Here is a 57,240-nt window from a genome sequence, read left to right on the forward strand (position 1 = left end):
CGCGGGGGCGGCCGGGGCCTGCTGGGCCGGGGCCGGGGCCTGCTGAGCCGGAGCCTGGGCCTGGGGGGTCCGGGCCGGTGAGGTCTGGGCCTGGGCCTGTGGGGCCTGGGCCTGTGGCGCCGGGGCGGGGCGGGCCGCGGTGGTCTCCGCGGCCCCCGCGGCCGCGGTACCCGACGCGGCCTGGGCGGCGGCCGCCCCCGGCTTGTAGTCGGTGAAGAAGTCCCACCAGGCTCGGTCGACCGAATTCGGGTCCTGGAGGTACTGCTGATAGATCTCGTCTACGAGCCACTCGTTGGCACCGAACGCGGCGGCGGGGTTCTTCCCCGCTTGGTCGGTGTCGGTCGAGATGCTCGAGTTACTGGGGGACTGTGGCGACACGGCGGTAACCGCCCTCTTCCGCTTCACAAGGTGATGGACAGCGGGAATAAAGGCTACGCCTCCCGGAGCGAGAAGGTCAGGCCGGGCCGGTCCATCGTCGTGTAAGTCACATCGTAGAGCGTGTTTCGCGGCTCGAAATGGCGGGAAACAAGCGTGGTTCCGCGTCGGGAGGGAAGGCGTGAGGGGGCCTCGGCGCCCCGAGGGCGCGGGCCGCTGCCCGATCACACGTGTCCGCCTGCGCGAATACCCGTGGATCTTGTGGCTCCGTTCGCACCCTACGTCAACTCGGCGAGGAGGGAGAGCCTGGAAGAGTGATAAGAATCCGGCACCCCCGCTCGGATTCGGCCACACCGATCCGGCCGCCGTGCAGATCCACCGCCCAGCGCGCGATCGCCAGCCCGAGTCCGGTGCCGCCGTCGCTGCCCGGACCGTGCGGCCGGGTGACCGCACCCCGGTTGAACCGTTCGAACACCCGGTGCCACTCGGACCTCGGGATGCCGGGGCCCTCGTCGAGGACCTCCAGGTCCAGGGAGTCGGGCCCCGCCCCCGGCCGCGCCCGGACCGTCACCCGGCCGTGCGGCGGGCTGTGCTTGACCGCGTTGTCGATGAGGTTGGCGACCACCTGGTGGATGCGCTCGGGGTCGGCGTGCGCGGCCAGGTCGGACGGGAAGACGTCGAGCGCCAGGTGGACGTCCTTGCGGGTGTGGCTGCCCGAGCCGGAGGCGATGCCCGCGCGGGCGGTGGCGACCATGTTGGCCTCCTTCAGCACTCCGGACAGGTACGGCCACACCTCGAAGCGCCGCTTGCGCAGCGGCACGACGCCGTTGTCCAGGCGGGAGAGGTCCAGCAGCGTCTCCACCAGCCGGCCGAGCCGCTCGGTCTGGCTCAGGGCCGTGCGCATGGTCTCCGGATCGGCCTCGGTGACGCCGTCGACGATGTTCTCCAGCACCGCGCGCAGCCCCGCGATGGGCGTGCGCAGCTCGTGCGAGACGTTCGCCACCAGCTCCTTGCGCTGGCTCTCCTGGGCCTCCAGGTCGTCGGCCATGTGGTTGATCGTCTGGGCCAGGTCCCCCAGCTCGTCGCGGCGGTTCTCGCGCACCCGGCGGGTGTAGTCGCCGTGCGAGATGGACCGGGCGACGGCGTTCATCTCGTCCAGCGGCGCGGTCAGCGAGTGCGCCACGAACTGGGTGATGAGCAGCGTGGCGATCATCGAGAAGACCGTGATGAAGCGCAGCTCCGTCTTGGTGTGCACGGCGATCACCGACAGTCCGGTGGTGATCAGGACCGACGTGACGACCAGCGCACCCAGCTTGGTCTTGATCGAGAACGGGCGGACGCCGCCCCAGGGATTCCCGGGGCTCCTCCGTGCGGCTTCCCGCTCCGCGCTCATGGCGTCGGTGTCTCCAGGGCGTAGCCCACGCCGTGGACGGTGCGGATGCGCTCCGCGCCGATCTTCCGGCGCAGCGCCTTGATGTGGCTGTCGACGGTCCGGGTGCCGGAGGCGTCCGCCCAGTCCCAGACCTCGGCGAGCAACTGCTCGCGGGAGAGCACCGCGCGCGGGGTGTTCGCCAGGCAGACCAGCAGGTCGAACTCGGTGGGGGTGAGGTGGACGTCCTCGCTGCGCACCCGCACCCGGCGCTGCGCGTGGTCGATCTCCAGTTCGCCCAGGCGCAGGATGCCGCTGCGCGGCGTCGAGGCGGCCACCACGGCGCGCTCCACCCGCCGCAGCAGGACGTGCACCCGCGCGGCCAGCTCCCGCATCGAGAACGGCTTGGTCATGTAGTCGTCGGCGCCGACGCCTAGGCCGACCAGCATGTCCGTCTCGTCGTCGCGCGCGGTGAGCATCAGCACCGGCACCGGCCGCTGGGCCTGCACCCGGCGGCAGACCTCCAGGCCGTCGAAGCCCGGCAGCATGATGTCGAGGATCAGCAGGTCGGGCTGCCAGGCCTCGGCGGTGTCGACGGCGGCCGGTCCGTCGCCCGCGGTCTGCACCAGGAAGCCCTCGGCGCGCAGGCGGGTCGCGATGGCGTCCACGATCGTCTGGTCGTCCTCGACCACCAGCACCCGGCGCTGTGCGCCCTGAGTGGCCGTCGCACTGCCGTTGTGGGATGTCTGTGTCTGCTCCATCGCCCGCCCCTGAGGTGTGCTTTCCGGAATCCGTGGGGTGATCCCATGGCTGCGATCGACGCTTGAATGATCCGCGTCAGACCAGCAGCGTACGGGGAGTCACCACGCCTTTGCTATCCAGGCCGGACGCAGAGGTGCACGACGTCCGGAACGCCCCGGGCAACGGGGATCTCTTCGGTACGCACCTGCTGGAACCCGGCATTACGCAAGGTTTCTTCGAAAACCGGCGAGGGTTGTGCGGACCATACGGCGAGCACCCCGCCGGGGCGCAACACCCGTGCGCAGTCCGCCAGTCCGGCCGCTCCGTAGAGGCTGCCGTTGCCCTCGGTGACGGTCCAGCCGGGACCGTTGTCGATGTCGAGGCAGAGGGCGTCGAACGTGTCGGATGTCTCATTGACGAATTCGGTGAGGTCCGCTTCGACGACCTCGGTGCGCGGATCGGCCAGCGCCGCGCGGGTCAGTGCGGACAGCGGCCCGTCGCGGTGCCAGTCGATCACGGCGGGCTCGCGCTCGACCACCGTGATGCCGCCCCAGCGGCGGTCCGCCGCCGCGTGCGCCAGGGAGAAGCCGACGCCCAGCCCGCCGATCAGCACCCGCGGGGCGACCGGGCGCCCGCGGGGGAGGGGGCGCGCGAGGGCGGCGAGCGCCGCGTCGACCAGCCGGCGCTCCGAGCGGCCGTCGGACGTGTCCATCAGGAAGCAGCCGTTGGCGATGATCTGCAGCAGCCCGCCGTGCCGGCGCAGCACCACCTCGCCGTACGGGCCCTCGCGCCGGTCCAGGACTTCGGGAGCTTCGTAGGCCACGGGCATCCCGTCATCCTGGCACCGGACCCGGGGTCCCGCAGCGGAATTTCGCGCGCGCCGGGACGGCTGTGGAAACGGGGCGGGGAGCGGTCGGCCAGGTCGGCCCGGACCGTGATCGCCCAGAGCGAACACCCGGTGGGGAACAATCGCCGCCCCCCAGGCATTGAGTCGGTATAACTCAACTTGATTGCCGAAGGGGAGATCATGGCTGCTGAGTCCACAGCGTTCACCTCGCTTGCCCTGCCCGTGCTGCCGCTCGACGACGAGGTCGTCCTGCCGGGCATGGTGGTCCCCCTGGACCTGAGCGACTCCGAGGTCCGGGCCGCGGTGGAGGCCGCGCAGGCCGCCGTCCGCTCGGAACCCGGCAAGCCCCGGGTACTGCTGGTCCCGCGCGTCGACGGCACCTACGCCGCCACCGGCGTGCTCGGCACCGTCGAGCAGGTCGGCCGGCTGGCCGACGGCGACCCCGGCGCCCTCATCCGGGGCCTGGCCCGCGTCCGGATCGGCGCCGGCACCACCGGACCGGGCGCGGCGCTGTGGGTCGAGGGCACCCGCGTCCAGGAGGACGTCCCCGAGCCGCTGCCCGGCCACGTCACCGAACTGGTCAAGGAGTACAAGGCGCTCGCCACCGCCTGGCTGCGCAAGCGCGGCGCCTGGCAGGTCGTGGACCGCGTCCAGGCCATCGACGACGTCTCCGCGCTCGCCGACAACTCCGGCTACTCGCCGTTCCTGACCACCGGCCAGAAGGTCGAGCTGCTGGAGACCGCCGACCCGGTGGCCCGGCTGAAGCTCGCCGCCAAGCAGCTCCGCGACCACCTCGCCGAGCAGGACGTCGCCGAGACCATCGCCAAGGATGTCCAGGAGGGCGTCGACAAGCAGCAGCGCGAGTTCCTGCTCCGCCGCCAGCTCGAAGCCGTCCGCAAGGAGCTGCGCGACCTGGGCGGCGACGGCAAGGACAGCGTCGAGGAGTCCGACGACTACCGCGCCCGCGTCGAGGCCGCCGACCTGCCCGAGAAGGTCCGCGAGGCCGCCCTCAAGGAGGTCGACAAGCTGGAACGCTCCAGCGACGCCTCGCCCGAGGGCTCCTGGATCCGCACCTGGCTCGACACCGTCCTCGACCTGCCGTGGAACGTCCGTACCGAGGACGCCTACGACATCCAGGGCGCCCGCGCCGTCCTCGACGCCGAGCACGCGGGCCTGGACGACGTGAAGGAGCGGATCACCGAGTACCTGGCGGTGCGCAAGCGCCGCGGCGACCGCGGCCTGGGCGTCGTCGGCGGGCGCCGCGGCGGCGCGGTCCTCGCCCTGGTCGGCCCGCCCGGCGTCGGCAAGACCTCGCTGGGGGAGTCGGTCGCCCACGCCATGGGCCGCGAGTTCGTCCGCGTCGCCCTCGGCGGCGTCCGCGACGAGGCCGAGATCCGCGGCCACCGCCGTACCTACGTCGGCGCGCTGCCCGGCCGGATCGTGCGGGCGGTCAAGGAGGCCGGTTCGATGAACCCGGTCGTCCTGCTCGACGAGATCGACAAGGTCGGCTCCGACTTCCGCGGCGACCCGGCGGCCGCCCTCCTCGAAGTCCTCGACCCCGCCCAGAACCACACCTTCCGCGACCACTACCTGGAGGTCGAGCTGGACCTCTCCGACGTGGTCTTCCTCGCCACCGCCAACGTCCTGGAGGCCATCCCGGAGGCACTGCTCGACCGCATGGAGCTGGTCCGCCTCGACGGCTACACCGAGGACGAGAAGGTCGTCATCGCCCGGGACCACCTGCTGACCCGCCAACTGGAGCGGGCCGGTCTGGACGCCGACGAGGTGACGGTCGACGAGAGCGCGCTGCGCTCGCTGGCCGGGGAGTACACCCGTGAGGCGGGCGTACGCACCCTGGAGCGGTCCATCGCCCGGCTGCTGCGCAAGGTCGCGGCCCAGCACGAACTGGGCGAGCGGGACCTGCCGTTCACCATCACCCGGGACGATCTGCGCGCCCTGATCGGACGGCCGCACCACGTGCCCGAGTCCGCCCAGGACCCGGCCGAGCGGCGCACCTCGGTGCCGGGCGTGGCCACCGGCCTCGCGGTCACCGGCGCGGGCGGCGACGTGCTCTACGTCGAGGCGTCGCTGGCCGACCCGGAGACGGGCGCGGCGGGCCTGACCCTGACCGGGCAGCTCGGTGACGTGATGAAGGAGTCGGCGCAGATCGCGCTGAGCTTCCTGCGCAGCCGCGGCGCCGAACTGGAGCTGCCGGTGGCCGACCTGAAGGACCGGGGCGTGCACATCCACTTCCCGGCGGGCGCGGTCCCCAAGGACGGCCCGAGCGCCGGCATCACGATGACGACGGCGCTCGCCTCGCTCCTGTCCGGCCGGCCGGTCCGTACGGACGTGGCGATGACCGGTGAGGTCTCGCTGACCGGCCGGGTACTGCCGATCGGCGGGCTGAAGCAGAAGCTGCTGGCGGCGCACCGGGCGGGCATCACCACGGTGATCGTGCCCAAGCGCAACGAGGCCGACCTGGACGACGTCCCGGCGGAGGTGCTGGACAAGCTCGACGTCCACGCCGTCACCGACGTCCGCCAGGTCCTGGACCTCGCGCTCGCGCCGGCCACCAGCGCGGTCGCGCCGGAGGTTCCGGTCGCCGCGTGACGGAGGCGCTCGGACGAGCGAAGGCCCGGGTCCCGTGCGGGAGGCCCGGGCCTTCGCGTCGTCGCGCGGGAAGCGGGCCCGGAGGCCGTCGCCGGCCCCAGCCTGCGAAATACTTGCCGAGCTGCGGCGATGGCGGCGGCCGGCGGAAACTTCCAGAACCGGGCAGTGACGCGGGAAAGAACCCGGGCGAGATTCCGGGAAAGAACCGGTAACACCGAGGCAGGGGCTGACGTGCACGAGAACGGGAACGACGGTGGACCGAGAGTCGAACCTGGGGGCGCCCCCGCCGGGGACCGGCCGGCCGGCGGCATGGACCAGCCCGAGTTCCTGGCCCTCGAACGCGAGCTGACCATGCTGCTGCGCCGGGCCCGCGCCAACCAGACGGAGATGGCCCGGGAGGTCCACCCGGACCTGGAGTCCGCCGCGTACGGACTCCTCGTGCGGCTGGGGGAGTGCGGCGGGCAGCGGGCCACCGAACTCGCCGCCTACATCGGCGTCGGCAAGGCGACGATGTCCCGCCAGTTGCGCGCCCTGGAGGAACTCGGCCTCATCGCCCGCGAGCCCGACCCGCACGACGGCCGGGCCTGGCTGGTCACCCTCACCGCGGAGGGCCAGGACCGGGTCCGCCGGGTCCGCCAGGCCCGCCGCGCCCGCTACGCCGGCCGGCTCGCCGACTGGAACCCGCGCGAAGTCGCGGAACTGGCCCGCCTGCTGCACGAACTGAACCGCGGCATGGAGAAGTAGAAGTACTGGAAGTAGGAGGACGCTGGGAGTAGGAGGAGTGCTGGAGGTAGTGGGAGTACCGGAAGTTCTGGAAGTAGTAGAAGTACCGGAAGTGCTGGGAGTGCCGGCGCACCGGCAGCAGCGGGCGGCCGGCTACAGCTCCGCGTAGACCACCGTCGCGTCGTCGTGCCGCTTGGCGCGCCCCAGGTGCACCCGGTCCGCGTCGGCGCGCTCCAGTTCCCGCACCCGGTCCACCAGGGCCCGCGCGCCCCGTTCGCGGAGCAGCCGGAAGCAGGCCGTCCAGTCGCCCTGCCCGAACGTCTCCACCCACCTGCCCGCCCCGTCCGTGAGCGCGGCCAGGGCCCGCACCTCGGCCCTCGGCAGGGTGCCCGTCACCGCGCGCGCCGCCACCGCCGGATCGGCCGCCGCCGTGAAGAAGCCGCCCTCCTTGTTGCGCAGCTCCGCGTCGACCACCGCGTGCGAGGCCAGCGCCGAGCGGGGGATGCGGTCGAGCCGGTCGTCGCGGCGGGCCGTCACCGTGCCGTCCGGCGCCTCGGTCAGCAGGACGGAGTCCGACAGCACCAGGTACTCGACCGTCTCCGGTGACCAGCGGGCCAGGACCACCGTGGTCTGCGGCGTCCGGGGGTGAGAAAGGTCACAGGTCGTGGCGTGCGCGGCGGCGGTGCGCGCGAGGGCGCGGGACAGCACGTCCACGAGCGGGACATCCGGGAGGGAAACGGTCAGTTCGGTCAGCGCTCCCCCGAGGCGCGCGGTGAACCAGGGGACGGAATGCAGACAACCCGCTCCGTCCCGCGGCGGCGTGACCCCGTCCAGCACGACGACCGCGCCACCCGGTCCGGAAGCCGGGAGACCGACGCTCGCGAAGTCCTCGTTGGGGTGTTCGCGCGTGCTCGGCAGCGAGACGAGTTCGGTACGCATCCGGCCAGTCTGCACGAGCCCCCCACCGCCGTCGCAAAGCGGCGGCACAGGGCCTGATTTCAGCACTGCCATGCAGGTCAGACGCCTGTTTTGGGCGGGATTACCGTGCTCCGGGAAGGCGCGGCGGCACATCCTGCCACCGCCCCGCCGCAGACGTCCAACCGGCGCTCCGCGCGGGCGGGTCGTCCCCGGCGCGGGGACTTGCCCGCCAACTCCCCGCCGGGGTTCACTCCTTCGGGTGGCGGGCCAGGGGAAGCACGCGCCGTGCCCACGGGCGCTGGAAGGGTCGGGGGCCGGTGGGGGTCCTGCCCGCTCACGAGCATGGTGGAAAGCTCGGGGGCCGATGCGTCCGACGGCCGGCTGACGGAGCGCCACCCCGGCTCCACGGATTCGGGGAATCCGGCCCACGGATACCAGAATCCGGCCCACGGGCACAGGAGTCCGTCCACGGGTGGACGGTCCCGGCCCACGGGTACACGAGCCCATCCCACGGGTACACGAGCCCATCCCACGGGTACACGAGTCAGGAATGCGAGCACCGGTGCAGAAGACGCGGCCTCGTCGCACAGGCAAGCAGACGTCCCCCGCGGGGGGCGCCGAGCCGGCCTCCAAGACCTCCGCCCCGGGCGCCCCCGTCGGCAAGGGCCGTCCCACCCACGTACGCAACCGGCTGATCGTGGCCGTCGCCGTGGTCGCCGCCGCGATCGCCGGCGCCGGAGTGCCCTCGGTCGTCGCCGCGATGGGACAACTCAGCGACTCCCAGGAACTGGTGACCCGCGCCGAGCGGACCCAGGACGCGCTCACCCTCGCCCACTCCCTGGCCGACGAACGCGACGAGGTCACCCCCTACATCGCCGCCGGGCGCCCCAGGTCGAAGGCGCCCTCCGAGCAGCGCGGCGCCCGGGTCGACCGGCAGGTCGAGGAGTTGCGCGCCGACCCCGACACCCCGGCCGCCCTGCGTGCGGACCTCGACGCCGTCGGCGCCCTGCGACGCTCGGCGCTCACCGGCAAGAGCACCGCGCTCGAAGCGCACGAGGCGTACTCCACCGCCATCACCGAACTGCACGGGCTCGCCGCGGAGCTGGCCGAGCGGACGCCGCCCCGCGCGGGCTCCGGTGCCTGGGCGCTGGCCGAGCTGGACTCCGCCGTGCAGCAGGCCGCCGCCGCCCGGGGTCTGCTGCTCGCCGCCCTGAGCGTGCCGAGCGGGACCAGTACCGTCATCGACCCGGTCACCGGCCTGCCGACCGAGACCAGCACCACCTCGGACGCCGACGCCGAGCAGCGCGACGCGCTGGCCGCCGCCGCCCAGCAGGCCCGGGTCCGCTCCGACGCGGCCCTCGCCGACTTCCGCGACGGCGCCCCGGAGAAGTCCCGGGAGCGTTACGACGCCACGGTCACCGGTCCCGAGGTGAACTCCGCCGAGAAGTACCTGGCCGCCCTCACCGACCAGGCCACGCTCTCCGACGACGACCTCGGCACCGGTGTCACCGAGCTGGCGGCGGCGCTCTCCGCCCGCGTCGACGCCATGCGCGGCGCCGAGTCCGCCCTCTACGACCGGCGCACCAAGGACCTCGCGCTGCTGCGGGACGACGACGTCACCGCGCTGGAGATCCGGATCGCCGTGCTCGGCGCCCTGATGCTGTTCGCCGTGGGCGTCGCCACCGGCATGGCCCGCGGCCTCACCCGGCCCCTGTCGGCGCTGCGCCGCGGCGCCGCCCGGCTCGCCGACGCCGAGAACCCGGCCGCCGAGGAGCCCATCGCCTTCACCGGCCGCAACGACGAGTTCGCCAAGGCGGTCAGGTCGGTCAACGCCCTGCACGCGCACGCCGTGACCCTCGCCGAACGCGTCACCACGCTGGAGTCCGACCGCAAGCACCTGGTCGGCCAGCGGCAGAAGATGGCCGACGCCCGCGAGGAACTGCGCGCCGAGGTCGCCGAGTCCGCCGCCCACCTGGAGCGGTTGCGCCAGAGCATCGGCGGGACCTTCGTCAGCCTCGCGCTGCGCACCCTCGGCCTGGTCGAGCGGCAGCTCGGCGTCATCGAGTCGCTGGAGGAACGGGAGCAGGACCCCGACCGGCTGGCCACCCTCTTCAAGCTCGACCACTTCGCCACCGTCATGCGCCGCTACAGCGAGAACCTGCTGGTGCTGGCCGGCACCGAGCACGTCCAGCACAGCGCCCACCCGGTGCCGCTGGTCGACGTGGTCCGCGCCGCCGTCAGCGAGATCGAGCGCTACGAGCGGGTCCGGATCGCCGCGCTGCCGCCGCACGCGCACCTCGCCGGGTTCGCCGCGGACGACGTCTCCCACCTGCTCGCCGAACTCATGGAGAACGCCACCTCGTTCTCCCCGCCGGAGCTGCCCGTCGAGGTCTCCGGCTGGCTCCTGGAGAACGGCGAGCTGATGCTCTCCGTCCAGGACGAGGGCATCGGCATGACGGAGGACCGGCTGCGGCGGCTCAACGCCCGCCTCACCGACTTCGACGCCGAGGCCCCCTACGAGCAGGAGGGCGAGGACAGCCTCGGGCTCGGCCTGTACGTGGTGGCCCGCCTCGCCCACCGGCACGGCGCCCGCGTGCGGCTGCGCGAGCAGAAGCAGGGGGGTGTCGCCGCCGTCGTGGTGCTGCCGCAGACGCTGCTCGCGGACGCCTCGCCCGCCGTCGCCCCGGCCGCGACCCCGACGGCCGACGACACGGCACACGCCTCCCTGCCGGGCGCCGAGGCCGAGACTGACGCCGAGGCCGACGTCAAGGCCGACGTCAAGGCCGACGCCAAGGCCGACTCCGACGTGCTGCACGGCCGCTCGGACGACGAGGACCCCTTGGTCTCCCTCGCGGAGGAGGCGGTACGAAGGTCGGAGACGGGGGACCAGCACCCCGCCGAAGCCGCGGAAGCCGCCGAAGCCGCGGAACCGGCCGAAGCCGGGGAACCGGCCGAAGCAACGGCACCGGCCGGCCCGACCACGTCGACGGCATCGACCGACCAGGCCGGTCCCGCCGATCAAACCCCGTCGGCCCCGGAGACCCTCTCCGAGACCACGATGGAGCTGCTCATCCCGGCGCCCGCGACCGAGCCGGTTCCCGAGCCCGCCTCCGTTCCCGAGCCCACCCCCGCCCCCGAGCCGGCACCGGCGAAGCAGCCGACCCCCGAGGCCGCACCCGCCCCCGAGGCCGCACCCACACCCGCGCCCGAGGCCGAACCCGCCCACGACCGCGCCCCCGACGAAGACGAACCGGAGGACCGCGTCACCGAGAAGGGTCTGCCCAAGCGGACCCCCAGGATCAGTACGCCGGCCGCCGCGCCCGGCCCGCGCGCGGGCTCCGTGGACGCCGAGGCGCTCCGCCGCCGGCTGGGCGGATTCCACCGGGGCGCGGAGGCCGGGCGGCGCGAAGTGGAGGCGGAGATCGCCGACCGGACCGCATCGCACCGGGCGCCCGACGCGCCCGGCAGCACCGAAGAAACCACGGGGGGCACTGTCGAGGAGGCAAGCAGTTGACCGCGCCCAGTACCTTCGGACTGAGCAGGGAAGCCCGCAACCTGCACTGGCTGCTCACCAACCTCGTCGAGGAGGTGCCCGGCATCCTCTCCGTCGCGGTGGTCTCCTCCGACGGCCTGCTGCTGCTCTCCTCCGACCCGGGGAGCAACGACGCCGCCCGCCGCGCCCAGGACACGCCGCGCACCGGTCCGCGCGGCTCCGCCGCCGACCTCGCCACCATCGTCTCCGGCATCGGCAGCCTGACCGTCGGCGCCTCGAAGCTGATGGACTGCGGCCCCGTGAAGCACACGATGGTCGCGATGGACGAGGGCAGCCTGTTCGTGATGTCGATCAGCGACGGTTCGCTGCTCGGCGTGCACGGCTCCGCCGACTGCGACATGAGCGTCATGGCGTACCACATGGCGCTCTTCGTGGGCCGGGCCGGGCACGTGCTGACGCCCGAACTCCGCAGCGAGCTGCGGCAGTCCCTGGAGTCCGAGTCGACGGGAAGCACCCGATGAGCAGCCCCAGGAACCACCTCCCGGTCCGCGGCGCCGACCGCAGGGCCGCCCGCGTCCGCCCGTACTCGCTCACCGGCGGCCGTACCCGCTTCGGGCACGTCCTGCTGGTCGAGACGCTGGTGGCCGCCACCGCCACCGCCCCCGCCGGGACCGCCGCCGCCGCCGCGCTCGGAGCCGGTGAGGAGCGCAAGGAGCTGACAGGTGCGTCGCCCGCCCGCCTGCTGCCGGAGCTGCGGGCCATCGTCGAACTCTGCCGCCGCATGCGTACGGTGGCCGAGATCGCCGCGCTGCTGAAGATGCCGCTCGGCGTGGTCCGCGTCCTCCTCAGCGACCTCGCGGACCAGGGAAAGATCCGTGTTTACGGTACCGGGACCGGCCACGGCACGGGCCGTCCGGACCGCGCACTGCTGGAAAGGGTGCTGAGTGGACTCCGCCGTCTCTGACTCCGCCGTCTCCGACGCCGCCGCCTTCGGCGTCTCCCCGCTCGTCGTCGATCCCGACGAGTCCGCGCCGCCCTGGCAGACGGACCGGGGCCGGGCCCCCGTCGCCACGAAGATCGTGGTGGCGGGCGGATTCGGCGTCGGCAAGACCACGCTGGTCACCGCCGTCTCGGAGATCACGCCGCTGCAGACCGAGGCGCTGATGACCGAGGCGAGCGAGGAGACCGACGACCTCACCGCCACCCCGGAGAAGGTCACCACCACCGTGGCCATGGACTTCGGCCGCATCACGCTCGACGACGACCTGGTGCTCTACCTGTTCGGCACGCCGGGCCAGCAGCGGTTCTGGTTCATGTGGGACGACCTGGTGCGCGGCGCGATCGGCGCCGTCGTCCTCGCCGACACCCGCCGGCTGCGGGACTGCTTCCCCGCGCTGGACTACTTCGAGAGCTGCGGCCTGCCGTACGTCGTGGCGGTGAACCACTTCGACGGCAGCGAGCGCTTCGACCCGGACGACGTACGGGAGGCGCTGACGATCCCGCGGCACATACCTGTAATGATCATGGATGCGCGCCGCCGGATCTCGGCCATCGAGACCCTCCTCGCCCTCGTGGGCCACGCGCTGGACGAAACACCCGAGTAGGAGACCACCCCCGCATGCGGAAGATACTCGTCGTCGGAGCCGGTCAGTCCGGTCTCCAGCTCGCCCTCGGCCTCCAGTCGCACGGCTACGAGGTCACGTTGATGTCCAACCGGACCGCGGACGAGATCCGCACCGGCCGGGTGATGTCGACGCAGTGCATGTTCCCCACCGCCCTCCAGCACGAGCGGGACCTGAAGCTGAACTTCTGGGAGTCCCAGGCCCCGAAGATCAAGGGTCTCGGCGTCTCGGTCGCCGTCCCCGGCTCGCACGACCCGGGCCCCGCCCAGCGCGCCATCGACTGGGTGGGCAGGCTGGACGGCCACGCCCAGTCGGTGGACCAGCGGGTGAAGATGGCCGGCTGGATGGAGGCCTTCGCCCAGCGCGGCGGCCAGCTCGTCATCCACGGCGCCGCCGTCGGCGACCTCGACTACTTCTCCCGCACCTACGACCTGGTGCTGGTCGCGGCCGGCAAGGGCGAACTGGTCCAGATGTTCGGCCGGGACGCCGCGCGCTCCCCGTACAGCGAACCGCAGCGCGCCCTCGCCGTCGCCTATGTGCACGGCCTGGGCCCGCGCCCGGAGCACCCGGAGTTCGACGCGGTCCGCTGCAACCTGGTGCCGGGCGTCGGCGAACTGTTCGTCATGCCGACCCTCACCACCTCGGGACGGGCCGACATCCTGTTCTGGGAGGGCATACCCGGCGGCCCGCTGGACGTCTTCAAGGACGTCAAGGACCCCGCGGCACACCTCTCCCTGACCCTGGAACTCATGGAGCGGTTCGTCCCCTGGGAGTACGCGCGGGCCACCCGGGTCGAACTGACCGACGCCGGCGGCACCCTCGCGGGACGCTACGCCCCGACCGTCCGCCACCCCGTCGGCCGCCTCCCCGGCGGCGGCCTGGTGCTCGGCGTCGCCGACGTGGTCGTCGCCAACGACCCGATCACCGGCCAGGGCTCCAACTCCGCCGCCAAGTGCGCCGCCTCCTACCTCGCCTCGATCCTGGACCACGGCGACAAGGAGTTCGACGGCGACTGGATGCGGGCCACCTTCGACCGCTACTGGGAGACCGCCCGGCACGTCACCAAGTGGACCAACGCGATGCTGGCCCCGCCCCCCGAGCACGTCCTGAACCTGATCGGTGCCGCCGGTCAGCTCCCGCCCGTCGCCGACCGTTTCGCCGGCGGCTTCGACGACCCGGCGGACTTCGAGAACTTCTTCTACGAGCCGCGACTGACCGAGGACTACCTGAGCGAGGTCTCGGCCGCGGCCGGCGCCTGACCGGAGGCGTACCCCTGGTCCGTGCCGTCCGCCGCGCCGGCGGGCAGCCTGGGCGGCGCGTACCGCCGTACCGGCTCCCCCGCCGGATCGGGGCGCACCGCGCCGAGGACGGGGTTGGCGGCGATCGGCGACACCTTCACGCGGGCTCCGGGGCGAGGTGCCTGGACGACCTTCCCGTCGCCCAGGTACAGCGCCACATGGGTGGCCTCGGGGAAGTAGACGACCAGGTCCCCGGGGCGCAGCTCATCCAGTTCGATCCGGTCCAGGCGGGCCCACTGCTCCTGGCTGGTGCGCGGGATCGGCGTCCCGGCCCGCTGCCAGGCGACCGAGGTCAGGCCCGAGCAGTCGAACGACGCGGGGCCCTCCGCGCCCCACTCGTAGGGCTTGCCGAGCTGCTCCACCGCGAACCGCAGCGCGCGGTTCCCCCCGGCGGACGGCCTGCCCCAGCCGGCCTCGTCCGGAGCGCCCGCGCCCTTGCCGTCGTCGGCCGGGCCGGCGGCGCCCGCGCCGGCGCCGAGCGCGCCGGAGGCCAGGAACCGCTCCTGCGCCTTCGCGACGCCGTCCCGCTCGAACGCGGCCAGCTCGGTGAGCTGCCCGCGGTCCAGCGAGGAGAGCATCTCCTCGACGTCCCCGAGCCGTTCGCGCACCACGTCCCGTTCCCGCTCGCGGCGTTCGGTGAGCACGAGCCGCTCGTCCAGCGCCTTGCGCGCGGCGCGGGCCAGCCCGGCCGCCCTCTTCTCGCCGCCGACCAGCCGGCCCACCGTCTCCGCCCGGTCCCGCGCCACGCGTCCGATCACCCGGCCCTGGTCCAGCGCCCGCTGCGGATCGCGGGCGAGCAGCAGGCGTACGTAGGGGGAGAGGTCGCTGCTGGTCTGGTACTGCTGCCGGGCCAGCATGCCCGCGGCGTCCCGGCTGTCGCGCAGGGAGCGCCGGGCCCGCGTCAGTTCGGCGTCCAGCCGTTTCACCCGGTCGCGCTGCGCGCGGAGTTTCTCCTCGGTGCCGTTGTAGACCTCGGTGGCCTTCTCCGCCTCCCGGTACAGCCGCTGAAGGTCCGTCAGCAGCGCGGCCACCGGGCGCGCGGCGGCCCCTTCCCCGGGCCCGGGTTCGGCCGCGGCCGGCAGCGGCGCGAGGGCGACCCCGGCCGTCATCGCCGCCGTACACACCAGGCTGAGCAGCCTTCCTGACACGCCATCACCTCCGGTACCGGAGCGGCCGGTCCGCTCCGCACCGCGAGCATCACCACGTCCGGCGCCGCAGCGCGCGCCGAGTGTCCGCCCCTCGGCGCAACCGGGTCACCCGTCGGCGTCGTCCCGTTCACCGCCCGGCGTGGCGTCTGGCGCGCCGGGCCGCGTCCCGCCCGGCCTCGGGTCCGCCCGCGGAGCCGGGTCCGGCTTCGGGTCCGGGTCCGGCTTCGGGTCCGGTTTCGACCAAGGCCACCGCGCCCGCGAGCGCGGTACGCCGCCGGGGGCGTAGGCGTACTTCCAGCGGGCGAAGCCGAGCGTGCGCTGGGGGTCGCGGGGCAGGCGGCGGTAGACGAGCACGGTGGGCGGCCCGCCGTCCGGGGCGGGCACCGGGATGCGGTACGTCTTCGGCGGGTGCCCGGTCATCCCCACCAGCACGGGCAGTACCCGGCCGTCCATGGGGCCGCCCTCGAAGGGGGTGTCTTCGCTCTTCACCGCACCAGTGTCAGACATCCGCCGCGAACGCCTCGACCAGCGCCCCGGTCTGCGGATCGCGCCGCCCGGTCACCGAGAGCACGGCCACGAACTGCTCCACGAGCCAGTCGCGCATCTCCTCCAGCGGGGGCTGCTTCTCCTCGTCCAGCCAGATCAGCGAGGAGGCCTCCACCGCCGTGATCCACATCCTTATCGTCATCCGCAGCCGGGGGCCGGGATCGTTGACGTCGAGGTGGTTCATGATGTGCTCGGCGGCCGCCCGGCGGACCCCGTCCACTATGGCCGAGGTCCGCGAGGTCTCCGCCACGCTGCCGCCGCGCAGCAGGGCGCTGAACCCGGTGTCGTGCTCGTCCACGAAGGCGAGGTAACGGTCCAGGGCGCGGGTGAGCCGGACCAGCAGCGGGCCCTCGCGCGGCTCGTCGAAGCAGAGCCGCAGCTCGTCGGCGGCCGAACGCAGGGCGGCCTCGTAGAGCTGCTGCTTGCCGCCGGGGAAGTACCGGTACACCAGGGGACGGGAGACCCCGGCGTGCTCCGCCACGTCGTCGAGGGAGACCTCCTCCGGCGACCGGTGCGCGAAGAGGGCGAGCGCCGCGTCGAGGAGCTGACCGCGGCGCTCCTCGACGCTGAGCCGGCGGTAGGCGGGGGTGGGAACCTGCGGGGTCATGCCCCGCAGGGTAGTCGCTGGCCCACCGCGAGCGACCCCCTCAGGCGAGAAGCCCCGACGAGCGCCACAGCCGCCGGCCCACTCCGCGCAGGACGCCGATGTCGTCCAGGAAGTCCGTCAGGCGCTTCGCGCCGGTCTGCATGATCTCCGCGCGGTGGCCGCTGGCCTTGACCTGGGCGACCGCCTCGCGCCTGTCCAGCCCGACGTTGGTGTAGACGTCGGGGTTGATGAAGGCGTCCGAGAAGACCCGGGCGAACTCGCCGGAGGTGACCCGGGTGAACTCCTGGGACCACTTCGGTGCCGTCACCATCTGGCGGCGCAGCTCCTCACGGGCGTACCGGACGTGGCGCGCCTCCTCCACGACGTGGATCCGGGTGACGCCCCGGACCAGCGTCTGGACCCGCTCGTCGGGGAAGGTCAGCCGCTGCATCCAGTCCAGCACCTCCTCGCCGAGCAGGGTGGCGGTGAAGGAGCCGGGCGTGGTCGAGATCGTCTTGAAGAGACGGCCCAGGCGCTGGTGGGCCGGGCTCACCGGGTACCAGGGGGCGTCCCCGCGGGATATCAGCCGGGCGAACATCTTCGAGTGCCGGCACTCGTCCTCGATCTCGGTCAGCGCGTAGCGGACGTGGGCGCTGGTCGCGGACTTGTCGTAGATGTGCCGGACCAGCAACTGCATCAGGATCAGTTCGAACCAGATGCCGAGCGAGGCCAGCGCGTTGGCCTCGTGCTGGGAGAGCAGGATGCGCTGCTCCTCGCTCATCCGTTTCCACAGGGGCGTGTCGTAGAGCGACACCAGCTCCGGCGGCCAGAACCACTTGCCGTCCTCGAAGGGCGCGTCCCAGTCCAGCTCCTTGTCCGGGTCGAACGAGTGCTTGGCGGAAGAGTCGAGCAGCCGTTCGGCCACCTGCTCCCGGTCCTTCAGCAGGCCGAGCGCGTCGCGCAGGCCCTCGAGCGCGTCGGCTTCCGTCAGGGTCGTCATGGCTGTCCCACCTCGTCGTACGGGATGCGTGCGGAATCGGCTCGGGCACCCACCGGGTTACCCGCGGTCACACAAACTCGCTCGTCTTATGAGACTGCGTGTCAGCAAGGACGTCAATCCCCTGGGCGGGACTTGTTGACCACGAGTAAAGATATGAGCGAACGACGGGTGCGCTCAGCGGTCGAGGACCGCCGCCATCACCGCCCGTGCCACCGGCGCCGCGAGCCCCCCGCCGGTGATGTCGCCGTGGTCGGCCGCCGCGCCCTCGACCACCGCCGCGACGGCCACCTTCGGCTCCAGGTCGCGCGCGCCCTGCGCCCAGGAGACGAACCACGCGTACGGAGTACCGGTGTTGCCGACCCCGTGCTGCGCGGTGCCGGTCTTGCCGCCGACGACCGCGCCGCGGATCGCCGCGTTCGCCCCCGTGCCGCTGCGCACCACCCCGGTCATCAGCTCCTTGAGCCGGGTGGCCGTGGCCGGCCGCATCGCCTGGCGCACCGGACGCGACCCGGCCGCCGCCACCGTGCCGCCGCCCGCCCGGGTCGTCCGCTCCACCAGGTACGGCGTGCGCACCTGCCCCCCGTTGGCCACCGCCGCCGCCACCATCGCCATCTGCAGGGGCGTGGCCCGCGTGTTGTACTGCCCGATCGCCGACAGCCCGAGCTGCGCCCGGTCCGCCGAGGGGTCGAAGGAGGAGGGCGCCACCGAGAACGGGACGCGCAGCCGGTCGTCGTTGAACCCGAAGCGCTCCGCCGCGGCCGTCAGCCCGCGCGCCCCCACCTCCACGCCGAGCCCCGCGAACACCGTGTTGCAGGACCGCTCGAACGCCTGCCGCAGCGAGGCGTTCCGGCACCCCTCGGACTCGTTGGTCAGCCGCGTCCGCGTCCCGGGCAGGGTGTACGGATCGGCGGAGCGGGTCGGCGCGTCCAGGTCCCGGACCAGGCCCGCGTCGAGCGCCGCCGCCGCGGTCACCACCTTGAAGGTCGACCCCGGCGGATAGGTCCGGCGCACCGCCCGGTTGAGCATCGGCCGGTCCGGGTCGCCGTTCAGCCGCCGCCAGGTCCGCAGCGCGTCCTTCCCGTTCCCGGACAGCTTCCCCGGGTCGTACGACGGTGTGGACACCAGCGCCAGGATCCGCCCGGTGGCCGGTTCGATCGCGGCCACCGCCCCCGTCCGCCCGCCGAGCCCCCGGTACGCCGCCCGCTGCGCCGCCGGGTGGACGGTCGTCACCACGTCGCCGCCCGGGTTCCTGGCCTGCGTGACGTCGTTCCACAGCGGCAGCGGCGCCAGCAGCGGGTCCGCGCCGGAGAGCACCGCGTCCTCCGCGTGCTCCAGCAGCGTCGTGCCGTACTCCTGCGAGGCGAAGCCGGTGACCGGCGCGTACATCGGCCCGTCCGCGTAGGTCCGTTCGTAGCGCAGGTGCTCCCCGGTGTCCCGGGAGCCGGTGACCGACTCGCCGGCCACCAGGATGTCGCCGCGCGGCTGCTGGTAGCGGGCGATGTCCGGCCGCCGGTCGGCCGGGTTCGTGGCGTACCGCGGTGCCTGGACGACCTGCACCCGGGCCGCGTTGACCAGCAGCGCGGCCAGCAGCAGGACGCAGAAGGCGGCGGCGTGCCGGATGTGCCGGGTCACGCGGCCGCCGGCTGTCTGCGCGCGCAGTCGCCGAGCCGGATCAGCAGGGCCACGATCGCCCAGTTGGTGACGACCGAGGAGCCGCCCTGCGCGAGGAAGGGCATCGCCATGCCGGTCAGCGGGATCAGCCCGGTCACCCCGCCCGCGATCACGAACACCTGGAGCGCCACCAGCGAGGCCAGCCCCACCGCGAGCAGCCGCCCGAACGGGTCGCGCAGCGCGAGCCCCGCCCGGTATCCGCGCTCCACCAGCAGCGCGTACAGCACGAAGATCGCGCTCAGCCCGAGGAAGCCCAGCTCCTCCCCGGCGGTGGCCAGGATGAAGTCCGACTTGACGGCGAAGCCGATGAGGACCGAGTGGCCGAGCCCGAGCCCGGTGCCGGTCACCCCGCCGGCCGCGAACGCGAACAGCGACTGGGCGAGCTGGTTGGGGCCCTGGCCCGCCTCGATGGAGGCGAAGGGGTGCAGCCAGTCCTCCACCCGGCTGTGCACATGCGGTTCCAGCCAGCCCACGGCGACCGCGCCGAGGGCGGCCAGCAGCAGCCCCACCGCGATCCAGCCGAGCCGGCCGGTGGCGACGTACAGCATCACGACGAACAGGCCGAAGAAGAGCAGCGAGGTGCCGAGGTCCCGCTCCAGGACCAGCACACCCACGCTGACCAGCCAGACCGCGAGGATCGGGCCGAGCACCCGGCCGGTGGGCAGTTGCAGCCGCCACACCCGGCGCCCCGCGTACGCCAGCGCGCTGCGGTTGGCCGCCAGGTACGCGGCGAAGAAGACCGCGAGGAGCACCTTGGCGAACTCACCCGGCTGGATGGAGAACCCGGCGACCCGGATCCAGATGCGGGCGCCGTTCACCGCCGGGAAGAGGATCGGCAGCGTCAGCAGCACCAGCGCGGCGGCGACGCAGACGTAGGTGCAGCGCTGGAGCATCCGGTGGTCGCGCAGGATCAGCACGATGACGATGAACAGCGTCACGCCCAGGGCCGACCAGATCAACTGGATGGGGGCGGCCCGGTCCCCGGGCGTCTCCAGGTCGAGACGGTAGATCAGCACCGCGCCCAGGCCGTTGAGCAGTACCCCGATGGGCAGCGGCAGCGGATCGGCGTACGGGGCGCGCAGCCGCACCGCGAGATGCGCGAGCAGCGCGAGGACGCCGAGCCCGGCGCCGTAACCTGCGGCGCCGGGCGGGAGGGTGCCGTGCTGGGCCAGCCCCACGTTGCAGTAGCCGAACACCGAGAGCAGGACGGCCAGGACGATCAGGGCGAGTTCGATGCCGCGGCGCCGGGGGAGACGGGCGACGGGGGTCGGCGCGTCCGCCGCCGCCACGGTGATACCGGGTCCGGCCTTCTTCATGTCCGGAACTTACCCAATGTGCGGGTTGTGCCGGTCTTTGCCGTCAGCACCAGCGCGGCGCGGGACCGACGTTGTCGATGTAGCGGGCGGCACCCCACGCCCAGGTCCCGTCCGTGAGCAGGTACCAGAGCGGGTTGCCCTGCACGGACTCGCCGCCGGTCTTGCAGTCGATGTGGACCGTCTCGCCCCGGTGGGCGTACCGGATGATCTGCGAGCCGCGGTTCGGCGCGCTGCGCAGCGCGAGGCTGCCGGCCGTGACGACACCGCGGTAGCGGCCGGAGCCCTGGCCGCCGCCTCCGCCACTGCCGCCTTCGCCGCCGTTGTCGCCGCGGTGGGTGGTCGGGCCGCTCTGTCCGCTCGGGCTGTTCTGGCTGCTCTGTCGGGGGGGTGCCTCGCCGCCCGGGTCGTCGCTCGCGGCGGCCGGGGTGACCGCGGCGGCCACCGGGTCGTCGCCTGCGGCGGCCGGGGTGACCGCGGCGGCTGCGGCGAGCGCGCCGGCGGCGGTCGTCACGACGAGACGGCGGATGAAGGAGGAGCGCGGGGACATGGGAGGACCTCCATGGGATACGAGGCGTCGGACGCGACTGATCGCCACCCTAGGAGCGGCGTGCCGGGCCCGCCCGTCTCACTGCGCCATCGGGGACGGAGACGGGGGAGGGGGCGAGGGTGAGGGGGACGGGGTGAGGGTGAGGGGGCCGGGTGCGGGTGAGGAGGCGGTGGCCCGCGTCCCACCAGCCGGTTCCCCGCCCGTCCATGCCCCGTCCTTGCCCCGGAGGCCCTCGCCTGTTCCCATGGTCGTGGGGGTGATGGGCATGAGCGGACTGCGCGTCGTACCGACCTGGCGGCACGGACAGGAGCGGCTCCACGTATGCCTCACCGACGGCCGGAGCATCGCCTGGTACGACCGTGAGACCGCCCGCGTCAACCTCCTCGGCGACGACCGCAGGCAGGACGTCCTCGACGCCCTCGCCCCCTTCCTCACCGGCCCGGTGACGGTCGGCCCGGCCCCCGTCCCCACCCGCTCCGAGCTGGCCCTCCTGTCCCTCCACCCCGACGACGACCTGGCCCCCAACCGGCCCGGCGAGGCCCTCCTGATCGCCCTGGACCGCGCCCCCGGCCCGTCGCACCGGGTGCGCGCCGACCCCAGGCGCCGCGCCCTCGCCGCCGAACGGGCGGTGGGGGAGGCCCTCGACCGGCTCGACGGGGCCGGCTGGTACGTCCTGCACTCCGTGCCGCTGCCCGGCGGCGACCGCGTCCACCACCTGATGATCGGCCCCGGCGGCCTCTACGCCGTGCACGCGCTGTACGCCCGCAAGCAGCGGGTCCGTATCGCCGACCCCCTGGTCGCGGTCGGCCGCCGCGAGCCGCGCCCGCTGCTGCGCCGGGTACGCTCCGACGCCGACCGCGCCTCCTACGCCCTGACCGCGGAGGTACGCCCGGTCCTGGCCCTCGTGGGCGCCGCCGGCGTCACGGTCACCGCCCCGCCCCGCGAGGTACGCGTGGTGCGCGACGAGGAACTGGAGCACCTGGCCCGCCTCGGCGGCGTACTCAAACCGGCCGACGCCCGGGCACTGCACGCGGTGGCCCGCGACCGGCGCACGTGGGAGCGGGTCTGAGCCGCGCGGCACGGGTGACAGGAGGGTGGCTTCCGCTGGTTCCTCAGGTTCGTTCGGTTCGTTGGTTCCGCTCAGGGCAGTTCGCCGGCCGCCCGCCGGTCGAACAGCGGAGCCAGCAGATCCCCGTACTCGGCCACCCGCGCCGCCACCTCCCCGGGCAGGAGGACCAGCTCGTCCACCGCGCGGCACCCCGCCACCTCCTCCCACGTCACCGGCGCGGAGACGGCCGGCTCGGCGCGGGCCCGCACGGTGTAGGGGGCGGCCGTCGTCTTGCGTGCCGCGTTCTGGCTCCAGTCGACGAACACCTTCCCCGGCCGCAGGCTCCGCGTCATCCGGTGCACGACCAGCTCCGGCATGGCCGCCTCCGCCTCCACCGCCAGCGCCTTGGCGTACTCCGACACCCGCTCGGACGAGGCCCCGCGCACCCCGGCCAGCAGATGCAACCCCTTCGCGCCGGAGGTCTTGGCGTACACCTCGATCCCGTCCCGCGCCAGCCGCTCCCGTAGCCACAGGGCGACCTGGCAGCAGTCGACGACCGTGGCGGGCGGCCCCGGGTCGAGGTCGAGGACCAGCCGGTCGGCCTCAGCGGGATCGCCGGCGACCCACTGGTGGGTGTGGAACTCGGTCACCAGGTTCGCCGCCCACATCAGACTCGCCAGGTCCTGCACCAGCACCATCCGGGCCGGCCCCTCCGACCTCGGCACCTCGGCCGTGGTGACCCAGTCGGGCGTACCCGGCGGCACGTTCTTGGTGAAGAACACCTGCCCGTCCGGCCCGTCCGGATACCGCAGGAACGAGACCGGGCGGTCCCGCAGATGCGGCAGCAGCACCTCGGCGACGGTCGCGTAGTAGTGCAGCAGCTCGGCCTTGGTGAGGCCGGTGGCCGGATACAGCACCTTGTCCAGGTTGCTGAGGGCCACCCGCCGCCCGTCCACCTCCGTGATAGGCGCCATACGATGAGAATCTCACGCAAACACGATAGACACGGCAAACACGACAAACGCGATGAGGACTGACCCCGGTCCACTTGCTCCGAGTTCGCTCTGCGTTCGAGCTGCTTGGTCTGCTTGGTCTGCTCGACCTTCGCCCGGAAAGGTGCGGCACGTGCGATCCATCTGGAACGGCGCCATCTCGTTCGGCCTGGTCAGTATCCCGATCAAGCTGGTCAACGCGACCGAGAGCCACTCGATCTCCTTCCGGCAGATCCACACGGAGGACGGCGGCCGCATCCGGTACCGCAAGGTCTGCGAACTGGAGGACCGCGAGGTCACCCAGTCCGAGATCGGCAAGGGCTACGAGGACGCGGACGGCACGATCGTCCCGATCACCGACGAGGATCTGTCCCAGTTGCCGATCCCGACCGCGCGGACCATCGAGATCGTCGCCTTCGTCCCGGCCGACCGCATCGACCCGCTCCAGATGGGCCCGGCGTACTACCTCGCGGCGAGCGGCACCCCAGCCGCGAAGCCGTACACGCTGCTGCGCGAGGCCCTCAAACGCAGCAACCGCGTGGCCATCGCGAAGTACGCGCTGCGGGGCCGCGAGCGGCTGGGGATGCTGCGGGTGGTGGACGAGGCGATCGCCATGCACGGACTGCTCTGGCCGGACGAGGTACGGGCCCCCGAGGGCGTCGCCCCCGAGACCGGCGTCACCGTCCGCGACCAAGAACTGGACCTCGCGGACGCCCTGATGGACACCCTCGGCGAGATCGACCTCGACGACCTGCACGACGAGTACCGCGAGGCCGTGGAGGAGGTCATCGCCGCGAAGGTCGCGGGCGAGGCCCCGCCGGAGACCCGCGAGCCGGCCACGCCCGGCAAGGTGCTGGACCTGATGGCAGCCCTGGAGAACAGTGTGCGGGCGGCACGGGAGTCGCGCGGGGAAGAGGGTGCGGGGGAGGGAGGTACGGGAGAGGAGGGCACGGCGGCGGAGGCAGTGGAGGCCGAGGTCAGGACCCTCCCGCGGCGCGCCTCCGCCAAGTCCGCCAAGTCCGCCAGGTCCGCCGAGGCGGCACCCGAACGGAGAACCGCCTCGTCCCGTACGTCGGCGTCGAAGAAGCCGGCTGCCAAGTCGGCCGGAACAGCCACCACGGCGAAGAAACAGCAGCCGAAGAAGGAACCGGCGAAGAGAACGACGGCGGCGAAGAGAACGGCGACGCAGAAGACGGCGGCGAAGGAGACGAAGGAGAGGACAACAGAGACGACGAGGAACACCGCCAAGAAGACGGCCGCCCGCAAGCGCAGCGCCTGACCTCGCCCGCCACGCCTCCCCCTCCTCCCCTCCCCCCTCCCTCCCGCTCCCTCAGCCCACCGACCAGGACGCGGCCGTCACCGGCGCCGTAACGCTCGGAGCAGGAGACACGGCGGCCGTGGGCAGCCCGATCGGGGCCTCCTCCACCCGCTGCACGGTGGTGTCGACGGGCGTGTCGGCCGGAGCCCCCGAGCCGGTGGCGAACTGGGACCAGGCGGTGAGCGCGACGACGACCGCGGCGGCGCCGACGAACACCCGGGCGGCCCGCCGGACCCGGGCCGGGCTGTCCAACTCGCGCCAGGCAGGCCAGTTCCGAGGCACCTCCGGCCGCCACAGCTCCCCGACGGAGTCCGCGGCCGGGACACGCTCAGCGGCAGGGCGCGAGTCCCGCTCCCGATCCCGCGCGGAGAGTTCCCGGGGCGCGGAGACCCGTATGGCGTCCTCGCTGTCGTCGAGGAACATCTGCCAGACCTCTTCCGGCGTCCCACTGCTGCCCGGCCCGGCACCGCTCACGATGTCCTCTTCCTCCTGCAGGCCAGGATCATCCCACGGCACGAAACGACACCACCATGCCGATGCCGATACCACCGGCACCAGCCCCTCATCCCCCCGCCCAACCGGAGGGTGACGGCGCCGGCGCCGGGGCCTGCGTCGGACCGCCGGTCCGCACACCGAGATCCGGACGCGGAGTGAGGACGACGACCGGTTCGCCCGGCTGGGGCGGCGGCGGAGTGGTCCGGTCCTCGGGCAGCTTGGCCGGCGCGGTCTGCCGGAAACTGACCTCCCCGTACCCGACCAGGTCCGTCCCCTCCAGCACGGTCATGTGGTCCAGGACGGTGTCGTTGGCGAGGTCGGCCAGTTCCCGGATCATCGTGTTCCGCGTCGTGGCCCGGATATTGGCGATGACGGGAAAGATCTGCCCGTGCGTGACCCGCATGATGGTCACGGCCGTCGCGTCGAAGTCGCTCCCCCGCTTCGCCGCCACCGCGCTCACGAACCCCTGCTGCTGCGGACTGGCCTTGTTGGGCAGGGTGATGCCCAGTTCCTGGGAGATCCGCCGGCAGGCCGCGTCGAGCCCCGCGTGCCCGACCACCAGATGCTTGCCGGCCTCCCTCATCGCCTTCGTCGTCCCCCGCCTCATCGCCAGCTCGCCCAGCGGGTACTCCCACAGCCCCGCGGCCCGCACCTTGACCACGAAGTCACGGTCCGCCTCCGTCACCGGCCCGAACCGCGTACTGGCGACGACCCGGTCCTGACCACCGTCCTTGCCCTCCAGCCCGACCACGGACGGAAAGGCGAGCGCGGTCAGCGTCAGACTCAGCACGCCGAACAGGACGACAACCCCGACCCTGCTGCGGGACACGCGCATGGCACCTCCAGAGCGACACGAACAACACGAACGACACGGACAGCTCGTACGCGAGGAGGTACGGATGAGAGAGACGGATCAATCAAGCGACCCGAGAACTACGGCCACCGCGCCGGGGGCCGCGCTGACGAACCCGAGCAACCCACTCCCCGGGACCGCCCGCGGCATGCCCACGAGACGAGCCGGCCACCGGACGAAGAACCAACGGCACATGACGTAGGGGGCATCGGACGGACGGCGCGTCCTCAGATCTTGATGACGGTGACGCGCCCGCGGCAGAGCGCGGCGAGGTCCTCAGGGTCGGAGGTGAGAACGGTGACGGGTCCGGGGGCGACCAGCGCCGTGGCGCTGAGCATCGCGTCGATGGCGTGCTTGCGCCCGTGCAGTCCGGCGTCGGCGAGGAGGTCGGCGCCGTGACGGGCGAGGGACTCGGTGACCGGTTCGACGACGAGGCGGGACAAGGTCCATTCCAGGGCTGGGCGGTTGATCCGTGGGTGAATCACTTCCACGAGGGTGGCCGCGGAAGTGATCACCCGTAGGTCGTCGGCGCGGGCGAGTGCGAGCCAACCGGTGACCGTACGGTCGCGCAGGACTGCCCTGGCCAGCCCTTCACTGTCGAGGACCAGGGTGCCACCAGGGGCGGCGGGGGAACGGGTCACGCGGCGCTCGCCCCACCTTGGGCCTGGTGCCCCCGAGCTTCGTGGAGTTGGTCGCGCAGCGCCTGAACCTCTTCATCGGTGATGGGGCCGTGTTCGGCCTCCGCCACCGTGATGAGCTCGTTGAGGTTGTCCCGCTCGATCTGACGCGCGACGGCTGCGGCGACGTAAGCGGACAGCCCCGAGGGACCACTGCGGGCCTTGGCAGCTTCGGCGATATCACGCGGCATGGTGATCGAGTACTTGCCGGTAGGCTCACTCATGCCACTCATCCACCTCGCATCCTCCCCCGAGGTGGGCCGGACGCAGAGAACCGCAACACCGGCTCGCCGAGGCCGCCTCAGCAACCCGAGGAACGACCCCCGACCTGTAGAAGGGCCGTTCAAGTGGGTGACGTCGCCATTGCCTGACCACTGACAAACGGTTGCTCGGGGCGGCATCCGCCTGCACAAACGCAAAGACCCCGACTCCAGCGAACTCGCTGGTGGCGGGGTCTTCAGGCACTTCCTGCGAAGTGCCCCCGGCAGGATTCGAACCTGCGCACACGGCTCCGGAGGCCGCTTGCCACGCAGCCAGCGCAGCAGGTCACGGCCCTGTGTGTGGCAGACCGGGCCGAACGAGTCCACGGATAGTCCACGGTCCGAAGCACCGCTCTCGGAGGACCAACAAGCCTTCGTGAGCCGTGGTTGCACAAGAGGTGGGTCCGCCGCAGGCCGCTCGCGGCTGCCGCCGTGTGACGTCGTTGATGTCCAGCCTCGATGTAGAAGCGGCGCCAGATGGGCTCGATCCATGTCCGTTCCGACGCGCTGGCGTCCGCCTTGCACCGCACACAAGCTCGTGCAGCATGCTTCCGGTATGGGCTTGGTCAATGCAACACGCGCAGATGGCCGGTACCTTGAGCCTCAAGCAAGATGCGGGAGCGTCGCGGAGGGTGCTGGTGGCTGGTCGGATCCGCAGGGGATACCGAAGGATCAACGAAGATCGGGCAATTGTATCTGCCCTATTTGCCGCTCTGGGGTCAGCCTTGGTGGCTGGAACGTTCCCTGAGTTGCTGAAGTTGATCCCAGGGAAGACGGCGACACTGACGGTGATATTGATCGTCGGATTTCTCATCCTGGCAACAAGTTGGCTGAACCTTCATGGCCGTACTGGAGTCGGCGTGGCTGTTTTTCTGCAACCCACACCCACATCAGGGTGGTCCGATACCAGGCTGATCGAGCATTCTTCAGCGGCGAAAAGTCGCCACATCAGTTTTTTCTATGTGAATGTGGACGAGCTGCATCCAGGTCTCACTTCTGATGCGCGAGCAGGCCTCACCCAACGGGTGATTGAAGCGAGGTTGAAGGAAGAGGAAGCGAAGAATTCAAGCCACATCTCCTTCTATCTTGCCTGTGGCCTAGCCAACGCATTTCGGCTAGGGCAGCGAATTTTCAAGGCGCAGGGCGCCCAGTTGCGAGTGTTTGAGTTTCAGCAAATCTCAGTCCATCAGGTGTCAAGTTCGGGACCGAACTTGACACTGCCGCCGCTGGTCTTGAAGGGAACCCCAAGCGGACCACAAACTACACAAGCAGGCTATCAACTTGCGTCAATCATTCGTCGCGACACAGTTTCACTGCATCCGGCTGGCGGGCAGAGTCCAAATAGGCATGCATTGATTCTCAATATCACCAATAACCCGAACGTGATTACGGAAGCCCAAGAAGCAGCACAAGGTACCCAAGGTCAGAACGGCAGATATGCAGTGGGAGCACACGATATCTGCAGCAGCGCACTCGTCTACCGGTGCATGGCGCCGACCTTCCCAGATGATCGATCTGCATACAGTGAACTATTGAAAGACATCGTTCAATATTGGGATTTCTATCTGTCCACTCAGGCGAGCGCTCACGGATCTGCCCCTGAAGGCCGCCTGTTCATCTCGGCTCCGAGTTCGTTGGCATTTTCGCTTGGAGCCCTTTTGTCTACCTCGACATCAGTGGTCGACTATATTTAATGCACTTCTGAGAAGTGCATTGGGAATCCTAAGAAAGGTGCATCCCTTGCTATTCGCCATCGTAGATGGTGACGATGTAGGTAGTAAGATCGAGTCCCATCTCTTGGCAAATGATGTCGCTGGCTTCGTGCGGACCTCCAAAATGATTTCTCTCGCCGTGGAAAAGGTGGCTGGTAGTGCATCTAGAGTTCCCGGAGTGACAGTAATGTCGACCGGAGGAGATAGTATTATGCTTCAGCTGAGCGAAGACTCCACTACTCGATTGCGTGATGCGCTCGAAGCATTGCAACAGCCTGGACACTTCACGTTCTCTGTCGGTGTTGGGAGAACGCTGCGAGAAAGTTTCATCGCCTTGCGTATGGCTAAGTCCTCTGGAAAGTGCAGGGTTTCAATTTACTCAGAGCGCTAACGGCGAAGCAATGAAGCTACTAGTCAGGCGGGCAAGACCTGTCTTCTTGTCCTGGGTCTTGCCGGGGATCTCCAGGAGCTGGGTTTTTGCTGGTCAGGGGCAGCGTTCCCGTGCGCCTGGTGGTCGTCGTTGGTCGTCATTGGCCACTGTTGAGCGACCCAGGACGGCCCAGCGATGGGGGAGCCGTTCTCCTACTGCACAGGGCTATCGTGCCGTCGTGACAAGCGCGACGGAGCGTCCCCTCCTTTTCCTCGACGTTGACGGTCCACTGATCCCGTTCGGGCTGTCGTCCGGTCGCCCTCAAGCCGCTGCCACGGACGTCTCGGGAAACCCGCTGCTGACGCGACTCGACCCTGAGCTCGGATCTCGCCTCACAGCCCTGGGATGCCATCTTGTGTGGGCCACGACCTGGATGGAGGATGCGAACGAGGTCGTCTCCCCACGCATCGGACTACCCAGGCTGCCCCTGGTGGAGTGGTCGGCCTCTCACGCCGACGAGGGCCCGCGTGGCCTGCACTGGAAAACCCGACACCTCGTCGAGTGGGCCAATGGCCGACCGTTCATCTGGGTCGACGACGAGATCAGTGCCATGGATCGTCTGTGGGTCGATGCCAGTCATTCCGGGCCGTCACTGCTTCATCGCGTCGACCCGGCCAAAGGCCTCACGGACGCCGACTTCACCGCGCTCGCTGGCTGGCTCCGACTCGTCATACCGCGATGAGTACCGCTTTAGGAGTTCGATCACTCCTCGGCACTGCCGGGGAGCCGCCTGACCACGCCTGCCGTTCAGGATCGTCTGGGAGTGCTGGCGTCCGGGGCCGTTGATGTCACCTGTGGATGTCAGAACGGTGCAACCGCATGCGCTCGCTGGCACGATGATCCTGTGGTCGACCTGGAGCGCATCAAAGCAGAGAGCCTGGCGTACTTCCGAGCACTCGATGAGGGCGCCACCTCGCGGCGCCACTTCCGCCACGCTGATGAGGAAGGCGGCCTCTGGTACGTGGAGGCCGTGCCCGACCGTGGCGAGTTGATCGTCATCAAGCAAGCCGAGCTGACTCCTGCCGGCCAACTCCACCGGTACAGCTGGGAGCACCTGGAGGACGGGCACGGCGGCCTGACAGACCAGGCGATCGATCCCGAAGTGGATCCGCTGGAGCCCATTGCGGGGGAGGAGTTCCAGCGGGTGTGGACCCGGTAAGCGCGCCGGACAACCACTTTAGGAGAGAGGCTGGGTGATCTTGCGGCTGAGCTGCGACTTTGCCGGCCGAGGAAGGGGACGGGTACTCGACCGCAGGACACCGGCGTTGACCGTGACTGACCCCTACATCTGGCCCGGTAGTGGCACGAACCCCAGCCGACGAAAGTCAGCCATGACGGTGGGCGCGCCGACTGACCAGGCGCGCGTGTGCCTCGCTGCACCCCCACCGGCCTCCACCACGCTGCCTGAGTCGTCGACCAGAGCAAGCCACGACGGCCGGCACGCGCGGACGGTGCCGGAACCCTCAGCTTGGAAAGCTAAGGGCATCTGGAGCATGCACCGGGACCGACCTGCGACGGAGCGGTGTCGGCACCTGGCCAGCGATCGACTGGCTCCCCGGTGTTCCCCGTGGTTCCCTGCACCATCTGGCACGGGTCTGGCACGTCCGATCCACCGCCCGCCCACCCGATTCATAGATGAGCCATCCTCGCAGTGAGGGTGACTGGTAGCGTCCTTGCGGCAGAGTCAGGAGGCTGCTCTTCGCCTGAACGCGCCATCTGCTCAGCGGAGGATCACGTTGAGGTACAACTTGTGGAGAATCGATGGCCGAGCTGAGCAGTAACCTGATCGTCCGAGGCGAAAACATTCAAACGCTGTACAACAGCTATGTGAATCAGTCTTTCGTTGTTAACAGGCGTTACCAGCGAAAGCTTGTTTGGGCGATTAGCGAAAAAGCGGCATTCATTGATTCTCTTCGTAAGCAGTTGCCCGTTCCGCTTGTCCTGACTGCCGAGCGGACCATTGGAGGTAAGGCCACTCTCGAAATCATTGATGGCTTGCAACGGCTGAATGCTATCTTTTCATTCATTGAGAACCAGTATGCGCTGGATGGCTATTACTTCGATCTTGAAACGCTCGCTGAAACAAAGCTGAGGCGGGATGAAGGGAAACTCGAACAGCGTCTGCCAGTGCTCGACCGTCGAGAATGCGTTAGCATTGCAAATTACGTTCTTCCGATGTCGACCTATCGAGCTCCTGACGAAGAGATCGTGGAAGAGGTATTCCGGAGGATCAATTCCAACGGACGCTACCTTTCCCGGCAGGAGATTCGCCAAGCCGGAGCCGTATCAAATTTTGCTGACCTCGTCCGTGAAGTATCCTCCTTTGTAAGGGGTGATACATCGGTTCGGGATCTGGTGGCCCTTACTGGTATGCCTGCCATCAGTATTTCGAGCGATCGAAATGGTCCAGGCGTCTTCATTGAAGATGTATTCTGGGTGCGTCACAAGATCTTGGAGAAGGACCAAGTTAGAGAGTCGCGAGACGAAGAGATTGTTGCTGACCTGCTTGCAACTATGATTTTGGATAGCGTTCCCAGGTACGCATCTGAAACCCTTGACGAGTATTATGGAATCAAGCCCGGGGATTCAAAGGAGCGCAGGAGAGATCGCATTGAATCTTCTGTGCAGCGAGAGGGCGCAGACCTCATTAAGGGTCGATTTGAACATGTCCACAGTGTCCTGGAAGATCTCCTCAAGGAGTCCGGCAAGAGTTTTTCTCAGCTAGTATTCAAAGCTCCTCGGCAACGCGTGCCACGCTATTATGCGACTATTTTCCTGGCCCTCTATACCTTGTTGATTCGTGAGAATCGATCAATTAGCGATTCCGGGAAGATGGTCAAAGCCCTCGATGGAATCGGTGATCGAATTCTTAACATCACCGCCGGCGGGGGCACCTGGTCCGCAGAGAACAAGCGGGATAACGTGTCTGCTGTGGCGGGAGTTCTCAGGGATCTTACGGTTCCGGAAAGTAGTCAGCGGGATGTCCTGTTTGAGGCGAATGAGGCTAGGATTCATCGGCTTCTTCGTGCTGCCCTCGCTGAGCACAGCCTCTTTGAGTTGAAGCAGGGATTGCATTCTCTCGATGGCAATGGGAATTTCGACTCTCGCGGTTTCGAGCGGATCTTGAAGGCGGTATCGGCCATCGCAAACGATGGCGACGGTACTGTGGGATATGTCGTGATCGGTATTGCCGACACGAGGAGTGATGCGGACAGGGTTCGGAGCCTGTACGGAGCCCCAGCAGTTCGAGACGGTGACTTTTGGATTACTGGAGTCGAGCACGAGTTCCAACAACACGGTGGCTCCCTTGACGGGTACATGAGTTTCTTCACCGAGAAGGTGAGAGCGTCCGGCCTGGAGGCTGACCTTAAGTCTCAGGTACTCCGCGACATGCGTCCCGCGAACTACCACGGAAAACCCGTTTTGCTGCTTACCGTGAAATCTGTTGGGCATCCGGTTCCTTACACCGATAAGTGGTATGAACGTCAGGGGTCCAGCACAATTGAGGTTGCGGCGCGTGATGTTGGGAGGTTGTTCAAGCGTTTCCCGTAAAAGCGCGAGTCGGCAGAGCCTCATGGAGATGTCGATACCTTGAGCGTTCTCAAAGCAGTCGGCCCCTGACCAGGTCAAATGGTCAGGGGCCGATGTGCTGCATTGGTGCCCGCCTGTCGGCCTGATTCCCCGAGTGGCCGTAGATAGGGCATGCTCACTCAAGTTGCTATGCGATATCGATAGCAGGAGCGCCGGAATCGGTCCACACATTTGCCAAGCGAGCGCCGATCTCAGTTAGGCACCAAGTATCTGTTGATTCTTCCGAATCTTCTGACCCGGCCTCGACCAATCTAACGTAGCCGTCGGATTCGAGGGTTCGCAAGGAGATACGACCCCTTCTAGGGTGAATGAAATGGGTTCCTCCACGCTTGGAAAATACTCCTAGCCAAATAAGCTCGTCGTGCGTGTAACGGTTGAGGCTCCAGGCGAGGCGGGCCTTAATTAGGCGCATGTCCTGCTCTGGAAATCCTCCGGTTTCGTACTGCCGGTGATGGTTCGGGCACAAGAAGAGTAGATTCCCAAAGCTATTATTCCCTCCCGTCGCTATTGAGGTGATGTGCGCCAATTCGATAGTCGCACTTTGACAGTGAGGGACGGGACACTTCCCGCCAACCTCAAGTCTGAGGTCTCTCTTTAGTCTGGTTGAGATAGTTCGTCTAACTTGCGGGGGCGTGAAGATGGCGGGGGGTTCCAAGGCGGCCGGCGCAGGAGAAGTAATCTCTGCCTTTTCGCGCGCGGGCAGACTATGGCTGTGGTCGAGAGCCGGGTGCGAGACCGGTGTTCCTTCTACCAGCGGAATCCAAAGAGTGTGGAATTCTTGAGCAACTTTTCGAGGTTCAGGTCTGCTTACGTCTAGGCCGGCCAGGACTAGAACGAGGGCTTCTAGCTTATTCCATCTCGGGATCGACTTACCGGAGAGAATATTTGAAGCCCCTTGGTGTGAAATGATGTCGCAATTATCGCCAAGGTGAATTGAAGCGTTGCTGATGGATTTGATGCCGGGGAATCCGGCTCTCCTATAGAGTTCGTGTAACTTGATTACTAGATTTCGATGGACTCCTGGAGTTAAATCCTTTTCGCTTGGAAGGTGGATCATTTTTAGCTCCGAATCACTGGTTGCTTTTACGTTAGATGTAGATGCCTGAAGATTTTTGGTCGGAAACCCGAGTTGAATAAAGAGGTGCTGCCCCTTCTGGCAGGGTCAAGTATGGCAAGCAAAGCGCCTCCTCTGCCATGTCTACAGGGGTCAACTTTCATCAATAACCAACTAGTTGCGTACGCCTGCCTGAAGGTGAGCGGGAGGGTGATACCGGGTCAAGGAGATCCGCTGGCAGATGTTAGGAAGTGGGAAGATGAAGAAGATCATTCCGTTGATCAAGATCATCATCGGAGCGGTGGTGGCTGGGCTTACTCGGGCCTTCGTAGAGGAAGAGCTCGACGCCCAGGAGTAGGCACCCGGGTCGGCGCAGCGGCTTTGGGCTGGAGCTGCTTTGGCGCGAGTGATCATGGCCCCGTAAGCTTCCGGCGCGTCGGGCAGTCTGTGGACCTGCCCGGTAAAGCACGACGTTGGGGCCATGATCTTCGACCGCCCCAGCCACGACGTACCCCTTCTCTGGCATCAGGCGGCTGATTGCTGTAGCGCGCGGCACGGGCGCCGGCCGGGCTGGAGCGGGGCGGAGACAGGAGCGCAGGCCCGGCCGGGGGCCGGGCCGCGTGCGGGGAGCGGAGCGAGCCGCCTTGAACCAGTAGAGAAAGTTTGAATCATGGTCGCTGCTGGTGGTGATGAGCTTCCGCGGTCCGGTGCCGGGCTGTCTCGTGGTGTAGAACCCTGGCATGGGGAGTGAGCGGCGAGAGCTGATGAAGGCGCTTGGGGTGCGTCTTCGGGGACTGCGTGCGGAGGCTGGCCTGACGGGTGCTGTCCTGGCGGAGCGGGCCGGGGTAGGTCAGCCGGCTGTGTCCAAGGTGGAGAACGGGCGGATGGTCCCCAGCCTCGATGTCCTGGACCGCTTGTCGAAGGCTCTCGGTCTGGACGAGTCGACCGCGCGTGAGGTGCGTGACCTCCTGGTCGCGGTGATGGCTGCACCGGAGGCTTCCCGGGTGTCCGGTGATGAGGCGGTTCCTGCTGGGGCGGCTCTCCATGAGGCGGTGCGGTCCGCTCGGCTGGTCCGCTCGTTTCAGTGTGTTGTTCTGCCGGCCATGCTTCAGACTGCCGAGTACGCCCGGCATGTCTTCGCGAGCGCCCCTGACACGACGCCGGAAGATGTTGGTCGGGCTGTGGCCGCGCGGGTGGAGCGGCAGAGCCTTCTCTACGAGCCGGGGCGTGAGTCGGTGTTCGTGCTGACTGAGGGTGTGCTGCGGACGTGGCCGGGGAGTCCGGAGCTGATGCTGGCCCAGTTCGATCGGCTGTTGGCGGTGGAGAGTCTGAGTACGGTCCGCCTCGGTGTCATCCCGTGGGCTCGGCCCGTGCCGCTGATGCCTCGGCACGGCTTCACCCTGTGCGACTCACGAGCTGTGGTCATCGAGACCTTCCGGGGTGAGCAGGTCGAGGACGCTGCCTCTGAAGTGGCCGGATACGAGCAGACGTTCAGCCGTTTCGAGGATGCGGCGGTCTTCGGGTCCGAGGTGCGGGAGCTGCTTCTCCAAGTGATGAAGGAGTTCCGGGACCTGGGGGACTCCACCACTCGTTAGAGGAATAATTCCTCGGCATGGCTAGTCTGTGCTGATGCATGGGAATACTCTGCCCGTTGTGCTGTCTAGGCCCCTAGACGTTGAGGAGTTGAGTTCCCCATGCGCAATAAGTGGGCTCGTTTGTTCCCTGGTCAGGCATGGCAGGTCGCTGAGGCCCGTCACTTCGTCGCCGCGCTGCTGGAGGGTGAGGAGGCGAGCATGGTCGAGGATGCCGTGCTGGTCGTCGGTGAGCTGGCGGCCAATGCCGTCCGGCATACGCGCAGCGGCTGGTATCGCGGCTGGTTCCTCGTCGTTGTCGAGTTCGCCGACGATCTGCTGCGTATCCAGGTGACGGACCAGGGCGGGGACGACGAGCCCATGGTGTGCGGCATGGTCGGCCTGGCCGAGGAGGGGGGCCGCGGGCTCAGACTGGTCAATGCCTGCGCCAAGGGCTGGGGCGTGAAGGATCGGCCTGACGGCGCACGCTGCGTCTGGGCGGACCTGGTGCGGGTGAGTGCTTGATGGCTCGCTGGACGCCGGCGATACGTCGCCGTCGCCGCGCATCGGGCAGTGGCGGATGAGCCCTCGTGGAGTGCCTCGCCGTCGAGCCGGGTTCTATGTGGTGGGTGTTCGCTCCGGTCGTCGGCTCGCGCCCGTTCTGTCTAGAGCCCTAGACTCCTGGGTACTCCTGGGAGGTGAGGTCATGTCGGACGATCTGCGGCGCATCATGGCGATCAATGATCCCTATCTGCTGCTGCGTGAGGTCACGACCCGTTTGGCCGACGCGCAGCAGGAGGTGACCGAACTCGCCCGGCTCCGTCGTCGCGTGGTCCAGGACCTTCACGCGCAAGGGCTGTCGTACGCGCAGATCGCCACCAAGGCCGGTCTGAGTCGTGGCCGCATCCATCAGATCCGCCACACCGGCCCGGCGCCTGAAGGTGCCTTCCTGGGGCACGGTTCCGTGATCGTCGCCACGCCCCTGCGGCGCGACGACGAACGCGGGCGCACGGTCGTCGCCGTGGACGACGTCAGCTCGGGCAAGCGTCTTGAAGACCTCGCCCGGTCGTACGGTCTCGACGTCACCTCGGAGCATGTGCCGGTGATCGGCGAGATCGACCTCGACCGTGACGGCCTGGTCGTCGTCTGCGGCCCGCGTATGTCTCAGCAGATGTGGGACACGTACGCCCAAGATCCCGTCTTGCGCTGGGAACGGGCGGAAGACGGGCCGTGGACGCTCGCCGATCAGCAGACGGGCACGGTGTACCGGTCGGGGCAGGACAGTGATCCGGCGCGTCCGTACGACGTCGGATACGTCGGCAGGCTGGCTCGCCCCGACGGCAAGGGCTCACTGCTCGCCATCGCCGGTATCCACACGCAGGGCTCCCTCGGCGTCGTGCAACTGCTCGCCTCCGACCTGAACGCGGTGTGGGGGCAGGTGGGTGAGCATCGCTTCTCCACCCTGGTCGGTGTGGAGTACGACCCCGAGACCAGCGAACCGCGATCCGTCGAGCTGCTCACCCCCCTCTACCGGCACGACGAGGAGTCGGCGGCGTGAGGGTCACCCTCGACTCGCTGCCCGCGGAGCCGGACGGAGAGAACGAGGACTTCGCCGCTGCCGCACCCGGAGCTGCCGTTCTCCTGGACGGCGCCGGCGTCGCCGAGGCGGAAACCGGCTGCACGCACGGCGTCGCCTGGTTCGCCGCGACGCTGGGCGGGCTGCTGCTGAGCACCATCACCGCGCATCCGACCCGGCCGCTGGCTGACTGCCTGGCCGACGCGATCGGCACCGTCAGGTCCTTGCACGAGGACGTCTGCGACCTGGTCCATCGCGCCAGTCCGACCAGTACGGTCGTCGCCGTGCGAGCCGGTACGGAGGCTCTGGAGTACCTGGTCCTCGGTGACTCCTCACTCCTCCTCGCGGGCAGGGGTACGGGGGCGACCGTCGTCACCGACCGGCGCCTGGACGACGTCGGCAGGCGGCTCCGTGGACCGGTCGACGCGCTTCCCACCGGTTCGCCTGAACATGCCGCGGCCCTGGCCGAGTACCGCGACGCGCTGACGGGACTGCGCAACCAGCCGGACGGCTTCTGGATCGCTGGGCCCGATCCGCGCGCGGCCGAGCACGCCCTCACGGGAGTAATGCCGCTGGAGTCCCTGACCTCCGTGACGCTGCTGAGCGACGGAGCGACACGGCTTGTTGACCGCTTCGCACTCATGGCGTGGGATGAGGTCCTGGCTGTTCTCGACTCGTCGGGGCCTGCCGAGTTGATCCGCCGTGTCCGGGAAGCTGAGGCCGGCGACCCTGTCGGACGGCGCTGGCCACGGGGCAAGGTGTGCGATGACGCCACCGCCTTGCACTGGGTGCTGCCGTAACGCGGACACGCCTGCCGAGACCCACTCGTATACCCCCCTAGACAGTTGATGGGGCTTCGGTCTATGGTTGCCGTCAACCCCCCTAGACAGTTAGGGCGGGTTACTCCCCCTGCTGTCTAGGGGGGTATCCAATCGGAACGGTGCCGGTCAAAGGGCACCGTCAACCAGTGAGGTCCAAGAATGCGTGTCATCCCCGTGGACGTCTCGACCGCGACGCTGCTCGTCACCAAGCTGCCCGAGGTCAAGGTCAAGGACCGTCAGACCGGCGAGATCGCCGTGGACCCGGTCACCAACCAGCGGCTCATGGTGCTGGAGTTGGTGTTCATCGCGCAGGGCGGCTCCGACATGATCAAGGTCACCGTTCCCGAGCAGGGCATCGGTGAGGGCCTGGTGATGGGCACTCCAGTCATCATGTCCGGCCTCGTCGCCCGCCCCTGGGAGAGCGAGTTCGGCGGGCGGATGCGTCACGGCATCGCCTACCGGGCGGACGCCGTCATGGTCAACGCCCCGGCGTCGGTGCAGGGCTGATCACCATGACCGAATCCGTCTGGACGCTGGCACTGTGCCTTCTGGCCATGGTCGGGCTGCTGGTCCTGCGGCGCCGTATGCCGGCCGTCTTCTGGTGGCTCGTGGGCTATCCGTTCGTCGCACTGCGGGTGCTCACCACGTACCGGGCCACCATGGACGCCTGCGGCCTGACCGTCCAGGCTTCGGCCGTCCGCCGGGCCACCGCCCGGATGATCGGAAGGGAAGCGACGCCCGTACCGCCTCACCGGTCGTTCCCGCGGCCGACCGGGTCCGGACTCGTGATGCGGCTGCGCATGGCGTCCGGGCAGGCCCCGGATGACTTCACCGCCTCCGCGGACCGCCTGCGGCATGCCTGGGCCGCGCACGCCGTGCACATCCGCCCGACCAAGCCGGGGTGGCTCGAACTGCGGCTGATCGGCTGGGACGTCCTCGAAGACGTGCGGCCCGCCCGGTCACGGCAGAGCAGTGGTCCGCTCTCCCTGCCGCTGGCGCTGCGGGATGACGGACGCTGGCACGTACGGGACTTCCGTGCCGTGCCGCATGAACTCATCCTCGGCGCCACGCAGTCCGGCAAGTCTGTCTACCTGCGCAACCTGCTGTGCGGTCTGGCCCGGCAACCGGTCGTCCTCGTCGGGATCGACTGCAAGTGGGGCGTCGAACTCGCACCGTTCGCGCCCCGGTTGTCCGCCCTTGCCGACACTCCGGACCGGGCGAACGAACTCCTTGACGCCCTGCTGGAGGAGATGGAGGCACGGTTCCGTCTCATCGGCCTGGCCTCGGTGGAGCCGGACACCGTCCTCACCTCGGACGTGTGGGGGCTGCCTGACAAGGTGCGGCCGGTGCCGGTCGTGATCGTCGTGGACGAGGTCGCGGAACTCTTCCTCGCGGCCAGCAGGGACGACGAGAAGCGCCGCGACGCGATGGTCACCAAGCTCATCCGTATCGCCCAGCTCGGCCGCGCGGCCGGCATCTACCTGGAGGTGTGCGGGCAGCGCTTCGGCTCCGAACTCGGCAAGGGCGCCACCATGCTCCGGGCCCAGCTCACCGGCCGTGTCTGCCACCGGGTCAACGACGAGTCCTCGGCGAACATGGCACTGGCCGACATCTCCCCTGAAGCGGCGCTCGCCGCCACCGCCATCCCGGCCGAACGCCCCGGCGTCGCGATCCTCGGCGACTCCTCCGGCGGCTGGTCGCGTGCCCGCTCCCCTCACCTCACCCTCGACGCGGCGGCGGCCGTATGCCGCGCCACGTCCGCCCTGGTGCCGGAACTGCCCCGCCTCGACTCCTTCCGGCCGGTCGCCGCTGTCGAGCCCGCCGGGGTGGCCGCTGCCGTCGCCGTGCCCAACGTCCGCCCGGTGACCGAGTAACCGCGTTCCCTCTCCCACGGTCGGCGTGACCGCCTCGCGCCACGTCCCTACCCCTGCCATGCCTGAAACCGGAAGGAAACACATGTCACGCCCCTCTATCGCCGAGGTCAGCGCACTGATCGGCGACCTGGCTGTGCTCCGCCGGAACGGCACCTCCGCCGACCACGCGGCGCTCATGGGCCGCAAGGCGGACCTACTGGAACGCATCGCCAGTCACACGACAGGCGATGCCGAGGTCGCTGAGGTGGCACGCCTCGCCCGTGAGCGCGCTGACCTCCTCAAGCCCAGCAACTGACCGCCCAGGAAGGAACGCCGTGCCCATGCGTGCCCACCTGAACCGCGTAGACGCCGTACTCGTACAGGCGGTCATCGCCGGCGCCCTGTCCTTCTCCCACCTGCACGACCTTGCCTCGGCGGCCGGACAAGGCGGGTGGAAGGCGTGGGCCTACCCCGTGAGCGTCGACCTGCTGTTGGTCGCCGCCTGGCGTCGGATGCGCGACCAGCAACGCGCCGGACGACCGGCCGGCGGACCGCGGCTGTGGTTCCTGGTCGCCCTGGCCGCATCCCTCGGCGCCAACATTGCCACCGCCGGGCTCCTCGACCTGGACCACGTCCCCGCCTCACTCCGGGTCGTGGTGGCCGGCTGGCCCGCCGTCGCCTTCTTCGGCGGAACCTTGCTGGTCCACGCACCGCACGGCCCGGGGGATTCGACTTCACCGGTCACCGACACCGGCGCGGACATGGAATCGCGCCCCGCCCCGGTCGCCGTCAACGCGCCCGAACGGGACGCGCTTAGGACACCGTCCCTCAACCTCGGCCCCGACCCAAAACCCGCTGCGGCACCCACCGCCCCCGAACCGGTCACCGCCCCGCCGGCCCCGGCGCCCGTTCCCGGCGTCACCCTGCCGCCCGCCCTGGTGGACCGCGTCCGGGCCCTGGCCGACGAACACCGCTCGACCACCGGCCGCCCCGCCGACCCCGACGCCGTACGCGCCCGGCTCGGCCTGCCCCCGTCCCTGACCGCATCCGTCGCCGCTCACCTCTGAGAGGAGCACCACCATGCATCGCCGCTTCCGCAACGTCCGCCGCGTCGGCCTCGTGAACGTCGCCTCCTACCTCGACCGCGGCAGAAACCGACACCTCGCCGCCTGCACCGCGCCCCGCTGCGACTTCTCCGCCGAGTACGACAGCCGCGCCGCCGCCGAACTCGCCGCCCGTACCCACCGCTGCTCGGCCTGATCGGAGATCACCGTCATGGACGTTCCGCTCTGGCTCGCCCTGCTCTGCGTCGGGGTCCTGGGCGTCAAGCTCATCCGCCCGCCCTGGTGGCTCATCGCCGCACTCCTCCTCGGCGGCTACCTCCTCGCCGACAGCCTGCTGGCCCCCGTCGTCAACTCCGTCGTCAAGTAAGCGCGAAGGGAGATCCACCCATGTTCCGACCGAAGATCCCGACCATGCCGCAACCGACCGGCCTGGCCACCCCGCCGGCTGCTGTCGAGCCGACCGCCCTCGCCCCGGCCGTCCCTGCTCCGCCGGCCTCCGTCGCCCCGGCGTTGTCCCGTCAGACCGTCCAGCTCACCCCCGGCACCGTGCTCGCTCTCATCGGCGGCGGCACGGCCGTGGTCCTGGTCGTCGGCGCCGTCCTGGTCTCCATGCTCCTCGCTGTCGCCGTCACGGCCACCTCAGTGGCCGTCTGCGCCGTCGTCGCGCGCTCCCTCCTCAGCCACCGCTAGACCTCGCCCGCTCCACTCCGTCCGGCTTGCCTCTGCTGTCTAGTCCCCTCGACAGATGGGAGGTGGACAGGCAGGCCGGACGGGCCGGGCGGTCTCGCCCTCGCCCCCTCCAAGGAGGAAACCGCACATGCACGCCCCGGCTCCCCTCGGAGCCATCCGTCACCTGACGGCCCTCGCCCGGCACGGTGACCTCAGCTCCTACGCCCGGCAGATCCAACGCCTTGGCGGCTGCGAGCGGCCCGTACGAATGGAAGGTCACCGGTTCGACGTCCACGCCGCGACGGGCGAGATCGTCCGGGAGGTCATCGACCACGACCTTCCCGCCGGACAGCTCCTCATCCGCTGCAGCAACCGCCGCGCCACAAGATGCGCCGCGTGCGCAGAGGTCTACCGCAAGGACACCTTCCACCTCGTCACGGCCGGCCTGAGCGGCGGCAAGGGCATCGCCCCAGTCGTAGCCGGACACCCGCGCGTCTTCGCCACCTTCACCGCCCCGTCCTTCGGTCCCGTCCACAACCGGCCCGCCGGTGGCCGCTGCCGCTGCGCACGCACCCACCCGGACGACGACCCCGCCCTTGGCACGCCCCTGAACCCCGGGCGGTACGACTACCGAGCGGCCGTCCTCTGGAACGCGCACGCCGGTGCCCTCTGGGCCCGGTTCACCACCTACCTGCGCCAGCAGCTCGCCTCCCGCGCGGGCCTCACCCGCTCCGCCCTGCGCGACAGCCTCAAGGTGTCGTACGCCAAAGTCGCCGAGTACCAGCGGCGCGGCGCCGTCCACTTCCACGCCGTCATCCGCCTCGACGGCCCGGACGGCGCCGAGGACTCCCCGCCGGCCTGGGCCACGACCGAACTCCTCACCGACGCGATCCGCTCGGCGGCCCGCCTCGCCGATACCCCCGGCCCGGTCATCGATGGTCACACCTACACCTTCCGCTTCGGCACACAGCTCGACATCCGCCCCATCCGCTCGGCCGACTTCGCGGGCACCTCCGACCTGTCCAGCCGTGCCGTGGCGGCCTACATCGCCAAGTACGCCACCAAGGGCGCCGAGACCGCGGGCACCCTCGACCGCCCCATCCGCAACCCGATCACCGACTTGATCGGCACCGACGTCACCGACCACGCCCGGCAGATGATCCTCACCTGCTGGCGCCTCGGAGCCCTGCCCGAACTCGAAGACCTGCGCCTGCGTAAGTGGGCTCACATGCTCGGCTTCCGCGGCCACTTCTCCACCAAGTCCCGCGCCTACTCCGTCACCCTCGGCGCCCTCCGCCAGGAACGCGCCGACCACAACGAAGCGCTCACCCGCGAACGAGCGGCCGAAGCCGGTCATCCGCTGCCCGACCCGGAAACCGTCCTCGTCCTCTCCCACTGGCGCTTCGCCGGCACCGGCCTGACCGCCGCTGAATCCTGGCTCGCCACCTCGCGGCGACCGGACACGCCGGATACCCCGGACACCCCAGACGCGGAAGGAGTCTCGGCGTGGACCGCCGACGAGACGAACTGATGACTGTTCCGCAGATCCTCGCCGAACTGGGCGGAGTCTCCCGCCGCACCTTCTACCGCTGGCGAGAGCTGGGGCAGGCACCGGAAGCGATCAAGCTCCCGAACGGTGAACTCCGGTTTTGGCGGAGTGACTTCACCTCGTGGCTCCACGGACTCGGGGAGGCCGCGTGAAGTCGTATGACGTGGAGGTGTGGAGCATCCGTAAGCGGCCCTACAAGACGCCTTCGTACGACGTGCGGTGGAAGGTCGGCGACGCTCCGCCGCTCTCCGAGACCTTCCGGACCAAGGCGCTTGCCGACAACTTCCGCGCGAAGCTGCTCCGGGCTGCGCAGAAGGGGGAGGCCTTCGACACAGAAACCGGCCTGCCGGACTCCATGACACCGGCCAAAGAGTCCCTCACCTGGTACGACTTCGCACGGGCGTATGTGGCCATGAAGTGGCCGCACGCGGCTCCGAACTCGCGCGACAGCCTGAACGAGACCATGACACTCGTCACCACTCAGCTCCTGGAGGACCGGCCCGGCCGTCCGGCGGACGATGTGTTGCGGCGGGCGCTGCGCGGTTGGGCTTTTGTCGTCCAGGCCGAGACCGAGGACACCCCGCCGGTGGAGATCACGAACACCCTCCGGTGGGTAGGCAAAGCCTCGCTGCCGCTGACGACGCTCAAAAATCCGGCAGACATCCGCAGCGTCCTGGACTCGCTCAAGCTCACCCTTTCCGGCGCCGCGGCTGCTGCTGAGACGGTGCGGCGCAAGCGGGCCGTCCTCTTCAATGCCCTGGCGTACGCGGTCGAGCGCGGGGACCTCCCGGAGAACCCGGTCACGCTCGTGAAGTGGAAGCTGCCCAAGGTGACCAAGGAAGTAGACCGCCGGGTCGTGGTGAACCCTCGGCAGGCCGCGGAACTCCTTGGCGCCGTCTCCTACGTCGGCGGCTATCGCCGGGCCCGTGGACGTCGGCTGGTCGCACTCTTCGCCTGCATGTACTTCGGTGGGCTGCGGCCGACGGAAGCCGTGGCCCTGCGCCGTCCGGACTGCACGCTGCCGGACACCGGGTGGGGTTCGTTGATCCTGGAGAAAAGCCGTCCCACCGTCGGCAAGCGTTGGACCGGAACGGGGGAGGTCCACGACAACCGCGGCCTCAAGAACCGGCCCGCGAACGAGACCCGCATCGTGCCGATCCCGCCCCGCCTCGTACGCATACTCCGGGCCCACACCAATGAGTTCGGCACGGCCAAGGACGGCCGGCTGTTCGCCAACGAACGCGGGGGAGTGGTCGCCTCCACGACCTATTGGCGCGTCTGGGACGAGGCCCGGCACCTGGCGCTCACGCCGGAACAGGTGGCGTCGCCGCTGGCCGCTCGACCGTACGACCTGAGGCACGCGGCGCTCTCCTCCTGGCTCAACGCCGGCGTCGACCCCACCGAGGTCGCGGAACGCGCGGGCAACAGCGTCGAAGTGCTGCTGAGCCGGTACGCGAAGTGCCTCGACGGTCGGCAGGACGTCGCCAACCGCCGGATCTCCGAACTCCTCGGGGAGGACGGCGGCCAGGAGGAGGAAGCCGGCGACGAGTCCTGATCCCTGACCCACACGCCTGCGACATGATGGCCCCTGGACCACAGTCCGGGGGCCTCATCGTTTTCCGGGTCTGACCTGCGGATTACCGGCCCGCGGCCAGTCCACGCATAGTCCACGGCACCCGACATACAGCCGCTCCGGACGGCACACGCCTGCACATACGCGAAGACCCCGTTCTCAGCGTTTCCGCTGATGGCGGGGTCTTTGGGCACCTCATGCGAAGTGCCCCCGGCAGGATTCGAACCTGCGCACACGGCTCCGGAGGCCGTTGCTCTATCCCCTGAGCTACGGGGGCGCGCCCCTGAATCAACAGGGGCTGTCGGCGCGCTACTCGCTCGCGGCGACGGGTAGAACACTACCAGCTCCTACCGGGTGGTCATGACGGGTTTCCGCGGGTCGTGAGGGGCGCGGTTGCCGCTGGGCAGCGCCGAGGCGAGAGGCGTCAGGCCCTCGCGAAGCGACAGTGCGGGGGACGGCCGTTGTCGGTTGACCGGCAGCAGGCGGGACGGCCGGTGTTCGTGAAGCGGCAGCGTGCGGGACCCCCGGTATTCGTGGCCCCGCAGCGTGCCCGACCGCCACCGTCGGCGGACCGGCCGTGCACAGGACGGCCGGTCCCGGTGCACCGGCGCCATGATGCGGACGGGTGGTGCGGACCGGCTCGGTGGCAGCGGCATTGCGGTGGAGAGGCGGGTGTCCCCCTCACGAGTGGAACTGGCGAAAAGCCGGACGCGATGGCCGGTCCCGACCTACTCTCGAGTTGTGTCAGGGGCGTCGGGCCGGGTTCTTGTCGTGGACGACAACAAGGTCATCCGGCAGTTGATCAGGGTCAACCTCGAGCTGGAGGGCTTCGAGGTCGTGACCGCGGCCGATGGTGTCGAGTGTCTGGAAGTCGTGCATCAGGTGCAGCCCGATGTCGTCACGCTGGACGTGGTCATGCCCCGGCTGGACGGGCTCAGGACCGCCGCCCGACTGCGCGGCGACGCACGTACCGGTGGCCTTCCGCTCGCCATCATCAGCGCCTGTTCGCAGTACGAGATCGACGCCGGCCTCGATGTCGGCGTCGACGCCTTCCTGTCCAAGCCGTTCGAACCCGCCGAGCTGGTCAGGCTTGTACGGCGGCTGGCCGAGCGGGGGTCGGCGGACGGGACCCTGCGGCACCTCCCCGGGACCGGCAGGCTCAGCGGCGGCGGGGCGTGCGAGCGGGACGCCGGGGAGAGTGGCAGCGGGTCCGCGGCGCGGGCCGAGCGGGCCGGGTAGGCATGCTGCCCCGTGTCGGCCGGGTAGGGATGCTGCCCCGAGCGGGCCGGGTAGGGATGCTGCCCCGTGTCGGCCGGGTAGGGATGCTGCCCCGAGCGGGCCGGGTAGGGATGCTGCCCCGTGTCGGCCGGGTAGGGATGCTGCCCCGAGCAGGCCGGGTGGGGATGCTGGCCGGTGTGGGCCGGGTAGGGACGCTGCCCCGGTGCGGCGCCCGCGGCTTACCCCGTCCACATCCCGGACGCTCCCGTGAATAGGTTCGCCCACCCACCCCCCTCCTCCCCTACGCTTGTGCCGTGACCCCCGTCGAGCTCTCCCGCACCCTGCAGCACGCGGTGCGTCGCGCTGTCGACGAGGGCAAGCTCGACGTGACCGTTCCCGAGCGGGTCTTGGTCGCGCCGCCGGGGCCCGGTGGGTGCGGGGAGTACGCCACGAACCTCGCGCTCCAGCTCGCCAAACCGGCCGGGCGGCCGCCCCGCGGTGTCGCCGAGGTACTGCGGCCGTATCTGACGGACGTCGACGGCATCACCGACGTCGTCGTCACCGGGCCCGGGTTCCTCAACTTCTCCCTCGCCCCCGCCGCGCCCGCCGCGCTCGTCCGGGACGTACTGCGGCTCGGCCCCCGCTACGGCCACCTCGACCACGCCGAGCACCAAGAGGACACACGGGGCTCCCAGGGCCCGCACGACCAGAGCGTCCACCTCCGCTGCCTCCCCGAGATCCGTGCCGTCGTCGTCATGGACACCGTCGCCCGGTTGATGCGGGCGCGGGGCGCGCTCGTCCGTACCACCTGCGCGGCCCCGCTCCCGGAGGAGTGGGTGACCGGTCTCGGTGTGCGCGTCGATGCCGTCGGCGAGCCGACCGGGGTGCCGGCATCCTCGGAGACCGTCACGATCAAGCCCGTCCCCGCAGGCGGCGACCCGGGCGCCGTGCTCGCCCTCGGCCGTGACGCCGCCCGCTGGGCGCTGCTCCACCCGGCCGCCCACGACCGCGTCCGGGTGAGCGGCGAGCACCTCGTGCAGCGGGAGAGCAACCCCCTCTTCCGGGTCCGTTACGCCCACGCCCGGTGCCGGCGGCTGCTCCGCAACGCCGCCGACCTCGACTTCACCCCCGAGGCCGGCCCCACGACCGACTCCATGGCCGACTCCACGACCGACTCCATGGCCACCGGCCCCACGACCGGCACCGTGGCCGGTGGTCCCACGACCGGCACCGATACGCACTCGGCCCCCCTCCTCACCCTCCTCGCCGACCACCCCCGCACCCTCGGCGCCGCCGCCCGGCACCGCGCTCCCGACCGGCTCGCCCGGCATCTCGTCGTCGTCGCCGATGCCGTACTGCCGCTGCTGCCGGCCGTGCTGCCGTTCGGGGACGAGAAACCCTCGGCCGCCCACCGTGCCCGGCTCGCTCTCGCCGCAGCCGCCGGGGCGGTGCTGGCCGGCGGTCTCTCCCTGCTCGGCATCGACGCACCCGAACACCTCTGACCTTCGAGAGATCCGAGAGAAGCCAGTAGAGCCATGAGCCGTTCCGCACACCCCGCCGGGCCCCGTCACGCCGACGTCCTCCCCGAGGGGCACTACTCCGCTCCGCCCACCGACCTCAACGACCTCGACGCCAAGGTGTGGGCGCAGACCGTCGCCCGCGACGCCGACGGTGTCGTCACGGTCGGCGGGATCGCCGTCACGCGGCTCGCCGAGGAGTACGGCACACCCGCCTACGTCCTCGACGAGGCCGACTTCCGTGCCCGTGCCCGCGCCTGGCGTACCGCCTTCGGGGCCGACGCCGACGTGTTCTACGCGGGCAAGGCGTTCCTGTCCCGGGCCGTCGTGCGCTGGCTGGACGAGGAGGGGCTCAACCTCGACGTGTGTTCCGGGGGCGAGCTGGCCACCGCGCTCTCGGCCGGTCTGTCCGCCGAGCGGATCGCCTTCCACGGGAACAACAAGTCAGGGGAGGAGATCCGCCGGGCCGTCGAGGCGGGGGTCGGGCGGATCGTGCTCGACTCCTTCCAGGAGATCGCGCGGGTCGCGCACCTCGCGCGGGAACTGGGCCGGCGCCAGCGCGTGCAGATCCGGGTCACCGTCGGCGTCGAGGCCCACACCCACGAGTTCATCGCCACCGCCCACGAGGACCAGAAGTTCGGCATCCCGCTGGCCGGCGGCCAGGCCGCCGAGGCCGTGCGGCGGGCGCTGACGCTGGACGGGCTGGAACTCATCGGTATCCACTCGCACATCGGGTCGCAGATCTTCGACATGTCCGGGTTCGAGGTCGCCGCCCACCGCGTCGTCGGACTGCTCAAGGACGTCCGGGACGAGCACGGGGTGGAACTGCCCGAGATCGACCTCGGCGGCGGCCTCGGCATCGCGTACACCAGCGACGACGACCCCCGCGAGGTGCACGAGATCGCCAAGGCGCTGACCGAGATCGTGACGCGCGAGTGCGAGGCGGCCGGGCTGCGCACGCCGCGGATCTCCGTGGAGCCGGGCCGGGCCATCGTCGGACCCACCGCCTTCACGCTCTACGAGGTCGGCACCGTCAAGGCCCTGGACGGGCTGCGCACCTACGTCTCCGTCGACGGCGGCATGTCGGACAACATCCGCACCGCGCTGTACGACGCCGAGTACAGCGTCGCCCTCGCCTCCCGCGTCTCCGACGCCGAGCCGATGCTCGCCCGCGTGGTCGGCAAGCACTGCGAGAGCGGGGACATCGTGGTCAAGGACGCCTTCCTGCCGGCCGACCTGGCACCCGGTGACCTGCTCGCCGTACCCGCCACCGGCGCGTACTGCCGGTCCATGGCCAGCAACTACAACCACGTGCTCCGCCCGCCGGTGGTCGCCGTCCGGGACGGCGAGGCGCGGGTCATCGTGCGGCGCGAGACGGAGGAGGACCTGCTCCGCCTCGACGTCGGCTGACCGCGGGACGGAGGCAAGCACTCGGGGTCCTTGGGGTCCTTGGGGTCCTGGGGGGGGCTGGAGGACCCGGGGGTCCCGGGGTGCTGGAGGCCCCGAGGGTCCCAGGGGGCGTGGCCGAAGATCTTCTGGCGCGAGTGCCCTCGCAAATGAAATATATGTCTCACGATCCGGACGAAGGGTAGAAACTCCCGTCCGGTGAGTGAGACTGGTTCCACCGCATACGGTATGAGGAAACGAGGTCGGATGATGCGTACGCGTCCGCTGAAGGTGGCGCTGCTGGGCTGTGGAGTGGTCGGCTCCGAGGTGGCGCGCATCATGACGACGCACGCCGACGACCTCGCCGCCCGCATCGGCGCCCCGGTGGAGCTCGCGGGCGTGGCCGTGCGGCGGCCCGACCGGGTGCGCGCGGGCATCGACCCCGCGCTCGTCACCACGGACGCCACCGCCCTCGTCAAACGCGGCGACATCGACGTGGTGATCGAGGTCATCGGCGGTATCGAGCCCGCCCGGACACTCATCACCACCGCCTTCGAGCACGGCGCCTCCGTGGTCTCCGCCAACAAGGCGCTGCTCGCCCAGGACGGCGCCGCGCTGCACGCCGCCGCCGCCGAGCAGGGCCGGGACCTCTACTACGAGGCCGCCGTCGCCGGCGCCATCCCGCTGATCCGGCCGCTGCGCGAATCGCTCGCGGGCGACAAGGTCAACCGCGTCCTCGGCATCGTCAACGGGACCACCAACTTCATCCTCGACAAGATGGACTCGACCGGGGCCGGATACCAGGAGGCCCTCGACGAGGCCACCGCCCTGGGGTACGCCGAGGCCGACCCGACCGCCGACGTCGAGGGCTTCGACGCCGCCGCCAAGGCCGCCATCCTCGCCGGGATCGCCTTCCACACCCGGGTGCGCCTGGACGACGTGCACCGCGAGGGCATGACCGAGGTCACCGCCGCCGACTTCGCCTCGGCGCGCGGCATGGGCTGCACCATCAAGCTGCTCGCCATCTGCGAGCGGGCCGTGGACGGGGCGTCGGTGACGGCGCGCGTGCACCCCGCGATGATCCCGCTGAGCCACCCGCTGGCCAACGTCCGCGGGGCCTACAACGCGGTCTTCGTGGAGTCGGACGCCGCGGGGCAGCTCATGTTCTACGGGCCCGGCGCCGGTGGTGCGCCGACCGCCTCCGCGGTCCTCGGCGACCTCGTCGCCGTCTGCCGCAACAAGCTCGGCGGCGCCCACGGATTCGGCGAGTCCGCCTACGCGGCGCTGCCGGTGTCGTCCATGGGCGAGGTCGTCACGCGGTACCACATCAGTCTGGACGTCGCCGACAAGCCGGGCGTCCTCGCCCAGGTGGCGACGGTCTTCGCCGAGCACGGGGTCTCCATCGACACCGTCCGGCAGCAGGGCAAGGACGGCGAGGCCTCCCTCGTCGTCGTCACCCATCGCGCGTCCGACGCCGCCCTCCAGGGCACCGTCGAGGCATTGCGCACGCTCGACACCGTGCGGGGTGTCGCCAGCATCATGCGGGTTGAAGGAGAGTAACCAGCAATGACCCACCAGTGGCGCGGAATCATCGAGGAGTACCGGGACAGGCTGCCGGTCTCCGACAGCACGCCCGTCGTGACGCTCCGCGAGGGCGGCACCCCGCTCGTGCCCGCGCAGGTGCTCTCCGAGCGCACCGGCTGCGAGGTCCACCTCAAGGTGGAGGGCGCGAACCCGACCGGGTCCTTCAAGGACCGCGGCATGACCATGGCCATCAGCAAGGCCAAGGAGGAGGGCGCGCAGGCCGTCATCTGTGCCTCCACGGGCAACACCTCCGCCTCCGCGGCCGCCTACGGCGTGCGGGCCGGCATGGTCTCCGCCGTGCTGGTGCCGCAGGGCAAGATCGCGCTCGGCAAGATGGGCCAGGCCCTCGTGCACGGCGCGAAGATCCTCCAGGTCGACGGCAACTTCGACGACTGCCTCACGCTGGCCCGCGCACTGAGCGACAACTACCCGGTGGCGCTGGTCAATTCGGTGAACCCGGTCCGCATCGAAGGGCAGAAGACGGCCGCCTTCGAGATCGTCGACATGCTCGGCGACGCGCCCGACATCCACGTCCTCCCGGTCGGCAACGCGGGCAACATCACCGCGTACTGGAAGGGGTACAAGGAGTACGCCGCCGACAAGGTCGCCACCCGGACGCCCCGCATGTGGGGGTTCCAGGCGTCCGGCAGCGCCCCGATCGTGCGCGGCGAGGTCGTCAAGGACCCCTCGACCATCGCCACCGCCATCCGGATCGGCAACCCCGCCTCCTGGGGCTTCGCGATCGCCGCGCGGGACGAGTCGGGCGGCCTCATCGAAGAGGTGACGGACCGTGAGATCCTGCGCGCCTACCGGCTGTTGGCCTCCCAGGAGGGCGTCTTCGTCGAGCCCGCCTCCGCCGCGTCGGTGGCCGGGCTGCTGAAGGCCGCCGAGCAGGGCCTGGTCGACCCGGGGCAGAAGATCGTGTGCACCGTCACCGGCAACGGCCTGAAGGACCCGGACTGGGCCGTCGCCGGCGCTCCGCAGCCGGTCACCGTCCCGGTCGACGCGGCGACGGCCGCCGAGCGCCTCGGCCTGGTCTGACCCACCCCGGCCGCCGGAAAGCCGCAGGGGGGCCGCAGGGAAGCCGCGAGGAACTCGCCTCCGGTCGGGGCGCGCCGCGGGCAGGCGCGGCGCGGCCTGACCGGGGAAGTTCCGCCGCCGCGGGGCGGCTTCCGCGGGGGTGCACGGAGGGCTTGCGACACGCATCGTGCGCCTACCGTGCGCCCTATGTCGCGGTGGAACCTTCCTTCGATAGGCTGTACCGAACCCGCCGCCGCATATGCCGCGGTCCGACGTCGTCCCCGGGTCACGGAGACGGCCCGGGACGGTCGCCCGTTCGGCAGACAGCGGCGGCCCGGCGGCCCGGGTTCCGGTACGTCATCGAATCGCATTCGACCATCACGCAGCTCAAGGAGAGTCATCGAGCGATGGCCGGTCCAGCCTTCCGCGCCGCCGCCGTCCGGGTGCGCGTCCCCGCCACCAGCGCCAACCTCGGCCCGGGCTTCGACGCCTTCGGCCTCTCGCTGGGGCTCTACGACGACGTCGTCGTCCGCGTGGCCGACTCCGGGCTGCACATCGACATCGCCGGCGAGGGCAGCCGGACGCTGCCCCGCGACGAGAAGCATTTGCTCGTACGGTCCCTGCGCACCGCCTTCGACCTGCTCGGCGGCCAGCCGCGCGGACTGGAGATCGTCTGCGCCAACCGCATCCCGCACGGCCGCGGACTCGGGTCCTCCTCCGCCGCCATCTGCGCCGGCATCGTCGCCGCCCGCGCGGTGACCATAGGCGGCGAGTCCCGTCTCGACGACGCGGCGCTGCTCGACCTCGCCACCGAGATCGAGGGCCACCCCGACAATGTGGCGGCCTGTCTGCTCGGCGGATTCACCCTGTCCTGGATGGAGAGCGGGGCCGCCCGCGCGATTCGGATGGAACCCGCCGATTCCATCGTTCCGGTGGTTTTCGTGCCCGGAAAGCCGGTGCTGACCGAGACGGCGCGCGGACTGCTCCCGCGTACCGTGCCGCACGTCGACGCCGCCACCAACGCGGGCCGCGCCGCACTGCTCGTCGAGGCCCTCACCCGCCGCCCCGAGCTGCTGCTGCCCGCCACCGAGGACCGCCTCCACCAGGAGTACCGCGCCCCGGCCATGCCGGAGAGCACGGCGCTGGTGGAGCGGCTGCGCGGCGACGGCGTCCCCGCGGTCATCTCCGGCGCCGGACCCACGGTGATGGCGCTGGCCGACGCGGGCAGCGCCGACAAGGTCGAGGCGCTGGCCGGCCCGGAATGGGCGGCGAACCGGCTGCATCTTGATCTGCGGGGAGCGAGCGTGCTTCCGCTGGCGCCCTCCGGCGACCTTTAGCGCGTGCGGTTGCCGGATTTCGAGAGGGGGAATGTTTGTTGGATCCGGTAGTGTTAATCTCAAGTCTGCACCCGACCCCACCATGGCGAGGTGCCTCGTGTCCCCGTCCGGGACAGACATTCTTCCGGGAGCCCCCCAAGCCGCATTGTGTGGTGAACGCCGTACGCGGGCCGTACGGCCGACTTCGACACTGAGCGGTTCGCCGGGCATGCTCCGGAACCGGTGCTACCACGCCGCGTGACACTGACACTGGGTGCCACGGCCACGGCCAGGGGAAGCGCCATCACCAGAATCTTCCGCCGCTTAGGCGGACCACCGCCCCGGCACGGTTCGCACAGCAAGAACCGAAGCCGGACAGCACAACCGGTCGCCGAGCCAGACAGGCCGACGTCCGCTCCAGGGAAGGACCCTTCGTGAGCGACACCACCGATCTGATGGGCGCACGTGTCGAGGAGACCGCTGCCGCGCCCGCCACGGACGCCTCCGCGCCTGCCGGCGGTGCCGGCTCCCGGCGGCGCCGGGGTACCGGCCTCGAGGGCATGGTGCTGGCCGAGCTGCAGCAGGTCGCCTCCGGCCTGGGCATCAGGGGCACCGCGCGGATGCGCAAGAGCCAACTGATCGAGGTCATCAAGGAGGCGCAGGCCGCGGGAGGCTCCGCCGCCAAGGCCGCGCCGGCCGCCGCGGCCGCCGACGGCGAGACCAAGCCGAAGCGCCGCGCCACCTCCCGGACCCGTACCGGTGACGAGGGCCCCGCCGCCGGCAAGGCCGACAAGGCCGAGAAGAAGGCGGCCAAGGCCACCGACTCCGCCGAGCAGGCCGCGCCCGCCCCGCAGCAGATCGAGATCCCCGGCCAGCCCGGCGACGAGGGCCCGGCCGAGCGCCGCCGCCGTCGCGCCACCGCCGACGCGGGCAGCCCGGCCGCCGCGACCGAGCCGGTCGCCGTCGAGGCCAGGGGCGAGCAGAAGACCGAGGTCTCCGCCCAGCAGAACCAGGGCGGCCAGCAGCAGAACCAGGGCGGCGACGCCCGTGGCGACGACGGTGCCGAGGGCCGCCGTCGCGACCGCCGTGAGCGCGGCCGCGACCGCGACGGTGGCCGCGACGGCGGCGGCCGCGACCGGGACCGCCGCGGCGGCAAGGGCGACGACCAGCAGGGCCAGGGCGGCGGCCAGCAGCGTCAGCAGCAGGGCGGCCGACAGGACCGGCAGGACCGCCAGGACCGCCAGGACCGGCCGGACCGTCAGGACCGCCAGCAGCGGGACAACGGGCCGCAGGACGACGACGACTTCGAGGGCGGCCGGCGCGGCCGTCGCGGCCGCTACCGCGACCGCCGGGGCCGTCGCGGGCGCGACGAGATCGCCTCCGAGCCGCAGCTCAACGAGGACGACGTCCTCATCCCGGTCGCGGGCATCCTCGACATCCTCGACAACTACGCGTTCATCCGCACCTCCGGCTACCTGCCGGGCCCGAACGACGTGTACGTCTCCCTCGCCCAGGTCCGCAAGAACGGCCTGCGCAAGGGCGACCACCTCACCGGCGCGGTCCGCCAGCCGAAGGAGGGCGAGCGGCGCGAGAAGTTCAACGCGCTGGTCCGCCTCGACTCCGTCAACGGCATGGCGCCCGAACACGGGCGCGGGCGGCCGGAGTTCGGCAAGCTGACGCCGCTCTACCCGCAGGACCGGCTCCGCCTGGAGACCGACCCGGGGGTGCTGACCACGCGGATCATCGACCTGGTCTCGCCCATCGGCAAGGGCCAGCGCGGTCTGATCGTGGCCCCGCCGAAGACCGGCAAGACCATGATCATGCAGGCGGTCGCCAACGCGATCACGCACAACAACCCCGAGTGCCACCTGATGGTCGTCCTGGTCGACGAGCGTCCGGAAGAGGTCACCGACATGCAGCGGTCGGTGAAGGGCGAGGTCATCTCCTCGACCTTCGACCGTCCGGCTGAGGACCACACCACCGTCGCCGAGCTGGCCATCGAGCGCGCCAAGCGCCTGGTGGAGCTGGGCCACGACGTGGTCGTGCTGCTGGACTCGATCACGCGTCTGGGCCGTGCGTACAACCTCGCCGCCCCGGCGTCGGGCCGCATCCTCTCCGGTGGTGTCGACTCCACCGCCCTGTACCCGCCGAAGCGCTTCTTCGGCGCGGCCCGCAACATCGAGGACGGCGGCTCGCTGACCATCCTCGCCACCGCCCTGGTGGACACCGGGTCCCGCATGGACGAGGTGATCTTCGAGGAGTTCAAGGGCACCGGCAACATGGAGCTCAAGCTCGACCGGAAGCTCGCCGACAAGCGCATCTTCCCGGCGGTGGACGTCGACGCGTCCGGCACCCGCAAGGAAGAGATCCTGCTCGGCAGCGACGAGCTGGCCATCGTCTGGAAGCTGCGCCGGGTGCTGCACGCGCTCGACTCCCAGCAGGCCATCGAGCTGCTCCTCGACAAGATGAAGCAGACCAAGTCGAACGCCGAGTTCCTGCTGCAGATCCAGAAGACGACCCCGGCGCCCGGCAACGGCGACTGAGACCGTCCGACGCGTACGAAGGCCGCTCCCCGTGCCGGGAGCGGCCTTCGGCCGTCTCACGGCCCGTCCCACGCCCGGTGCGGGCGCGCGAGACCTTCCCCACACGCTTTCCGGCGGGGCCGGTTCCGAGCCGTCCGCGGGGGCCCGGCGAAACCGCAGGTGAGTGCCGGGCGAGCGGTACCGGCGGCCACGGCCGGTGGCCGGACGGGCACGGCTCGCACCCGGGACGCTGTGCAACCCTTTTCCGGGTTTCTCCGTCTGACCGACGGAGAGACGATGGTGCCCTGGCAGTTTCCCGCCCCGACCGATCGACGCTGACCGATCGACGCTGACCGATCGACGACGACCGATCGACGGTGACCGATCAGATGATCGATCGAGGGCCGGGAACGACCGGACCCGGCACCCGGCGCAGGGGGTAACCGACCGCAGGAGAGCTGAGGAGCACATGTCCGCCGAGAGAACGCCGGAACCCGCCATACCGGGTGAGTCCGGCTCCAGTGGACCGCGCCGCCCGGGCCGGGGCAGCCGGCGCAGGCCCCGCGGCAAGCGGCGCAAGGCCCTGCTGGTGGCGGCCTGGACCGCGGCGGGCATCGTGGCCGTGGGCGGCACCGGCGTCGGCTACCTGTACTTCAAGCTCAACGGCAACCTGACGAGCGTCGACATCGACCAGGCCCTCGGCACCGACCGGCCCGCGAAGACCGACGACGGCTCCGAGAACATCCTCGTCCTCGGCTCCGACACCCGCGCCGGCGGCAACGACAAGCTCGGCGGCGGCACCGACGACGGCACCGCCCGCTCCGACACCGCGATGATCGTGCACGTCCACCAGGGCCACCGGAAGGCCAGCGTGGTCTCCATCCCGCGCGACACCCTCATCGACCGCCCCGAATGCACCGACACCGACGGCGCCGAGCACCCCGCCGCCACCGGCGTCATGTTCAACTCCGCGTACGCGACCGGCGGCTCCGCCTGCGCCGTCAAGACCGTGGAGGCGATCAGCGGCCTGCGCATGGACCACTACCTGGAGGTCGACTTCAGCGGCTTCCAGAAGCTCATCGACGAACTCGGCGGCGTGCGGATCACCACCACCGAGGACATCTCCGACCCCGACAGCCACCTCGACCTGAAGGCCGGCACCCACACCCTCGACGGCGAGCAGGCACTCGGCCTGGTCCGCACCCGGCACGGCGTCGGCGACGGCTCCGACCTCGGCCGCATCCAGCTCCAGCAGGCCTTCGTCAAGGCCTTGGTCGACCAGGTCAAGGACATCGGCGTGCTCGGCAACCCCAAGAAGCTGGTCGACCTCGCCGACACCGCCACCAAGACCGTGACCACCGACTCCGGCATCGGCTCGGTGAACTCCCTGATGTCGTTCGCGAGCGGCCTGAAGGGCATCTCCCCGGCCGGGATGAACATGGTCACGATGCCGGTCGTGTACGACCCGGCCGACGGCAACCGCGTACTGGTCGAAAAGACCAAGGCCCAGCAGGTGTGGACCGCCCTCAAGAACGACCGGGCCATCCCGGAGGCGGCCACCGAGGGCACGGCCACCGGCGAGGCGAAGGACGTCGTGAACGCCGGCTGACCGGCGCGCGCGGCCCCGCCCGACCCGCGCGGAATATCCGGGCCCGACCCCCGGTTTTGGGGGATGGGCCCAGTCCTGGCAGACTGGTACGTCGGCCCCGGTTCACGCTCCCGCATCCCGCGGCGGCGACCCGGCGCCCTCCCGAACCTAGGAGACACCTTGAAGCGCGACATCCACCCCGAGTACGTCGAGACCCAGGTGAGCTGCACCTGTGGCGCGTCGTTCACCACCCGCAGCACGATCGAGAGCGGCGCCATCCGTGCCGAGGTCTGCTCCGAGTGCCACCCGTTCTACACGGGCAAGCAGAAGATCCTCGACACCGGTGGCCGCGTGGCCCGCTTCGAGGCCCGCTTCGGCAAGGCTGCCGCCGGCTCCAAGAAGTAGCGAGCCCCATACCGCCGGTCCACGGCCGCGCCCCCGCACCGGGCGCGCCGGGACCGGCGTTTTTGGTCGCCCGCCTTCCGCCTTCCGCCCGCCGTAGCGCTTTGTCCGCCGTAGCCCTCGCAGTAGCAGGAGCCCAAGATGTTCGAGGCCGTCGAGGAACTCGTCACCGAGCACGCCGACCTGGAGACGAAGCTCGCCGACCCGTCGGTCCACTCCGACCAGGCCAACGCCCGCAAGCTCAACAAGCGGTACGCCGAGCTGACCCCCATCGTCGCCACCTTCCGCTCCTGGAAGCAGACCGGCGACGACGTCGAGACCGCGCGTGAGTTCGCCGCCGACGACCCGGACTTCGCGGCCGAGGTCAAGGAGCTGGAGAAGCGGCGCGAGGAGCTGACCGAGAAGCTGCGCCTGCTCCTCGTCCCGCGCGACCCCAGCGACGACAAGGACGTCATCCTGGAGATCAAGGCGGGCGCGGGCGGCGACGAGTCGGCCCTGTTCGCCGGCGACCTGCTGCGCATGTACCTGCGGTACGCCGAGCGGGTCGGCTGGAAGACCGAGATCATCGACTCCACCGAGTCCGAGCTGGGCGGCTACAAGGACGTCCAGGTCGCTGTGAAGACCAAGGGCGGCCAGGGCGCCACCGAGCCCGGCCAGGGCGTCTGGGCGCGACTGAAGTACGAGGGCGGGGTGCACCGCGTGCAGCGCGTGCCGGCCACCGAGTCCCAGGGCCGTATCCACACCTCCGCGGCCGGCGTGCTGGTCACGCCC

Annotated in this window: 55 protein-coding genes and 1 tRNA gene (1 of these 56 only partly in view); 38 read left to right on the top strand and 18 right to left on the bottom strand. The window is 70.2% G+C overall.

The annotated features are described in order from the left end of the window. From ABEB00_RS07140 to ABEB00_RS07155, 4 genes are all read right to left on the bottom strand, one after another. The coding region (locus tag ABEB00_RS07140; protein WP_345618111.1) for a 2-oxoglutarate dehydrogenase E1 subunit family protein at positions 1–378 on the bottom strand (378 nt) is incomplete at its 3' end. Between the two features lie 280 nt (positions 379–658). Beyond that, on the bottom strand, positions 659–1,768 hold the full coding sequence (locus tag ABEB00_RS07145; RefSeq protein ID WP_345618112.1) for a sensor histidine kinase: 1,110 nt from the start codon (positions 1,766–1,768) through the stop codon (positions 659–661). Further along, positions 1,765–2,505 (bottom strand): response regulator transcription factor, encoded by a 741-nt coding sequence (locus ABEB00_RS07150; RefSeq protein WP_345618113.1) that lies wholly within the window; start codon positions 2,503–2,505, stop codon positions 1,765–1,767. Before ABEB00_RS07150 ends, ABEB00_RS07145 begins: the two co-directional genes overlap by 4 nt. A gap of 113 nt (positions 2,506–2,618) precedes the next feature. Next, positions 2,619–3,314: a spermidine synthase family protein gene (locus ABEB00_RS07155; RefSeq protein WP_345618114.1), complete on the bottom strand. Its 696-nt coding sequence runs from the start codon at positions 3,312–3,314 to the stop codon at positions 2,619–2,621. A gap of 198 nt (positions 3,315–3,512) precedes the next feature. Here ABEB00_RS07155 and lon point away from each other — a divergent pair, with 198 nt between their 5' ends. Both lon and ABEB00_RS07165 read left to right on the top strand, forming a co-directional pair. Beyond that, positions 3,513–5,942: an endopeptidase La gene (gene lon, locus ABEB00_RS07160; RefSeq protein ID WP_345618115.1), complete on the top strand. Its 2,430-nt coding sequence runs from the start codon at positions 3,513–3,515 to the stop codon at positions 5,940–5,942. A gap of 231 nt (positions 5,943–6,173) precedes the next feature. Further along, positions 6,174–6,686: a MarR family winged helix-turn-helix transcriptional regulator gene (locus ABEB00_RS07165; protein WP_425586452.1), complete on the top strand. Its 513-nt coding sequence runs from the start codon at positions 6,174–6,176 to the stop codon at positions 6,684–6,686. Between the two features lie 132 nt (positions 6,687–6,818). On the opposite strand, the gene ABEB00_RS07170 is transcribed toward ABEB00_RS07165, so the two are convergent. Further along, positions 6,819–7,604 carry a hypothetical protein gene (locus tag ABEB00_RS07170; protein WP_345618116.1) on the bottom strand — a complete coding sequence of 262 codons (786 nt, stop codon included), beginning with the start codon at positions 7,602–7,604 and terminating at the stop codon, positions 6,819–6,821. Positions 7,605–8,133: 529 nt separating this feature from the next. Between ABEB00_RS07170 and ABEB00_RS07175 the strand changes: the two genes are divergently transcribed. The 5 genes from ABEB00_RS07175 to ABEB00_RS07195 are packed head-to-tail and all read left to right on the top strand — an operon-like array spanning position 8,134 to position 13,957. Beyond that, a complete protein-coding gene (locus ABEB00_RS07175) occupies positions 8,134–11,097 on the top strand; it encodes a sensor histidine kinase (protein ID WP_425586453.1) in 2,964 nt (987 codons plus the stop codon). Beyond that, positions 11,094–11,597 (top strand): roadblock/LC7 domain-containing protein, encoded by a 504-nt coding sequence (locus ABEB00_RS07180; protein WP_345618118.1) that lies wholly within the window; start codon positions 11,094–11,096, stop codon positions 11,595–11,597. Before ABEB00_RS07175 ends, ABEB00_RS07180 begins: the two co-directional genes overlap by 4 nt. Then, positions 11,594–12,040: a DUF742 domain-containing protein gene (locus ABEB00_RS07185; RefSeq protein WP_345618119.1), complete on the top strand. Its 447-nt coding sequence runs from the start codon at positions 11,594–11,596 to the stop codon at positions 12,038–12,040. Before ABEB00_RS07180 ends, ABEB00_RS07185 begins: the two co-directional genes overlap by 4 nt. After that, positions 12,021–12,680, top strand: coding sequence for a GTP-binding protein (locus tag ABEB00_RS07190; RefSeq protein WP_345618120.1), 660 nt, complete (start codon positions 12,021–12,023; stop codon positions 12,678–12,680). The genes ABEB00_RS07185 and ABEB00_RS07190 overlap by 20 nt, the downstream gene beginning before the upstream one ends. 14 nt (positions 12,681–12,694) lie before the next feature. Further along, positions 12,695–13,957: a styrene monooxygenase/indole monooxygenase family protein gene (locus ABEB00_RS07195; RefSeq protein ID WP_345618121.1), complete on the top strand. Its 1,263-nt coding sequence runs from the start codon at positions 12,695–12,697 to the stop codon at positions 13,955–13,957. On the opposite strand, the gene ABEB00_RS07200 is transcribed toward ABEB00_RS07195, so the two are convergent. The 7 genes from ABEB00_RS07200 to ABEB00_RS07230 form a co-directional block, all read right to left on the bottom strand. Then, on the bottom strand, positions 13,921–15,144 hold the full coding sequence (locus ABEB00_RS07200; protein WP_345618123.1) for a C40 family peptidase: 1,224 nt from the start codon (positions 15,142–15,144) through the stop codon (positions 13,921–13,923). The genes ABEB00_RS07195 and ABEB00_RS07200 overlap by 37 nt on opposite strands. Before the next feature lie 105 nt (positions 15,145–15,249). Continuing rightward, complete coding sequence (locus ABEB00_RS07205) at positions 15,250–15,633, bottom strand: hypothetical protein (RefSeq protein ID WP_345618124.1); 384 nt, start codon at positions 15,631–15,633, stop codon at positions 15,250–15,252. Positions 15,634–15,643: 10 nt separating this feature from the next. Beyond that, positions 15,644–16,297 (bottom strand): TetR/AcrR family transcriptional regulator, encoded by a 654-nt coding sequence (locus tag ABEB00_RS07210; RefSeq protein WP_345618125.1) that lies wholly within the window; start codon positions 16,295–16,297, stop codon positions 15,644–15,646. A gap of 40 nt (positions 16,298–16,337) precedes the next feature. Continuing rightward, the gene (locus ABEB00_RS07215) at positions 16,338–17,276 is read right to left on the bottom strand and encodes an AurF N-oxygenase family protein (protein WP_345618126.1); all 939 of its coding nucleotides are present in this window, start codon (positions 17,274–17,276) and stop codon (positions 16,338–16,340) included. Between the two features lie 174 nt (positions 17,277–17,450). Further along, entirely contained in the window at positions 17,451–18,908 is a 1,458-nt protein-coding gene (locus ABEB00_RS07220; protein WP_345618128.1) for a penicillin-binding transpeptidase domain-containing protein, read from the bottom strand. After that, on the bottom strand, positions 18,905–20,263 hold the full coding sequence (locus ABEB00_RS07225) for an FtsW/RodA/SpoVE family cell cycle protein (protein WP_345618130.1): 1,359 nt from the start codon (positions 20,261–20,263) through the stop codon (positions 18,905–18,907). Before ABEB00_RS07225 ends, ABEB00_RS07220 begins: the two co-directional genes overlap by 4 nt. Before the next feature lie 43 nt (positions 20,264–20,306). Beyond that, the gene (locus ABEB00_RS07230; protein ID WP_345618131.1) at positions 20,307–20,810 is read right to left on the bottom strand and encodes an SH3 domain-containing protein; all 504 of its coding nucleotides are present in this window, start codon (positions 20,808–20,810) and stop codon (positions 20,307–20,309) included. Between the two features lie 265 nt (positions 20,811–21,075). Between ABEB00_RS07230 and ABEB00_RS07235 the strand changes: the two genes are divergently transcribed. Next, positions 21,076–21,879: a nuclease-related domain-containing protein gene (locus ABEB00_RS07235; RefSeq protein WP_345618132.1), complete on the top strand. Its 804-nt coding sequence runs from the start codon at positions 21,076–21,078 to the stop codon at positions 21,877–21,879. 71 nt (positions 21,880–21,950) lie between these two features. Here the strand turns inward: ABEB00_RS07235 and ligD are convergent, their stop codons facing one another. After that, positions 21,951–22,832, bottom strand: coding sequence for a non-homologous end-joining DNA ligase (gene ligD / locus ABEB00_RS07240; RefSeq protein WP_345618133.1), 882 nt, complete (start codon positions 22,830–22,832; stop codon positions 21,951–21,953). A gap of 151 nt (positions 22,833–22,983) precedes the next feature. On the opposite strand from ligD, the gene ku reads away from it, so the two are divergent. Continuing rightward, positions 22,984–24,129 (top strand): non-homologous end joining protein Ku, encoded by a 1,146-nt coding sequence (gene ku / locus ABEB00_RS07245; RefSeq protein WP_345618135.1) that lies wholly within the window; start codon positions 22,984–22,986, stop codon positions 24,127–24,129. A 51-nt stretch (positions 24,130–24,180) separates the two neighbouring features. Here the strand turns inward: ku and ABEB00_RS07250 are convergent, their stop codons facing one another. The 4 genes from ABEB00_RS07250 to ABEB00_RS07265 form a co-directional block, all read right to left on the bottom strand. Beyond that, positions 24,181–24,642, bottom strand: a complete 462-nt coding sequence (locus tag ABEB00_RS07250; RefSeq protein ID WP_345618136.1) for a hypothetical protein — start codon at positions 24,640–24,642, stop codon at positions 24,181–24,183. Between the two features lie 88 nt (positions 24,643–24,730). After that, a complete protein-coding gene (locus ABEB00_RS07255) occupies positions 24,731–25,498 on the bottom strand; it encodes a DUF4142 domain-containing protein (RefSeq protein WP_345618137.1) in 768 nt (255 codons plus the stop codon). A gap of 245 nt (positions 25,499–25,743) precedes the next feature. Next, positions 25,744–26,157 (bottom strand): type II toxin-antitoxin system VapC family toxin, encoded by a 414-nt coding sequence (locus tag ABEB00_RS07260; RefSeq protein WP_345618138.1) that lies wholly within the window; start codon positions 26,155–26,157, stop codon positions 25,744–25,746. After that, a complete protein-coding gene (locus ABEB00_RS07265) occupies positions 26,154–26,417 on the bottom strand; it encodes a CopG family transcriptional regulator (RefSeq protein ID WP_345618139.1) in 264 nt (87 codons plus the stop codon). The genes ABEB00_RS07260 and ABEB00_RS07265 overlap by 4 nt, the downstream gene beginning before the upstream one ends. A gap of 605 nt (positions 26,418–27,022) precedes the next feature. Between ABEB00_RS07265 and ABEB00_RS07270 the strand changes: the two genes are divergently transcribed. The 19 genes from ABEB00_RS07270 (at position 27,023) to ABEB00_RS07355 (ending at position 43,898) form a co-directional block, all read left to right on the top strand. Continuing rightward, on the top strand, positions 27,023–28,147 hold the full coding sequence (locus tag ABEB00_RS07270) for a hypothetical protein (protein ID WP_345618140.1): 1,125 nt from the start codon (positions 27,023–27,025) through the stop codon (positions 28,145–28,147). A gap of 37 nt (positions 28,148–28,184) precedes the next feature. Then, on the top strand, positions 28,185–28,556 hold the full coding sequence (locus ABEB00_RS36040; protein ID WP_425586454.1) for a mCpol domain-containing protein: 372 nt from the start codon (positions 28,185–28,187) through the stop codon (positions 28,554–28,556). Between the two features lie 217 nt (positions 28,557–28,773). Further along, positions 28,774–29,277, top strand: coding sequence for an HAD domain-containing protein (locus ABEB00_RS07275; RefSeq protein WP_345618141.1), 504 nt, complete (start codon positions 28,774–28,776; stop codon positions 29,275–29,277). A gap of 162 nt (positions 29,278–29,439) precedes the next feature. Next, entirely contained in the window at positions 29,440–29,754 is a 315-nt protein-coding gene (locus ABEB00_RS07280; RefSeq protein ID WP_345618142.1) for a hypothetical protein, read from the top strand. 602 nt (positions 29,755–30,356) lie between these two features. After that, entirely contained in the window at positions 30,357–32,147 is a 1,791-nt protein-coding gene (locus tag ABEB00_RS07285; RefSeq protein ID WP_345618143.1) for a GmrSD restriction endonuclease domain-containing protein, read from the top strand. 1,833 nt (positions 32,148–33,980) lie between these two features. Then, positions 33,981–34,835, top strand: a complete 855-nt coding sequence (locus tag ABEB00_RS07290; protein WP_345618144.1) for a helix-turn-helix domain-containing protein — start codon at positions 33,981–33,983, stop codon at positions 34,833–34,835. A gap of 99 nt (positions 34,836–34,934) precedes the next feature. Further along, positions 34,935–35,336 carry an ATP-binding protein gene (locus ABEB00_RS07295; RefSeq protein WP_345618145.1) on the top strand — a complete coding sequence of 134 codons (402 nt, stop codon included), beginning with the start codon at positions 34,935–34,937 and terminating at the stop codon, positions 35,334–35,336. 181 nt (positions 35,337–35,517) lie between these two features. Continuing rightward, positions 35,518–36,369: a sigma-70 family RNA polymerase sigma factor gene (locus ABEB00_RS07300; RefSeq protein WP_345618146.1), complete on the top strand. Its 852-nt coding sequence runs from the start codon at positions 35,518–35,520 to the stop codon at positions 36,367–36,369. Beyond that, positions 36,366–37,187, top strand: a complete 822-nt coding sequence (locus tag ABEB00_RS07305) for an integrase (protein ID WP_345618148.1) — start codon at positions 36,366–36,368, stop codon at positions 37,185–37,187. The genes ABEB00_RS07300 and ABEB00_RS07305 overlap by 4 nt, the downstream gene beginning before the upstream one ends. Positions 37,188–37,367: 180 nt before the next feature. Continuing rightward, positions 37,368–37,715 carry an SCO3933 family regulatory protein gene (locus ABEB00_RS07310; protein WP_345618150.1) on the top strand — a complete coding sequence of 116 codons (348 nt, stop codon included), beginning with the start codon at positions 37,368–37,370 and terminating at the stop codon, positions 37,713–37,715. Positions 37,716–37,720: 5 nt separating this feature from the next. Then, complete coding sequence (locus ABEB00_RS07315; RefSeq protein ID WP_345618152.1) at positions 37,721–39,082, top strand: FtsK/SpoIIIE domain-containing protein; 1,362 nt, start codon at positions 37,721–37,723, stop codon at positions 39,080–39,082. An 82-nt stretch (positions 39,083–39,164) separates the two neighbouring features. Continuing rightward, on the top strand, positions 39,165–39,377 hold the full coding sequence (locus ABEB00_RS07320) for a hypothetical protein (RefSeq protein WP_345618153.1): 213 nt from the start codon (positions 39,165–39,167) through the stop codon (positions 39,375–39,377). A gap of 25 nt (positions 39,378–39,402) precedes the next feature. After that, positions 39,403–40,128, top strand: a complete 726-nt coding sequence (locus ABEB00_RS07325) for a DUF2637 domain-containing protein (protein ID WP_345618155.1) — start codon at positions 39,403–39,405, stop codon at positions 40,126–40,128. 13 nt (positions 40,129–40,141) lie between these two features. After that, entirely contained in the window at positions 40,142–40,321 is a 180-nt protein-coding gene (locus ABEB00_RS07330; protein ID WP_345618156.1) for a mobile element transfer protein, read from the top strand. Positions 40,322–40,336: 15 nt separating this feature from the next. Further along, complete coding sequence (locus tag ABEB00_RS07335) at positions 40,337–40,492, top strand: hypothetical protein (RefSeq protein WP_345618158.1); 156 nt, start codon at positions 40,337–40,339, stop codon at positions 40,490–40,492. Positions 40,493–40,512: 20 nt separating this feature from the next. Continuing rightward, on the top strand, positions 40,513–40,815 hold the full coding sequence (locus tag ABEB00_RS07340) for a SpdD-like protein (RefSeq protein WP_345618159.1): 303 nt from the start codon (positions 40,513–40,515) through the stop codon (positions 40,813–40,815). A 127-nt stretch (positions 40,816–40,942) separates the two neighbouring features. After that, positions 40,943–42,325: a replication initiator gene (locus ABEB00_RS07345; protein WP_345618160.1), complete on the top strand. Its 1,383-nt coding sequence runs from the start codon at positions 40,943–40,945 to the stop codon at positions 42,323–42,325. After that, positions 42,325–42,495: a helix-turn-helix transcriptional regulator gene (locus ABEB00_RS07350; RefSeq protein WP_041669189.1), complete on the top strand. Its 171-nt coding sequence runs from the start codon at positions 42,325–42,327 to the stop codon at positions 42,493–42,495. The genes ABEB00_RS07345 and ABEB00_RS07350 overlap by 1 nt, the downstream gene beginning before the upstream one ends. Continuing rightward, the gene (locus ABEB00_RS07355) at positions 42,492–43,898 is read left to right on the top strand and encodes a tyrosine-type recombinase/integrase (protein ID WP_345618162.1); all 1,407 of its coding nucleotides are present in this window, start codon (positions 42,492–42,494) and stop codon (positions 43,896–43,898) included. Before ABEB00_RS07350 ends, ABEB00_RS07355 begins: the two co-directional genes overlap by 4 nt. A 223-nt stretch (positions 43,899–44,121) precedes the next feature. On the opposite strand, the gene ABEB00_RS07360 is transcribed toward ABEB00_RS07355, so the two are convergent. Next, positions 44,122–44,193, bottom strand: a tRNA-Arg gene (locus ABEB00_RS07360). A 416-nt stretch (positions 44,194–44,609) separates the two neighbouring features. Here ABEB00_RS07360 and ABEB00_RS07365 point away from each other — a divergent pair. The 10 genes from ABEB00_RS07365 to prfA all read left to right on the top strand — a co-directional run. Next, positions 44,610–45,155, top strand: coding sequence for a response regulator (locus ABEB00_RS07365; RefSeq protein ID WP_345618263.1), 546 nt, complete (start codon positions 44,610–44,612; stop codon positions 45,153–45,155). 293 nt (positions 45,156–45,448) lie between these two features. Further along, positions 45,449–46,636, top strand: coding sequence for an ArgS-related anticodon-binding protein NrtL (nrtL, locus tag ABEB00_RS07370; protein WP_345618163.1), 1,188 nt, complete (start codon positions 45,449–45,451; stop codon positions 46,634–46,636). Between the two features lie 33 nt (positions 46,637–46,669). Continuing rightward, positions 46,670–48,061, top strand: a complete 1,392-nt coding sequence (lysA, locus tag ABEB00_RS07375; protein WP_345618164.1) for a diaminopimelate decarboxylase — start codon at positions 46,670–46,672, stop codon at positions 48,059–48,061. Between the two features lie 243 nt (positions 48,062–48,304). Continuing rightward, entirely contained in the window at positions 48,305–49,597 is a 1,293-nt protein-coding gene (locus ABEB00_RS07380; protein WP_345618165.1) for a homoserine dehydrogenase, read from the top strand. Positions 49,598–49,603: 6 nt separating this feature from the next. After that, the gene (gene thrC / locus ABEB00_RS07385) at positions 49,604–50,662 is read left to right on the top strand and encodes a threonine synthase (protein ID WP_345618167.1); all 1,059 of its coding nucleotides are present in this window, start codon (positions 49,604–49,606) and stop codon (positions 50,660–50,662) included. A gap of 386 nt (positions 50,663–51,048) precedes the next feature. After that, positions 51,049–51,978, top strand: coding sequence for a homoserine kinase (gene thrB, locus ABEB00_RS07390; protein ID WP_345618168.1), 930 nt, complete (start codon positions 51,049–51,051; stop codon positions 51,976–51,978). A gap of 413 nt (positions 51,979–52,391) precedes the next feature. After that, entirely contained in the window at positions 52,392–54,500 is a 2,109-nt protein-coding gene (gene rho, locus ABEB00_RS07395) for a transcription termination factor Rho (RefSeq protein ID WP_345618170.1), read from the top strand. 448 nt (positions 54,501–54,948) lie between these two features. Next, positions 54,949–56,088, top strand: coding sequence for an LCP family protein (locus ABEB00_RS07400; protein ID WP_345618172.1), 1,140 nt, complete (start codon positions 54,949–54,951; stop codon positions 56,086–56,088). 159 nt (positions 56,089–56,247) lie between these two features. Further along, the gene (rpmE, locus tag ABEB00_RS07405; RefSeq protein ID WP_030339250.1) at positions 56,248–56,472 is read left to right on the top strand and encodes a 50S ribosomal protein L31; all 225 of its coding nucleotides are present in this window, start codon (positions 56,248–56,250) and stop codon (positions 56,470–56,472) included. A gap of 138 nt (positions 56,473–56,610) precedes the next feature. Continuing rightward, positions 56,611–57,240: the 5' portion of a peptide chain release factor 1 gene (prfA, locus tag ABEB00_RS07410; RefSeq protein ID WP_345618173.1), read on the top strand. The gene runs 447 nt beyond the window's last position; the window shows 630 of its 1,077 coding nt (coding positions 1–630); the start codon lies at positions 56,611–56,613; its stop codon lies beyond the right edge, outside the window.

Source organism: Streptomyces ziwulingensis, from assembly GCF_039542605.1.
Taxonomy (GTDB): domain Bacteria; phylum Actinomycetota; class Actinomycetes; order Streptomycetales; family Streptomycetaceae; genus Streptomyces; species Streptomyces ziwulingensis.

Excerpts from the sequence above, each read along its gene's own strand:
- ABEB00_RS07145 (WP_345618112.1), bottom strand. The coding sequence starts at position 1,768 with ATGAGCGCGGAGCGGGAAGCCGCACGGAGGAGCCCCGGGAATCCCTGG.
- ABEB00_RS07150 (WP_345618113.1), bottom strand. The coding sequence starts at position 2,505 with ATGGAGCAGACACAGACATCCCACAACGGCAGTGCGACGGCCACTCAG.
- ABEB00_RS07155 (WP_345618114.1), bottom strand. The coding sequence starts at position 3,314 with ATGCCCGTGGCCTACGAAGCTCCCGAAGTCCTGGACCGGCGCGAGGGC.
- lon (WP_345618115.1), top strand. The coding sequence starts at position 3,513 with ATGGCTGCTGAGTCCACAGCGTTCACCTCGCTTGCCCTGCCCGTGCTG.
- ABEB00_RS07170 (WP_345618116.1), bottom strand. The coding sequence starts at position 7,604 with ATGCGTACCGAACTCGTCTCGCTGCCGAGCACGCGCGAACACCCCAAC.
- ABEB00_RS07175 (WP_425586453.1), top strand. The coding sequence starts at position 8,134 with ATGCGAGCACCGGTGCAGAAGACGCGGCCTCGTCGCACAGGCAAGCAG.
- ABEB00_RS07185 (WP_345618119.1), top strand. The coding sequence starts at position 11,594 with ATGAGCAGCCCCAGGAACCACCTCCCGGTCCGCGGCGCCGACCGCAGG.
- ABEB00_RS07195 (WP_345618121.1), top strand. The coding sequence starts at position 12,695 with ATGCGGAAGATACTCGTCGTCGGAGCCGGTCAGTCCGGTCTCCAGCTC.
- ABEB00_RS07210 (WP_345618125.1), bottom strand. The coding sequence starts at position 16,297 with ATGACCCCGCAGGTTCCCACCCCCGCCTACCGCCGGCTCAGCGTCGAG.
- ABEB00_RS07215 (WP_345618126.1), bottom strand. The coding sequence starts at position 17,276 with ATGACGACCCTGACGGAAGCCGACGCGCTCGAGGGCCTGCGCGACGCG.
- ABEB00_RS07225 (WP_345618130.1), bottom strand. The coding sequence starts at position 20,263 with ATGAAGAAGGCCGGACCCGGTATCACCGTGGCGGCGGCGGACGCGCCG.
- ABEB00_RS07230 (WP_345618131.1), bottom strand. The coding sequence starts at position 20,810 with ATGTCCCCGCGCTCCTCCTTCATCCGCCGTCTCGTCGTGACGACCGCC.
- ABEB00_RS07235 (WP_345618132.1), top strand. The coding sequence starts at position 21,076 with ATGAGCGGACTGCGCGTCGTACCGACCTGGCGGCACGGACAGGAGCGG.
- ligD (WP_345618133.1), bottom strand. The coding sequence starts at position 22,832 with ATGGCGCCTATCACGGAGGTGGACGGGCGGCGGGTGGCCCTCAGCAAC.
- ABEB00_RS07255 (WP_345618137.1), bottom strand. The coding sequence starts at position 25,498 with ATGCGCGTGTCCCGCAGCAGGGTCGGGGTTGTCGTCCTGTTCGGCGTG.
- ABEB00_RS07265 (WP_345618139.1), bottom strand. The coding sequence starts at position 26,417 with ATGAGTGAGCCTACCGGCAAGTACTCGATCACCATGCCGCGTGATATC.
- ABEB00_RS07270 (WP_345618140.1), top strand. The coding sequence starts at position 27,023 with ATGCAACACGCGCAGATGGCCGGTACCTTGAGCCTCAAGCAAGATGCG.
- ABEB00_RS07285 (WP_345618143.1), top strand. The coding sequence starts at position 30,357 with ATGGCCGAGCTGAGCAGTAACCTGATCGTCCGAGGCGAAAACATTCAA.
- ABEB00_RS07290 (WP_345618144.1), top strand. The coding sequence starts at position 33,981 with ATGGGGAGTGAGCGGCGAGAGCTGATGAAGGCGCTTGGGGTGCGTCTT.
- ABEB00_RS07295 (WP_345618145.1), top strand. The coding sequence starts at position 34,935 with ATGCGCAATAAGTGGGCTCGTTTGTTCCCTGGTCAGGCATGGCAGGTC.
- ABEB00_RS07300 (WP_345618146.1), top strand. The coding sequence starts at position 35,518 with ATGTCGGACGATCTGCGGCGCATCATGGCGATCAATGATCCCTATCTG.
- ABEB00_RS07310 (WP_345618150.1), top strand. The coding sequence starts at position 37,368 with ATGCGTGTCATCCCCGTGGACGTCTCGACCGCGACGCTGCTCGTCACC.
- ABEB00_RS07315 (WP_345618152.1), top strand. The coding sequence starts at position 37,721 with ATGACCGAATCCGTCTGGACGCTGGCACTGTGCCTTCTGGCCATGGTC.
- ABEB00_RS07320 (WP_345618153.1), top strand. The coding sequence starts at position 39,165 with ATGTCACGCCCCTCTATCGCCGAGGTCAGCGCACTGATCGGCGACCTG.
- ABEB00_RS07325 (WP_345618155.1), top strand. The coding sequence starts at position 39,403 with ATGCGTGCCCACCTGAACCGCGTAGACGCCGTACTCGTACAGGCGGTC.
- ABEB00_RS07330 (WP_345618156.1), top strand. The coding sequence starts at position 40,142 with ATGCATCGCCGCTTCCGCAACGTCCGCCGCGTCGGCCTCGTGAACGTC.
- ABEB00_RS07335 (WP_345618158.1), top strand. The coding sequence starts at position 40,337 with ATGGACGTTCCGCTCTGGCTCGCCCTGCTCTGCGTCGGGGTCCTGGGC.
- ABEB00_RS07340 (WP_345618159.1), top strand. The coding sequence starts at position 40,513 with ATGTTCCGACCGAAGATCCCGACCATGCCGCAACCGACCGGCCTGGCC.
- ABEB00_RS07345 (WP_345618160.1), top strand. The coding sequence starts at position 40,943 with ATGCACGCCCCGGCTCCCCTCGGAGCCATCCGTCACCTGACGGCCCTC.
- ABEB00_RS07350 (WP_041669189.1), top strand. The coding sequence starts at position 42,325 with ATGACTGTTCCGCAGATCCTCGCCGAACTGGGCGGAGTCTCCCGCCGC.
- lysA (WP_345618164.1), top strand. The coding sequence starts at position 46,670 with ATGAGCCGTTCCGCACACCCCGCCGGGCCCCGTCACGCCGACGTCCTC.
- ABEB00_RS07380 (WP_345618165.1), top strand. The coding sequence starts at position 48,305 with ATGATGCGTACGCGTCCGCTGAAGGTGGCGCTGCTGGGCTGTGGAGTG.
- thrC (WP_345618167.1), top strand. The coding sequence starts at position 49,604 with ATGACCCACCAGTGGCGCGGAATCATCGAGGAGTACCGGGACAGGCTG.
- thrB (WP_345618168.1), top strand. The coding sequence starts at position 51,049 with ATGGCCGGTCCAGCCTTCCGCGCCGCCGCCGTCCGGGTGCGCGTCCCC.
- ABEB00_RS07400 (WP_345618172.1), top strand. The coding sequence starts at position 54,949 with ATGTCCGCCGAGAGAACGCCGGAACCCGCCATACCGGGTGAGTCCGGC.